The organism is Martelella sp. UBA3392, from assembly GCF_002358775.1.
Lineage (GTDB): Bacteria > Pseudomonadota > Alphaproteobacteria > Rhizobiales > Rhizobiaceae > Martelella > Martelella mediterranea.
The window spans coordinates 5,296-53,188 of record NZ_DEPM01000209.1 but is presented as its reverse complement, the minus strand read 5'-3'; the positions used below and the strand labels follow the sequence as shown (position 1 = coordinate 53,188).

Annotated in this window: 42 protein-coding genes and 5 pseudogenes; 15 read left to right on the top strand and 32 right to left on the bottom strand. The window is 61.7% G+C overall.

Annotated elements, in window-relative coordinates; all coding sequences use genetic code 11:
- Nucleotides 1-652, top strand: a 652-nt coding sequence (locus tag B4E36_RS16580; RefSeq protein ID WP_345900583.1) for an autotransporter outer membrane beta-barrel domain-containing protein, incomplete at its 5' end; no start/stop codon positions are given.
- 394 nt (nt 653-1,046) lie between these two features.
- Here B4E36_RS16580 and B4E36_RS16575 read toward each other — a convergent pair.
- From B4E36_RS16575 to B4E36_RS16560, 4 genes are all read right to left on the bottom strand, one after another.
- A complete protein-coding gene (locus B4E36_RS16575; RefSeq protein ID WP_292057245.1) occupies nt 1,047-1,271 on the bottom strand; it encodes a hypothetical protein in 225 nt (74 codons plus the stop codon).
- 136 nt (nt 1,272-1,407) lie between these two features.
- A complete protein-coding gene (locus B4E36_RS16570; protein WP_018066164.1) occupies nt 1,408-1,617 on the bottom strand; it encodes a cold-shock protein in 210 nt (69 codons plus the stop codon).
- A gap of 265 nt (nt 1,618-1,882) precedes the next feature.
- A complete protein-coding gene (locus B4E36_RS16565) occupies nt 1,883-2,908 on the bottom strand; it encodes a fatty acid desaturase (protein WP_345900582.1) in 1,026 nt (341 codons plus the stop codon).
- 180 nt (nt 2,909-3,088) lie between these two features.
- Nucleotides 3,089-3,298 carry a cold-shock protein gene (locus B4E36_RS16560; RefSeq protein WP_018066166.1) on the bottom strand — a complete coding sequence of 70 codons (210 nt, stop codon included), beginning with the start codon at nt 3,296-3,298 and terminating at the stop codon, nt 3,089-3,091.
- Between the two features lie 368 nt (nt 3,299-3,666).
- On the opposite strand from B4E36_RS16560, the gene B4E36_RS16555 reads away from it, so the two are divergent.
- From B4E36_RS16555 to B4E36_RS24425, 5 genes and pseudogenes are all read left to right on the top strand, one after another.
- Nucleotides 3,667-4,005, top strand: a complete 339-nt coding sequence (locus tag B4E36_RS16555) for a hypothetical protein (protein WP_292057256.1) — start codon at nt 3,667-3,669, stop codon at nt 4,003-4,005.
- Nucleotides 4,006-4,155: 150 nt separating this feature from the next.
- Complete coding sequence (locus B4E36_RS16550; protein WP_026173706.1) at nt 4,156-4,410, top strand: DUF1488 domain-containing protein; 255 nt, start codon at nt 4,156-4,158, stop codon at nt 4,408-4,410.
- A gap of 427 nt (nt 4,411-4,837) precedes the next feature.
- Entirely contained in the window at nt 4,838-5,761 is a 924-nt protein-coding gene (locus tag B4E36_RS16545; RefSeq protein WP_292057026.1) for a J domain-containing protein, read from the top strand.
- The gene (locus B4E36_RS16540; protein ID WP_292057028.1) at nt 5,758-6,099 is read left to right on the top strand and encodes a chaperone modulator CbpM; all 342 of its coding nucleotides are present in this window, start codon (nt 5,758-5,760) and stop codon (nt 6,097-6,099) included. Before B4E36_RS16545 ends, B4E36_RS16540 begins: the two co-directional genes overlap by 4 nt.
- A 48-nt stretch (nt 6,100-6,147) precedes the next feature.
- A pseudogene (locus tag B4E36_RS24425) lies at nt 6,148-6,415 on the top strand (DDE-type integrase/transposase/recombinase); the annotation flags it as partial.
- Nucleotides 6,416-6,526: 111 nt separating this feature from the next.
- On the opposite strand, the gene B4E36_RS16535 reads toward B4E36_RS24425, so the two are convergent.
- Nucleotides 6,527-7,333 (bottom strand): AraC family transcriptional regulator, encoded by an 807-nt coding sequence (locus B4E36_RS16535; protein WP_292057031.1) that lies wholly within the window; start codon nt 7,331-7,333, stop codon nt 6,527-6,529.
- A 393-nt stretch (nt 7,334-7,726) separates the two neighbouring features.
- On the opposite strand from B4E36_RS16535, the pseudogene B4E36_RS16530 reads away from it, so the two are divergent.
- The 4 genes and pseudogenes from B4E36_RS16530 to B4E36_RS16515 all read left to right on the top strand — a co-directional run.
- Nucleotides 7,727-7,964 (top strand): annotated as a pseudogene (locus tag B4E36_RS16530) (FUSC family protein); the annotation flags it as partial.
- A 40-nt stretch (nt 7,965-8,004) separates the two neighbouring features.
- A complete protein-coding gene (locus tag B4E36_RS16525; RefSeq protein WP_292057036.1) occupies nt 8,005-8,247 on the top strand; it encodes a hypothetical protein in 243 nt (80 codons plus the stop codon).
- Nucleotides 8,248-8,266: 19 nt separating this feature from the next.
- The gene (locus B4E36_RS16520; RefSeq protein WP_292057039.1) at nt 8,267-8,704 is read left to right on the top strand and encodes an MbcA/ParS/Xre antitoxin family protein; all 438 of its coding nucleotides are present in this window, start codon (nt 8,267-8,269) and stop codon (nt 8,702-8,704) included.
- A 116-nt stretch (nt 8,705-8,820) separates the two neighbouring features.
- Nucleotides 8,821-9,390, top strand: coding sequence for an RES family NAD+ phosphorylase (locus B4E36_RS16515; protein ID WP_292057041.1), 570 nt, complete (start codon nt 8,821-8,823; stop codon nt 9,388-9,390).
- A 161-nt stretch (nt 9,391-9,551) separates the two neighbouring features.
- Here B4E36_RS16515 and B4E36_RS16510 read toward each other — a convergent pair whose 3' ends face one another.
- From B4E36_RS16510 to B4E36_RS16435, 16 genes and pseudogenes are all read right to left on the bottom strand, one after another.
- Nucleotides 9,552-10,205, bottom strand: coding sequence for a ThuA domain-containing protein (locus B4E36_RS16510; protein ID WP_292057043.1), 654 nt, complete (start codon nt 10,203-10,205; stop codon nt 9,552-9,554).
- 1,080 nt (nt 10,206-11,285) lie between these two features.
- A pseudogene (locus B4E36_RS24350) lies at nt 11,286-11,444 on the bottom strand (DapH/DapD/GlmU-related protein); the annotation flags it as partial.
- 419 nt (nt 11,445-11,863) lie between these two features.
- On the bottom strand, nt 11,864-12,874 hold the full coding sequence (locus B4E36_RS16500) for a hydroxyacid dehydrogenase (RefSeq protein ID WP_292057247.1): 1,011 nt from the start codon (nt 12,872-12,874) through the stop codon (nt 11,864-11,866).
- Nucleotides 12,871-14,718 carry a DUF2264 domain-containing protein gene (locus B4E36_RS16495; RefSeq protein ID WP_292057047.1) on the bottom strand — a complete coding sequence of 616 codons (1,848 nt, stop codon included), beginning with the start codon at nt 14,716-14,718 and terminating at the stop codon, nt 12,871-12,873. The genes B4E36_RS16500 and B4E36_RS16495 overlap by 4 nt, the downstream gene beginning before the upstream one ends.
- Nucleotides 14,719-15,756 (bottom strand): ABC transporter ATP-binding protein, encoded by a 1,038-nt coding sequence (locus tag B4E36_RS16490; protein WP_292057049.1) that lies wholly within the window; start codon nt 15,754-15,756, stop codon nt 14,719-14,721.
- On the bottom strand, nt 15,753-16,826 hold the full coding sequence (locus tag B4E36_RS16485) for an ABC transporter ATP-binding protein (protein ID WP_292057051.1): 1,074 nt from the start codon (nt 16,824-16,826) through the stop codon (nt 15,753-15,755). The genes B4E36_RS16490 and B4E36_RS16485 overlap by 4 nt, the downstream gene beginning before the upstream one ends.
- Complete coding sequence (locus tag B4E36_RS16480) at nt 16,816-17,949, bottom strand: ABC transporter permease (protein WP_292057248.1); 1,134 nt, start codon at nt 17,947-17,949, stop codon at nt 16,816-16,818. The genes B4E36_RS16485 and B4E36_RS16480 overlap by 11 nt, the downstream gene beginning before the upstream one ends.
- 19 nt (nt 17,950-17,968) lie before the next feature.
- Entirely contained in the window at nt 17,969-18,958 is a 990-nt protein-coding gene (locus B4E36_RS16475) for an ABC transporter permease (protein ID WP_292057053.1), read from the bottom strand.
- 89 nt (nt 18,959-19,047) lie between these two features.
- On the bottom strand, nt 19,048-20,967 hold the full coding sequence (locus B4E36_RS16470; protein ID WP_292057056.1) for an ABC transporter substrate-binding protein: 1,920 nt from the start codon (nt 20,965-20,967) through the stop codon (nt 19,048-19,050).
- Between the two features lie 277 nt (nt 20,968-21,244).
- Complete coding sequence (locus B4E36_RS16465; protein WP_292057058.1) at nt 21,245-22,273, bottom strand: LacI family DNA-binding transcriptional regulator; 1,029 nt, start codon at nt 22,271-22,273, stop codon at nt 21,245-21,247.
- Between the two features lie 263 nt (nt 22,274-22,536).
- Nucleotides 22,537-23,007: pseudogene (locus tag B4E36_RS16460) on the bottom strand (transposase); the annotation flags it as partial.
- A gap of 68 nt (nt 23,008-23,075) precedes the next feature.
- A complete protein-coding gene (locus tag B4E36_RS16455) occupies nt 23,076-24,404 on the bottom strand; it encodes a sigma-54-dependent transcriptional regulator (protein WP_292057061.1) in 1,329 nt (442 codons plus the stop codon).
- Nucleotides 24,401-26,212, bottom strand: coding sequence for an ATP-binding protein (locus B4E36_RS16450; RefSeq protein WP_292057064.1), 1,812 nt, complete (start codon nt 26,210-26,212; stop codon nt 24,401-24,403). The genes B4E36_RS16455 and B4E36_RS16450 overlap by 4 nt, the downstream gene beginning before the upstream one ends.
- A gap of 15 nt (nt 26,213-26,227) precedes the next feature.
- The gene (locus B4E36_RS16445; protein ID WP_292057065.1) at nt 26,228-26,605 is read right to left on the bottom strand and encodes a DUF1850 domain-containing protein; all 378 of its coding nucleotides are present in this window, start codon (nt 26,603-26,605) and stop codon (nt 26,228-26,230) included.
- Nucleotides 26,602-28,719, bottom strand: coding sequence for a TRAP transporter permease (locus B4E36_RS16440; protein WP_292057068.1), 2,118 nt, complete (start codon nt 28,717-28,719; stop codon nt 26,602-26,604). The genes B4E36_RS16445 and B4E36_RS16440 overlap by 4 nt, the downstream gene beginning before the upstream one ends.
- A 76-nt stretch (nt 28,720-28,795) precedes the next feature.
- Complete coding sequence (locus B4E36_RS16435; RefSeq protein ID WP_292057069.1) at nt 28,796-29,752, bottom strand: TAXI family TRAP transporter solute-binding subunit; 957 nt, start codon at nt 29,750-29,752, stop codon at nt 28,796-28,798.
- A 489-nt stretch (nt 29,753-30,241) separates the two neighbouring features.
- On the opposite strand from B4E36_RS16435, the gene B4E36_RS16430 reads away from it, so the two are divergent.
- Together B4E36_RS16430 and B4E36_RS16425 are read left to right on the top strand one after the other, a co-directional pair.
- A complete protein-coding gene (locus tag B4E36_RS16430; protein ID WP_292057072.1) occupies nt 30,242-31,954 on the top strand; it encodes a thiamine pyrophosphate-binding protein in 1,713 nt (570 codons plus the stop codon).
- A 68-nt stretch (nt 31,955-32,022) separates the two neighbouring features.
- Nucleotides 32,023-32,874 carry an IclR family transcriptional regulator gene (locus B4E36_RS16425; protein ID WP_292057073.1) on the top strand — a complete coding sequence of 284 codons (852 nt, stop codon included), beginning with the start codon at nt 32,023-32,025 and terminating at the stop codon, nt 32,872-32,874.
- A gap of 36 nt (nt 32,875-32,910) precedes the next feature.
- Here the strand turns inward: B4E36_RS16425 and B4E36_RS16420 are convergent, their stop codons facing one another.
- The 3 genes from B4E36_RS16420 to B4E36_RS16410 form a co-directional block, all read right to left on the bottom strand.
- Nucleotides 32,911-34,395: a tripartite tricarboxylate transporter permease gene (locus tag B4E36_RS16420; protein WP_292057078.1), complete on the bottom strand. Its 1,485-nt coding sequence runs from the start codon at nt 34,393-34,395 to the stop codon at nt 32,911-32,913.
- A 30-nt stretch (nt 34,396-34,425) separates the two neighbouring features.
- A complete protein-coding gene (locus B4E36_RS16415; protein ID WP_292057081.1) occupies nt 34,426-34,926 on the bottom strand; it encodes a tripartite tricarboxylate transporter TctB family protein in 501 nt (166 codons plus the stop codon).
- 155 nt (nt 34,927-35,081) lie between these two features.
- Nucleotides 35,082-36,053 (bottom strand): Bug family tripartite tricarboxylate transporter substrate binding protein, encoded by a 972-nt coding sequence (locus B4E36_RS16410; RefSeq protein WP_292057082.1) that lies wholly within the window; start codon nt 36,051-36,053, stop codon nt 35,082-35,084.
- A gap of 151 nt (nt 36,054-36,204) precedes the next feature.
- Here B4E36_RS16410 and B4E36_RS16405 point away from each other — a divergent pair, with 151 nt between their 5' ends.
- From B4E36_RS16405 to B4E36_RS16395, 3 genes are all read left to right on the top strand, one after another.
- Complete coding sequence (locus tag B4E36_RS16405; protein WP_292057084.1) at nt 36,205-36,972, top strand: SDR family NAD(P)-dependent oxidoreductase; 768 nt, start codon at nt 36,205-36,207, stop codon at nt 36,970-36,972.
- Nucleotides 36,969-37,880, top strand: a complete 912-nt coding sequence (locus B4E36_RS16400) for an NAD-dependent epimerase/dehydratase family protein (RefSeq protein ID WP_292057086.1) — start codon at nt 36,969-36,971, stop codon at nt 37,878-37,880. The genes B4E36_RS16405 and B4E36_RS16400 overlap by 4 nt, the downstream gene beginning before the upstream one ends.
- 154 nt (nt 37,881-38,034) lie before the next feature.
- Nucleotides 38,035-38,697 carry a carboxyltransferase domain-containing protein gene (locus B4E36_RS16395; protein WP_292057088.1) on the top strand — a complete coding sequence of 221 codons (663 nt, stop codon included), beginning with the start codon at nt 38,035-38,037 and terminating at the stop codon, nt 38,695-38,697.
- A gap of 236 nt (nt 38,698-38,933) precedes the next feature.
- On the opposite strand, the gene B4E36_RS16390 is transcribed toward B4E36_RS16395, so the two are convergent.
- The 8 genes and pseudogenes from B4E36_RS16390 to B4E36_RS16355 all read right to left on the bottom strand — a co-directional run.
- The gene (locus B4E36_RS16390) at nt 38,934-40,541 is read right to left on the bottom strand and encodes a GMC family oxidoreductase (protein WP_345900580.1); all 1,608 of its coding nucleotides are present in this window, start codon (nt 40,539-40,541) and stop codon (nt 38,934-38,936) included.
- On the bottom strand, nt 40,538-42,055 hold the full coding sequence (locus B4E36_RS16385) for an FGGY-family carbohydrate kinase (RefSeq protein WP_292057091.1): 1,518 nt from the start codon (nt 42,053-42,055) through the stop codon (nt 40,538-40,540). Before B4E36_RS16385 ends, B4E36_RS16390 begins: the two co-directional genes overlap by 4 nt.
- The gene (locus tag B4E36_RS16380; protein ID WP_292057093.1) at nt 42,048-42,890 is read right to left on the bottom strand and encodes a class I fructose-bisphosphate aldolase; all 843 of its coding nucleotides are present in this window, start codon (nt 42,888-42,890) and stop codon (nt 42,048-42,050) included. Before B4E36_RS16380 ends, B4E36_RS16385 begins: the two co-directional genes overlap by 8 nt.
- Nucleotides 42,881-44,608, bottom strand: a complete 1,728-nt coding sequence (locus tag B4E36_RS16375; protein ID WP_292057095.1) for a glycerol-3-phosphate dehydrogenase/oxidase — start codon at nt 44,606-44,608, stop codon at nt 42,881-42,883. The genes B4E36_RS16380 and B4E36_RS16375 overlap by 10 nt, the downstream gene beginning before the upstream one ends.
- A 58-nt stretch (nt 44,609-44,666) precedes the next feature.
- On the bottom strand, nt 44,667-45,662 hold the full coding sequence (locus B4E36_RS16370) for an aldo/keto reductase (protein ID WP_292057097.1): 996 nt from the start codon (nt 45,660-45,662) through the stop codon (nt 44,667-44,669).
- A complete protein-coding gene (locus B4E36_RS16365) occupies nt 45,652-46,632 on the bottom strand; it encodes a sugar-binding transcriptional regulator (protein ID WP_292057099.1) in 981 nt (326 codons plus the stop codon). Before B4E36_RS16365 ends, B4E36_RS16370 begins: the two co-directional genes overlap by 11 nt.
- Before the next feature lie 13 nt (nt 46,633-46,645).
- Nucleotides 46,646-47,632: an ABC transporter permease gene (locus B4E36_RS16360; protein WP_292057101.1), complete on the bottom strand. Its 987-nt coding sequence runs from the start codon at nt 47,630-47,632 to the stop codon at nt 46,646-46,648.
- 23 nt (nt 47,633-47,655) lie between these two features.
- Nucleotides 47,656-47,893 (bottom strand): annotated as a pseudogene (locus tag B4E36_RS16355) (D-xylose ABC transporter ATP-binding protein); the annotation flags it as partial.

Here is a 47,893-nt window from a genome sequence, read left to right as displayed (position 1 = left end):
CGTGAACAGCTCGGCAGACGCCAACAGCGGGATCATCGCCGCCTATGCGGGAACAAATCTGGACGGCGTGAATGTGCGCGGCGGCGTAAGCTATACCTTCAGCGACGTGAATACCTCCCGCAGCATAGCACTTCCGGCGCTTGCCACCAGCGCGGATGGTCAATTCAATGCCGGGCTCACCCAGGTCTTCGGCGAGATCGGTTATGGCATGGAATTCCAGGAAATGGCGATTGAGCCGTTCGCGGGTCTTGCCTGGGCGCACCTCAACACCGACGGCTTCACCGAAACCAGCGCGGCGGCCGGGCTGACAGGCGAGAGCCAAAGCTCCGATGTCGGCTACGGCACCCTTGGCATCCGGATCGCGAAAGACTTTGCGATGCAGGGAGGCAGCGTGCTCACGCCCCGCGCAGCGCTTGCATGGCAATATGCGTTTGGCGATCTGAGCCCTGGCACGACCTTGAGCTTTGCCGCACTCGGCGGCTCGGCGTTTACCGCAAGCGGCGTCCCTCTGTCCGAAAATTCGGCGCTGCTCGACATCGGCCTCGATCTCCAGATCGGCAGCTCGATGACGGCTGGTATTTCCTATGTTGGCCAGTTCGCCAGCGAAACGCGGCAGAATGACGTGCGGGGCACGCTGAGCTGGCGCTTCTGAATTCGGATGCCATCTCTCCGGGCCTATAGAGCCCTTCGGGCTTAAATGGAAACAGTTCTGTTTGTCGAAACCGGTCATTCCACGCGAAGAAGCCCGCGCGGCATAGCCATAGCTATGGCGAAGGGCTTCGACAAAGTGGAGGGCCGGTTTCGGCAAACCCGAAGGGCGGCATGAATTTGTGCCATTACCGGCGGTCTTCGGCTTGGACATAGCGACGGCTATGCCCTGCGCCAAAGCCCTTGGTCCTGGCGCAAATTCCTTGCCGCAGAACGCTTCCATTTAAGCCCGAAGGGCTCTAGGCCCAATTTGTTCTCAAGCGCCTGATCGTCTTTGAGCGATCAGGCGCTGTTTCCGGCGCTCTGCAAAACACTATCTGTACGTCGTGTTGAACAGGTCATGCCGTCCTGGTCCGTTTGGCGATGAGAGCGGCGGTCGCTGCCTTCCGGTGTTCAAGTTCTTTTGCAAGGCGGGCTTCACGAAGCCGCCGGGTCTTTTCCTCGCGGGCAAGAGCGAGGAAATCCAGTTCCTCGACGACCGCATTGCGCGCGAAGAATTGCGATTGGGCATTGGCAAAGGCAATCTCGGCCTTCTGGCGAGATTTGCTGTGTGTCTGTGACATGATCTTTTCCGAATTGGACGCCGCACGGTAGCGCGGCAACAAAAAAAGGCCAGGCGGTTAGCCTGACCTTGTTGGTATCGTGCTCTCGACAGTGCCAGTACATCCGTGGTCACTGGAGAATGGATACCGGGATATTTCAGGCAGCCTGCAGGTTGCAGGCCGACATCTTGCCCGACTTGCTGTCGCGCTCGAGGTCGTAGCCGATCTTCTGGCCTTCCACGAGCTCGCGCATTCCGGAGCGCTCTACGGCGGAGATGTGAACAAACGCATCGGCGCCGCCATTGTCAGGCTGAATGAAGCCGAAGCCCTTCGTCGAATTGAACCATTTAACTGTGCCAGTGGTCATGATGAACCCTTTCATAGCAATAGAAGACCACAACGCCGAAAGCGCTGCGGATGGTGATAGCGATTTTTGGAAGAAAAGGTTCGTTCAAGTAGCGGTGTCAAACGCACAATAACTAAAGCTTAACAAGCAAATATCGACCATCGATATATGGGGTCTTTTCATCCGGTTGTCAACTTTTAGTTTTCCGCCTTCGATTTCTTCGGCATCTGGTTGTGACTCCGGTTGCCCCTCTTTGCGGCGGAGAAAACAGGGCTGGGCCTTGGCATCACGCGCTCAGGCGCGCCTGACGGAATGAAACCAGTCGGCCCGTTCGTTCATCCCACAGCACAAACCTGACACAACGCAGGCTCTCCATGAGCGTGATCCGGCCCGTGTCGCGCAATTCCGGGTAATCGCGCAGCACTTCCGGCAGGCGATAGAACGGCACCTTCGCCGCAAGGTGATGGACGTGGTGGATACCGATATTGCCGGTGATCCAGCGCAACGGACGCGGGAGGTCGTAATGCGAGCTGCCATTGAGCGCCGCATTCTGGAAATCCCAGTTGCGGCCCTTAGACCAGTGGGTTTCCTCGAACTGATGCTGGATATAGAACAGCCACACCCCGGCCGTCGCCGCCATCAGGGTGATCGGCAGCTGTACCGTCAAAAAAGCAAGCGGCCCCATGAGCCACATCAGCAGGGCAACGGGAATGGCGGCCCCGACGGTGGTGACGATGGTCGAGGTCCAAGGCTCCAGACCCGCCCGCATCAGGCCGAGCGGCAACCGGTACTGGCAGATGAACAGCCAGGCGGGACCGAACCCGAACATCACGACCGGATGGCGATAAAGACGATAGCGCAGCCGCCCCCAGAAAGATCGGGCATGATATTCCCTGACGGTCAGCGTATCGACATCGCCGATGCCGCGCTTGTCGAGATTGCCGGTCGTGGCGTGATGAACCGCGTGGGTCCGGCGCCAGTAATCGTATGGCGTCAGGGTGAAAACGCCGATGACGCGACCGGTCCAGTCGTTGGCGCGGCGGCGGGCGAAGAGCGCGCCATGCCCGCAATCATGCTGCAGGACAAACAGGCGTACAAGGAAACCGGCCGCGGGGACCGTCAGCAACAGCGCCCACCAGTGGCCGTTGAGGACAGCCAGTGCCAGCAGTCCCCACAAGCAGACGAAGGGCAACGCCGTGACCACGATCTCGATCGTGCTGCGGAGCGGACTGGCCTGCCGGTAAGGCGCAAGCGCTGCGATCCAGGAACGGTGGTTCCGTTCGATTTCGGCCTTTGCGGTATTGCGGTCCATGGCTTCTCCTGGCGCCGGTCCAAGCTTGACCGGGACGCGCGAAATCTGTCTCGAAAGGTTCGCCGCCGCGACCTGCATACGGTCGCTCAAAGCAAGAAAGGCCGAGCGCATTGCCCGGCCGATCCATCCGTCTCGACATTCCGTGCCAGTACATCCGTGGTCACGGAACAGAGACAAACTTTAAGCAGCGCGCAGGTTTTCCGCGGCGCTCTTGCCGGACCTGTCATCGGTCACGACATCGAAGGACAGCTTCTGGCCTTCGGCAATGGCGCTCATTCCGGAGCGTTCGACGGCGGAAATATGGACGAATACATCCGATCCGCCGCCTTCGACCTCAATGAAGCCAAAACCCTTGGTGCTGTTGAAAAACTTCACTGTACCAGTGCTCATGACGATTTCCTTTCAATCAATCAGAGAGAATGCCCGGCTGGCCATGATGGCCGCAGCCGGACGATAAAGTCGATGTTGATGGGAAAATCACCAAAGCGCGAGGCGCAAAACAAAGTTCGTCAAACAAGATCGATGAAATCCATATGGGCTTGTTTCTTGTTTAAATCAAGGCGAAAATTTAGTTTTATAAAAGAAATATCGAAAATAAAGAAACGTAATTATTATGAAAATGTCACTATTATGCCCTGTTATTTAATCTCGTTCATAGATATATATAGCTTTACGGTTCGCTAAAACCGACCTCTTTAAAAATCGTCTCGAGAAATGCGCTTTAGGATTTCGCCCGGATTGTGAAGCGATGCCCGCTCATGCGCGTAACCGGGAGCGTCTTTGCCGGGCCAGCGGCGCATCCGCCAGCGCATTGGGCTGAACGACCTCAGGGACTGAAATCCCGGCGAAGCCTCGGAAGAATTTTCTCGCCGTGCGCAATTCCCGGATTTACCAGCGGCAAGCAACAGGCGCCACCGCAACAAAGCGCGCCGGACAAGCGGAGTTACCAGATGGCCAAAGGTCAAAAGCGAAGCAATCGCGAAATCAGAAAGCCCAAGAAGGAAAAAGCCGCGGCGGTTGTCGACGCGCCGTTTGCCGGTTCGCTGGTCAGAAACGCCGGCAACAGCAATGTGACGCGTGGCAAGCCGAAAGGCTAATCCCGTCAGATCGAAACGCGCTCCAGGCGGCCGCAGCCCCGACCCGAACGATCGTCTACCAGGCTTCTTTTGCTGATGACGGGGTCCGGTCTGCTCGCCTGTTTTCAAACAGTGGCATTTCGCGCCACCTTCTCAAGGATGTATTCGGCCATGGCACTTGCTTTTCCCAATCAAAGCCGCAGCTACGACGAAAACGGCAGACGCGTCCGCTTCACCGGGCATGACGGCATGTTCGAGGTCATGTTCTTCGTCAGGGCCGATGCGCTGAGCAATCCGGCCGAAGGCGAAGCGAGCTATCTCGCTGCATTCGACGCAGCGCGCGAGACGATCTACGACAAGGCTCGCAAGATTTACCTGAAGGGTCGCAAGGCGGTCTATGTTCTCTCGGCGGCCGACTTCGCCTGATCCGCCAGACGCCCTGCCGCCGGAACTCCGCGTCAGGGGCGCATAAGCAATCCGACACTGCGCCACGGATGGATCGAGCACCCCCCAACGGACCGCTAGCCGCACTGTCAGAATAGCGCGACCTACCCTCTATCCGTCACCCGACACCGTCCCATCGACGATCAAGGCGTCGGTTGACGATGGGCTTCTCCATCCTGCCCGGTGGATGATTGTGGCCGCAGAAACCTTTACGGCAGGTCCATCCAAAGGGGTAACGCCATGTAGCCCTCGGTTGCTCAGGCGAAACGCATGGAATTATCGTTTCCATTGCGCCTCGCCGCCATGCTGTATAGGTTTCGCAATACTGAATTCAGGCGAGCCCAGCGGAACACTTCGGCCCCCGATATATCGAAGGCCGATCAGAACGCGCATGAGATGGGATCAAAGCATGACCGACCCCTATGAAACCCTCGGCGTTGCTCGCACCGCGACCGACAAGGAGATCAAGGACGCGTTCAAGAAGCTTGCGCGCAAATATCATCCTGATCTGCATCCGGATGACAAGACGGCCGAGGAGAGGTTCAAGGCCATCTCGGCGGCAAACGACCTGCTCAAGGACAAGGAGAAGCGTCGGCGGTTCGACGCGGGCGAGATCGACGCCAGCGGAGCGGAGAAACCCCAACAGCGGTACTACCGTGATTTCGCCGACGGACCGGGCCACCCCTCCCACGCAGCGCAGGATGGCTTTGCCGGTAATGAGGATCTTGAGGATTTTCTGGCCCGCGCTTTCGGCGCCGGGGCGGGAACGAGACAGTCACAGGGCTCATTTCGGGCGCGGGGGCAGGATGTGAGTTACGTGCTGCCGGTCAGCTTCATGGACGCGGCCAACGGCGCCGTTCGCACCATCACATTGCCCGAGGGCAAGACACTGAACGTGACCATCCCCGAGGGCGCCGACGACCGGCAGATGTTGCGGCTGAAAGGCCAGGGCATGCCCGGCTTCGGCGGCGGGCCGGCCGGTGACGCCTTTATCGAACTGCATGTCGAGCCGCACGCGTTTTTCCGCCGCAAGGACAACAATATCCATGTGGAGGTCCCCGTCACACTGAAAGAAGCCGTATTGGGGGCGCGGATCACCGTGCCGACGATCAGCGGATCGGTCGCCGTAACGATTCCGCGAGGTGCGAATACCGGCCAGACATTGCGACTGCGCGACAAGGGAGTTCTCGACCGCAAGACCGGCAAGCACGGGCACCAGATGATCACTCTGAAGGTCGTCTTGCCCGCTGGCGATGAACCGGAATTGGCCGCGTTTCTAGAGACCTGGCAGCCGAAGTCTCGGGACGAACCGCGCAAGGAGATGTTGAAATGATGCGCGTTGACGAAATTGTCGAGCAGATAGAGGCCCTGCAGCGAAGCGATCTCGACGCCTGGATCAGCGAGGCGCTGATCTCACCACAGGAAGACGCCGGAACTCTGTTCTTTTCGGAGATGGAATGCGCGCGCATCCGCCTGATCTGCACCCTGCATTATGAACTGGAGATCGACGCGGAAACTGTGCCAGTCGTGCTGTCTCTGGTCGATCAGCTCCACCAGACCCGCCAGCGCCTGCTGAAACTGACGGCCGCCGTGGCAGCACAGGACAAGGCCGTGCAGGCCGCAATTCTCGCTGCAATCGATCTGGGCGATGGGATTGACGAGAAGTCATAGGGTGTTGTCGCGGGGGCTTTGTCACATAAGCCGGCTTGCAGTTGCCTCCTGCGGTTCAATGTGAGCCTGCGTGACGTTGAGGAAATGTTGCGCGAGCGTGGGATCGACGCGTGATATAAGACGGCTCGCCGCTGGATCGCCAGGTTCGAACCCGGATCGCCCGCAACTTGCGACAAGGACAGGCGCCCCGGCGATGTTTGGGAATCTCGTCGAGGTTGTTTTGATATGCGCTGGAGAGAGGTTCGGGCTCTGGCGCGCAGTCGATCAGCATGGCACCGTTCTTGAAGAAATATTGCAGAAGCGCCGCGACAAGAGGCGGCAAAGCGGGGCTGGCACTGCTGGCAATGATGTAGCCCGCTTTGATGCGGCGGCAGATCTGCACATGCACCGTCCATAGCGATCGGAAACCGAAAAATCGGGCACTTGACTACCCGGAAAAATCCCTGAGATATCGGGCTGGCGACGTGCCGAGCGCCTTTCTGAACATGGTGATGAAAGCGGACACGGATTCGTAGCCGAGGTCGCCCGAGATCTGTTGCACCGTCGCGCCGGCAGCGAGGCTGCGGATGGCGACGATCAGTTGCAGTTGCTGTCGCCAGCGACCGAATGTCAGGCCAGTCTCCCGTTGGACGAGCCGCGCGAGCGAATTCTCGCTCATCGCCACGCGCGCCGCCCATTCGGCAATCGTGCTGCGATCTCCCGGATCGTCAGCCAGCGCCGACGCGATCCGGTTGAGTCGGGGTTCCTCCGTCAGCGGCAGATGCAGGCGTTCGACCGGCATTCGCGACAGGGCCGACAGAAGCAGCTTCGTCAAGGTCTCAGCCTCGGCAGTCGCAACCTCCGTATGATCCGCCATCTCGATGATCAGTTCCCTGACCAGCGGCGAGAGCGAGAGGGTACAGCACCGGTCCGGAAGGTCCGCGGCGCCCGGTTCGACGAACAGAAAGAACAGGCGGGCATTGGCCGTGGCGACATTGCTGTGGGGCATTCCGCCGGGGACCCAGATGCCGCAGCGCGGCGGCACCATCCACATCCCGCCCGGAACCCGGCAGGTGACGCCGCCTTTAAGCGCCATAACCAGTTGCCCCTTGCGATGATGATGCTGCGGAGCTTCCCGCTCGTTCTCTGACACATCGATCCTGACGGCGGTCGCGCGCGCGGTCGACCTGTCGAGATCATCATCGCTGCGCGCCCAGGCGAGCGACATCGGAATTTGGGTGAATTTAGTCATCATCTTGTTGAATGCCTAAATTCATCAGGAAAATTTGTCGATAGCCTTTCCGAGAAGACATGATTTTCGGAGATGAGAAATGGCTTATCGTCATGACACAGAAACACACTCACCCGTTAGCGACGTTGCTCGTCCGATATCGATCCGACGGCTCCGGGAGGGCTTTTCGGCCTTGACCAGGCGGATGGCCACCGGTGTCAGTGGAGTATGCGCGTTGTTCGCGCGCGTCCGGCCGAATGGGCCAAGCGTTCAATGTGCGGATCCCGAGGACGCCTATCTGCAGGCCTGCCTTGCCGCTACACCCTTCTGCTATGTTTCCCCCGCCCTTTACGGCCTCGGTCGCGATGCAGACAGACGCTGCGAGGCGGGTCCGGCAACAGAGCCGGGCGATGACGCATGAGCGCCCGGCCCGTGGCCACGAGCGCCAATGTGATCTTCTCCCTCAAGACATTCCTGGCAGCCATGCTGGCCTATTTCATTGCCATCCGGTTTGTTTTTTTCACGGTCTTTCTGGGCGGCGGCAACGGTCTATATCGTCGCCCATCCACTCTCGGGCGCGAACCTTTCGAAGTCCGTCTACCGGCTCGTCGACACCACGATCGGCGGGGTCGCGACGATGGTCATGGTTCCCAACCGCGCTCGAGATTCAGATCAATCACAGTGACGACAATCTCATGGTCGCCGTCGGCGCGGTCGATACGGACGCCTCTTCGCAGGTCGCCAGCTATCTGATTGATGACGATGTCTCGGGTGCGCTCTATCCGAGCGCGAATGTCGAAATGCTGCTCCGAAAATCGCCTAAGGGCCGAGTCCTTACATATCGGCGCAAGCACTCGCCATATGTCAGCGTTTTCGCCGCCCCAGCCACCAATACCGCGGGAAGCATCTTGAAAACCTGCCAATTGGCAGTATATTGACTGACATATGGAGGTTGCTATGACCGTAGCATATGAAGTGCGCGACAATGGAATACCACAATCACCCGTTAATTTGGGTGATACAAACGCGCGAGAGAGACTGACCCCCGTCGCCGTCTCCGGTGTTGTCCGGCTGGCCGAGATTTGGCGGCTGACCAGTGTGGAAATTTGCGCTTTGTTGGGCGATGTCTCCGAACGAACTTGGTTCAGGATGAAAAAGGGGGAATGGAGCGGTAGCCTTTCCCAAGATGCACTGACCCGAGTGAGCGCGCTTATCGGAATATTCAAGGGCCTGCACCTGCTCTTCTCGGACCAACTGGCCGACGAGTGGGTGAAGCTGCCGAACAAGGGGCCGCTTTTTGACGGCCGTCGGCCGATTGATGTGATGATTGAGGGCGGCATTCCAAAACTGCTGCTCGTGCGGCGCCATATTGATGCTTTGCGAGGCGGATTGTGATTGAGCCTCCTCGCGCGGATATTGCCCAGCGAGACACGGTTCGACTTATCTCCAGTGCAAGGCTCAAGGAGCCGGTACTGCTTCCGCTCGCTCACAATCATGGGATCCTGGGAGATTTGGCGGAACTGGAGGGTGCAACGAGCGGCCGCCTCCAAGCCCAAGAAGGCGGTCTACTGGACCTCGATCCGAAGGAACTCGTCTTTGGCCGCGCTGGCCACACCTTCATAAATGCAGCTTTCACCTATACGCGCCCGGGTGGAAATCGCTTCAATGACGAGGAACGCGGCGCATGGTATTGCGCTTTCGAGGTCGAAACCGCCTTGACTGAGGTATCTTTTCATATCTCGAGAGAGCTCGAGGCGATCGCCCGGCTTGAGAATGTGACCGATTACGCGGAGCTGATCGCGGATTTCATTGGCGTATTTCACGATCTGCGCGACGCCCAGTTCACGGAAGCCCCATCTTTGAGCGCTGACCCTGCAATTGCCTACCCGGCAGGCCAGACGCTTTCCAGATGGCTGCGAAAGGAAAAGGACAGCCCGGGGCTCATTTACCCTTCTGTCAGATCGAAGGGCGGCACATGCATCGTTGCCTTCCATCCGTCGCTTGTTCAAAACTTGCGACAAGGTTCCATCTGGCGGCTGGAGTGGCAGGGTTCGTCGGAACCGGAAGTTTCGAAACTTTAGTCTGCGGGGCCCCGTCTCTTGCCGCTTGGGCATAAAGGCCGCGCCAATCCCGGCTGACAACTTCGCTGATGTCGTAGCGATCATCACTGAATTGGCGTCAGTGTCGATTGATATTTGAAACCGGAAGCCGCGCCGAGACGCTCGGCGAAGATGACCGGCCGTCAAAGCGCCCCGGCCGCCCAGAGCAGGCCGCGGGTCAGGATCAGGCGCACATCGGGGATTTCAAGTTCGTCGGCGGTGTGCCCGAGGGAGGAATAGAACACCCGGCCTTGGCCGTGCGTGGTGGTGAACACCACCGGCATGACGACGTTCCTGCGCCAGGGATGGAATTCGCCGGAAAAGGTCGTGGTCGCGAGCACCTCCACGGCCGGATCGTAATTCAGATAATACTGCTCCGATGTATGCTCGAAGGGTTCGATCCCCTCCATGATCGGATGATCGGGACGAGTGACGTCGACGTGATAGGTGATGATGTTCCCCGGATGGGAAACCCAGTAGCAGCTCGCGGCATAGCGGAAGGGCACGCTTGCGCGAAAACTGGTCGCAAGCCCCATGTGGTATCCCGCAAGGCCCGTGCCCGCCTGCACCGCGGCAATCAGCCTCGCCATCTTTTCCGGTTCGAGGACGCCATCCGTGATGACCGGCACCACGAGGGCATTGGAGCCGACGTCATCGGCGCCGAGCGCGTCGTAATCATCGGTCACCTGAACCGCAAAGCCATGCTCCTCCAGGATCTGGCGGACGACCTCGGCGCCTTCCCTCGGCGTATGCAGTTCCATTCCGCCGTAAACCACAAGCGCCTTCCGCTTCGTCATGGCGATCTTCTCCTCAATTCCTGTTCATAGTCCGAGGCCCACGGCCTGTGTGCGATGGACGCCCTTCGGGACATAGTGGAAGGCATCCTCGCGCTTCAAAAGCTTTGCCGCCAGATGGATGACCGAAAGCCACATTTCCGTGCCTTGCAGGCCGGGTTCCTGGCCATCGGCAAAGGCGAAGCCCTCCCCCTTCCGCCAGCGCGATGGCGCACGGGCGATGATGGCGCGGGCGACAGCCTCGACCTCGGCCCGGCGATGATCCGTAAGGTCGAGACAGATCAGCAGCGGGTGGATGGTATCGAGCAGATTGCAGGCGGTATAGGTCGAACCGCAAAAACCATCATGGTTGCGGTAGTTGGCGAGCACGGAATTGATCGCGGCCTCGGGGTGGGGCACAGGCAGGCCGAACTGCGCATACGTGCCTCTTGTCAGCCGATAGAAGCCATTGACCGGCTGCAGCAGGCCTTCCGAGGCCGTCGGCGAACCCCAGAGGCCGGTGCTCCTGTCGACATGGAGCGAGAGCCAGCCGAACAGCGTTTCGCGCGCCCGCCCCGTCGAAAAGTAGCGCGCGTTGAAATAAAGGGCGGTTCCGATCGCATCAACGCAGGCTCCGGCCGCCCAGGCATTGGTCCGCCAGGGAAGGCTTTCCAGCCAGGCGCAGAGATCGGGAGCATCGAGCTCCACGGCGGCAATCCTGTGATCCGGCCGGCTGCCGAGCACTTCCAGCGCATAGCCGACTGCAAGGGTGTTGTAGAGCGCCAATCCGTCCTCGCGCAAGGGAAGGTCCGGCCGCGGCGGACGGCTGGGGTCGGGGAAAAGACCCGTTTCGGGATCCTGTATCGCCTTCAGCATCATTATTGCGGCTGGAATGTCGAGCCCTTCGGGACGTTCATCGAGGCCCGCCGCGATTTCGATCGCATCGCAGAGGTGTCGGATACTCGATCGCTCCTGGCCGTCGGCCTCGCGTGAGACATAGACCCCGTCGCGCAGGTTCCTCTGGAGGATCGTGCGCCATTCTGTCCCGATGCTCGCGCCAACGGATCGGAGCGCCGCTTCGATGTCGGTATTCGATTTCTCACCGCGCCGGCGGATCGGCTTTGCCGGCACGCCCCCGGCAATCGTGAAGGGCGGGACGTCGCGGGTGACCGTGGCGCCAGCGGCGATGACAGCGCCGTGGCCGATCCGGACGCCATCGAGCACCACCGCATTGGCACCGATCCACACGTCGTCCTCGATGACAATCCCCCGGCTTTCATGCGGTTGTCGCGCGATCGGGACATCGGGGTCCTCATAACCATGGTTGAAGCCCATGATCTGGGCATGCGAGGCGATGCGTACGTGATCGCCGCAGGTCACCTTTCCGGCAATGCAGGCATAGGCATTGACAGTGCAATTGGCACCGAGGGTGACATCGCCCCGGACGATGGCATAGCCGGCGATATAGGACTGAGCGCCCAGGACAAGCCTGTCGGTGAACACCGCCGCCTTTTCCGCGATATAGGCGGTATCGTCGATTGCTGCGCCCGCCGTTGCCGACAGACGGGCGCAGCGCGCCCGGTGGGCGGGGGCTTCGATATCGTCCGGCGTGCGTTCCCAGGTGAGGAATTGCAGCCGAGCTTCGCGGGCTGCCATGTCGAGGCTATCCTCGAGTTTCGAAGTCATGCCGACCGCTCCAGCAGCTCGGGTTGGATTGCATGCTCCAGCGGGCGGCCGGACACGAACCGCTCGATGTCGCTCACCGCCATCTCGCCCAGCCGCAGCCGCTCCAGTCCGCCGGCACCGGCAACGTGCGGGGTCAGAAACACATTCGGCAGGGTATAGAGAGGTGATCCCGCCTCGAGCACTTCGGGCGCCGTAACATCGAGGATGGCACTGATCCGGCCGCTTTGCAGTTCGCCGATCATTGCCTCATGATCCACCAGCATGCCACGCGCCGTATTGATGAAGGTGGCGCCATCCCGCATCCTGGAAAACTCGGCGGCGCCGATCATGTGACGGGTCGCGGGCAAGGCCGGCGCGTGGAGCGAGATTGTGTCCGATTTCCGAAGCAGGGTATCGAGATCGACAAGCCGCGCCTTCGCCGCCACCGGGTCCTCGGCCGTCACATAGGGATCATGCAGCAGGACATCCACATCAAGCATTTCAAGCAACTTGGCCACCCTGCGGCCGATGTGCGAGGCGCCGATCAGGCCGACGGTGCGGCGATAGTTGCCGATCGGCTCGCTCATCAGCGCCCAGGTCGCCGTCCTGCCGCGGTCGCGGCGGTATATATCACTGAGTTCGAATACCCGCTTGTTGGCGAAAATGATCGCGGCGAACGTGTATTCGGCCACCGGTACGGCGTTGGCCGCCGCTGCATGGGTGACGGCGATGCCGGCGGCATAGACCGCCTCGCCGATCGTGTATTTCACCGTTCCCGCCGCATGGGCGATCAGGCGCAATCGCGGGGCAAGCCGCAGGACCTCCTCCCCGACAAAGGGGGAACCCCAACCGGTGACCAGGATATCGGTCTCGGCCAGAAGGTCGCGCGCCTGCACGGTCGAGAAATCCTCCATCGGGGTCCTGGACAGGATGTCGCAGTGCCGGGCGAGCCGGTCGAAAAGCCGCTCGTCAAAGACGTGCTGTGTCTTGTCCGTGGCCATGGCGAAGCTTACGCGTGGGCGCATCAGTACCTCTCCGCGATATCTATGGCGCTGACCGTGACACCTTCCCGCCTGAACAGCGCCTCCAGTTCACCGAGATCCGGCATCGTAGGCGCCTCGCCTGGATCGACACCGTTCACCGTTGCCGAAACGGCGGTCGCCAGCACGGTCGTGCCGGCCGGCACGCCACCGGTCAACTGCGGCACGATGGTCTTGGCGACGATCAGATTGGTGTTCGGCAATGCTCTTTGGGCCCGACCCTGCCGCTTTCCCTCCGGAGAGATGTCGACGATCTGGCTGAGATCGGTCTCCGACTGCGCGCGCGCCACACCGTCCGCCTCTTCGCATTGGTCCGCGTCGAGGTCGGCGCGTCCGATTGCGAAGCCGCCTTCGGTGGCGTGCAGCGCACGCGGGGTTTCGATCCGGTGCACCCGCACATGCCAATCGCCGGCCGGGACGAGCCAGGTCTCCACCGTCACGTCGTCCCAGGGCTTCCAGCGGGCAAAGAGCGTGTTCCCCGCGATTTGCGCCACTTCGTTATCCTCGCGGACGCGGTAGTGGCGCATGTCGTCGGAAAGCGCCAGCATGCCGTCGAAGGCGCCGCGCTCATAGCCGCGCTCGTCAACCTCGACCGAAAAGCCGTAGCGCGAGGAGTAGACGAATTTCGCATATTTCTCGGCGCCATGCCGCATCTGGTGGTTCTGCTGGCCGCTTGAAAGCGCGACGACATTGCCCTTCTGATGCTGCATCACCATGCCGGGGTGTTTCATCGCAACAGGATCACTGCCGAAATCCGTGCCGGCCTCTTCCGCCCGCCAAAACGGATGATCCGCGCCGAGCGCGAGCGGCAGAAAGGCCTTCAAGGCCCAGTAGGGTGAACCCGCCGAATTGTAGCTCTCGCTCATGAACAGATTGGGATAGCCGTAGCCGATCGACAGCACGCCGTCGCGGTCGGCAATCGGGTGGCGCGACCACCAGCGCAGATGTCGCATGAAATGGCCCTTGATCTCGCCCCAGGGCAGCGCCTCGACATCGGCAAAGGCCAGCGCGCCCCAGAAGCCGCCGCAGGCAAAGCGATAGGTGAGGCTGCGGCCGAAGGCGAGCGTGCCGCCGTCATCATCGAACCAGTGGCGGATGTCCTTGGCAAACAGCGCCGCGCGCTCCCGATAGGCGTCCGCCCGCGCATCGCCGGGTTCGGCAAGCTTCGCGTAGATCAAACCGTAGAAATGCATGGCGAAGGGGATGTAGTGGTCGATGCGGCGGACATTGCCGTCGCGATACCAGCCGTCGCCCAGATAGAAACCGTCGAGCTCCTCCAGATATTGCTCCGTCAGCGTCCGGTCGAAATCGACGCCGACCCGCGTCAGCCCCATGTCGACGAGAATGCGGAAGAACTTCCAGTTGTTGTTGGCATAGGCATAGCGGCGCAGGCTCTTCAGATAGGTGGCGATATTGTCTTTTGCCCTTCCCGGCAGCGGGTCCCAGACCTTGTCCGGCACCATGCGCAGCGTGAAGCCGATTGCGGCCATTTCGACCATGCGCTGGTCCGTACGCTCGACCGTGCCCCAGAATTCCGGGTGGTCGGGATCCATGCCGTTGGCAATGCCATCGCGGAAATAATCCCAATAGTCGAATGAACCGCCGCCGGCCGCATAGGGCGTCAGCCCCCAGAGTGGACGGGCGAATCCTTCGACATCGGCAGCGATGCGGTCGAAATGGGCGGCATTGCCGCTCAGCCGGACACGGGCGCGGCCTTCGGAGAAAAAAGGCAGGAGCGGATTGAAGAGAGCGTGCAGCGCCCGCTCGATATCGCCTCTCGATTTGAGAGGATTGCCGTAGAGCGGATTTGCAGTGGTGGGATCGTAGGTCATCTAGGCATAGGTTCCTGTAGCCGGGCTGTCCGAAAAGGCGCCCTTGAGTTCAATCGTTTCGGCAAAGTGGCAGGCGGCCTCGCTCGGCCCGCCATTGATCGGCCTCAGTACCGGCTTGTCCTTCCGGCAGCGGTCCTCGGCGAATTTGCAGCGCGTGTGGAAGGGACACCCCTCCAGGCGGTCGCCGAGGTAGGGGATCTCACCCTTGACGGTGTCGTGGCGTTTTCCACGCCGGGTCGGGTCTGCGATCGGCAGCGCGTCGAGCAGCACTTCCGTGTAGGGATGGCGCGGCCGCTCGAACAAGGCCTCCGTCGGCGCGCTCTCGACCACATGGCCGAGATACATCACCACCACCCGGTCCGCGAGGTAGTTCACCACGCCGAGATCATGGCTGATGAAGATGTAGGTCAGGCCGAAATCGGCCTTCAGGTCCTCCAGAAGGTTGAGGATCTGCGCCTGGATCGAGACGTCCAGCGCGGAGACTGCCTCGTCGGCGATCACCAGTTTCGGCTCGAGCACCAGCGCGCGGGCAATGCCGATCCGCTGACGCTGGCCGCCGGAAAAGGCATGCGGGAAGCGCTGCAGCGCATCCCTTGGAAGGCCGACCTTTTCAAGCGTCGAGACCACCCGGTGTTCCAGTTCCGCGCCGCGGGCGGCCTTGTGGATGCGCAGCGGCTCGGCCACGAGGTCGAAGACCCGCATATACGGATTGAGCGAGGACATCGGATCCTGGAAGATCATCCGGATATCACGCCGCCACGGTTTCAATTGCCGCTTGGAAAGCCTGGACAATTCGACCGCGTTGCCGTCCTGCGGATGGTAGGTCACCCGGCCGTGCGACGGATCGACGGCGCGCACGATGCAGCGGCCGAGCGTGGTCTTGCCGCATCCGCTCTCGCCGACGATGGCGAGCGTCTCGCCCTTGCCCACCGTCAGCGACACGTCGGAGAGCGCGGCGAGCGAGATCGTGTCCCCGAAAAGGCCCGACTTGAGGGTGAAGACCTTGGAGAGGTTTTCGACTTCGAGAAGCGCGGTCATACGTGTCCTCCCTGGTGGGCCGCTTCTGCAGTCTTCTGTCTCAGACCGGAAACTGCGGGGGCGTCATCATGCGTCAGCAGATGGCAGCGCGCCCAATGCGCCTCGCCGGTCGTCGTGCGCTCGGGATAGTCCCCGGCGCAGGGGGCGAAGGCATGGGGACAACGCGAGGTGAAGGCGCAGCCTTTCGGGCGGTTGCGCGGCGATGGCACATTGCCTTCGATCGGCGCCAGCCGTTCGCGCTCCGCACGGCGGACCATGCGCGGAATCGAGCGCATCAGCGCCCGCGTATAGGGATGCTGCGGCGCCCGGAACACGTCGAAGACATTGCCCTGTTCGACAACATCGCCGAGATACATTACCGCGACCTCATCGGCGATCTCGGCGACGACGCCGAGATCATGGGTGATGAACAGCATCGCCATGCCGTATTCTTCCTGCAACGCCCTCAGCAGATCGAGAATCTGCGCCTGGGTCGTGACGTCGAGCGCCGTCGTCGGCTCATCCGCAATCAAGAGGTCGGGCTTGCAGGCAAGCGCCATGGCGATCATCGCGCGCTGGCGCAGGCCGCCGGAAAGCTGGAACGGATAGGCATCCGCCCGCTGGCGCGCGCCCGGAATGCCGACCTGTTCGAGGAGATCGACCGTGCGGACCCGTGCGGCCTTCTGGTCGATCCGCTCATGAATGATGATCATCTCGTCGATCTGGTCGCCGATCGTGTGCACCGGCGACAGCGAGCTCATCGGCTCCTGAAAGATCATCGAGATCCGGTTGCCGCGAATTGCCCGCATCGCCGGGCTGTCGGGCTTCAGCGACACGATATCGACCGGCGGTTCGCCCTCGGCCCGGAACAGGATGCGTCCGGTTCCGATCCGGGCGTTCCTGTCGAGAAGGCGCAGAATGGTGCGGGCGGTGACGGATTTGCCGCAGCCGCTTTCGCCGACCAGCGCCAGCGTCTTGCCGCGCGTGAGGGTGAAATCGACCTGGCGGACGGCTTCGATATCCGCCTCGTCGGGCGAGGAGAACACGATACTGACATTCTCCATCCTGAGCAGTTCTGCTTTATCGTCCATAGGGGTCTGCGGCATCACGAAGGCCGTCTCCTAGAAAGTTCATGGCAAGGATGGCAACGACGACGACCACGCCGGGCGACAACAGCCAGGGCGCGCCGGCGAGCGTGCGGATGTTCTGGGCATCCTGCAGCAGCGTGCCCCAGCTGACGATCGGCGCCTGCAGGCCGAGGCCGAGGAAGGAAAGCGCGGTTTCCGCGAGGATCATGCCCGGAATGGCCAGCGTGGTTGCCGCGATGATGTGGCTGGTGAAGGACGGCACCATGTGTTTGACGATCACCCGGTAGTCCGATGCCCCGTCAAGCTGCGCCGCGGTGACGAAATCCTCGGTGCGCAGCGCCAGGAACCGGCCGCGCACCACGCGGGCAAGTTCCGTCCAGCCCAGCATCGACAGGATGACTGTGATCGCGAAATAGGTCTGCAGCGGCCCCCAGTCGCGTGGGAAGGCGGCGGCAAGGCCGAGCCATAGCGGGATCGTCGGCAGCGAGCGGATGAACTCGATCGTCCGCTGCACGATACCGTCGAAAAAGCCGCCGTAATAGCCAGAAAAGCCGCCGATGATCACCCCGAAGAACAGGCTGAGGATCACGCCGACAAGGCCGATCGACAGAGAAACCCTGGTGCCATAGACCAGCCGGCTGAGCTGGTCGCGCCCGAGCCTGTCGGCGCCGATCACGTAGAAGGGCGCGCGCGGTTCCAGCGTGCCGAAGAGCTTGCGGTTCATCGGGATGAAACCCATCAGCTTATAGGGCTCCGACGGCACGAAGAAGCCGACCGGATGACGGACCTCAGGGTCGATCGTGAACACCCGGCGCAAGGCCTCGGGATCGATCTCGGTCTTGTAGCCGTTGACATAGGGGCCGAACTGAAAGCCGCCGTCAGCGTCGCGGGCGATGAAATGAAGGCCCTGCGGCGGGGCATAGGTGTAGCGCGGATTGTAGGCGCCTGGCGAGGTCGGCGCGACGAACTCGGCGAAGATCGCGACCAGGTAGAACGCGATCACGATCCACAGCGAGACGAAGGCGAGCTGGTGCTGCTTGAAGCGGCGCCAGGTCATTTTCAACTGCGTTTCCCGGCCCGTCAGGGTAGCTTTGGCGGATGTCTCGACCGCCGCCGGTTCGGACATGTCCGTGATGATGGTCATGTCAGCGTCCTCCATAGCGGATGCGGGGATCGATCCACGCCAGGATCAGATCGGAAATCAGCGTTCCGATGACGGTCAGCACACCGAGAAGCATGATGATGGCGCCGGCGAGATACATGTCCTGGGTGGTAAGCGAGCGCAAAAGCAGCGGACCGGCCGTCGGCAGGTTCATCACCACCGAAACCACGACCGAACTCGACACCAGGGTCGGCAACAGCCAGCCGATGGTCGAGACCAGCGGGTTGAGCGCCACGCGCACCGGGTATTTCAGGATCGCCCGCCATTCCGGCAGCCCCTTGGACCGGGCGGTCGTGACATAGGGCTTGGTCAGCTCGTCCAGCAGGTTGGCCCGCATCACGCGGATGAGTTGCGCGGTTCCGGCGGTCGAGAGAACCAGGACCGGCGCCCAGGCATGCGCCAGGAAATCGAGAATGCGTTCAAGGTTCCACGGCGTGCCCTGAAGATCGGGCGAATAGAGACCGCCGAGCGTTTCGCCGAAATAGATGTACCAGAGATACATCAACACCAGCGCGAACAGGAAGTTGGGAATGGCAAGCCCGATAAAACCACCGATGGTGGCAAGATAATCACCGAGCGAATATTTGCGCACCGCCGCATAAATGCCGATGGGCAGAGCGACGAGCCACATGACCAGCACGGCCAACCCCTCGACGAGCACCGAATTGCCGAGCCGTCCCCAGATCAGATCGGTGACCGGCGCGCTCCATTCGAAGCTGTTGCCGAAATCGCCGTGCAGCACGCCGCCGATCCATTTGAAATACTGGATGATGAAGGGATCACCGAGGCCATATTGCCGGCGCAGCGCCTCGATGGTCGCCGGATCGATCCGGTCGCCGGCGGCGCTCAGCTCCGCCATGTAGCTTGTCAGGTAGTCGCCTGGCGGAAGCTGGATGATCGCGAACGAAACGAACGAAACCGCCCAGATCGTCAACACCATCGCAATTAGCCGCCGAACAATGAAACCGAGCATGAAACGTGCCCTTTCTGCAGGTTCCGGGCGGTTCCTCCGCGGCACGCGGGCCGCGGAGGAAGAGACACCCGGGAGGAGGCGTTCGGGTGCTAGTCGAAGTACCACTGCTGCGGGTCGTAGGGCGCCGGCGTCGGAAACAGCCAGGCATGCTTCATCGGCTCGTAGACATTGCGCAAATTGTTCTTGGCGATGTAGTAGCCGTCCGGGGCCAGGCTGACACCGATGACCGGAAAGTTCTCCTTGGCGATGTCAAGGATCTGCCGCATCAGGGCTTTGCGCTCTTCAGGATCGGGAGAGGCCTTGAGCTGGCTATAGAGTTCCATCTGTTCCTTTGCCCATTCGACCGGTTCGGAGGCGATTTCCGGGTCAGTTCCGTTGAACCAGGACTGCCACTGGAAGGCCCAGGCGGATTCGGCATTGGCCGGGAAATAGTAGCGCGGCTCCTGAATGACATCGAGGCCGCCATCGCCCTGCCAGACCTGGGCGTCGAAATCGCCGCTCGGCCGCTTGTCGTAGAACAGCGTGCGGTCGATATTGTTGATCTCGAGATCGATGCCGACCTCGCGCAACTGCAGCGACATCAACTCCAGCATGTCGATCCATTCCGGGCGGAAAGCGGAGATCACATCGACGGTGATGACCGCCGGCTTGCCGTCGCTCATCAGCCGGATGCCCTGGCCATTCGTCTCCGTCAGGCCGGCCTTCTCGAGATGCGCGATCGCATCCTCGGGATCATACGCGGTATACTGCTTGGCCATCTCCTCGTCATAGAACTCGGATTCGGGACGCGGGGCGACCTGATAGGGCTCGCCCTGGCCGGTGAACACGGTGTCGATAATTTCCTGACGGTTGATCGCCTCCGACAGCCCGATGCGGAAATCCTTGCTGTTATAGAGGTCCGCCTTGACCGGGTCGGAATGGTTCAGGTTGAGCTGGAGCACCAGGGTCGAGGACTGCGATGGCACATTGGCGCCGAGCCGGTAATCGCCCTGTTGCTGGCCGTCATAGAACAGCGGCCGGTTCGCCACCGTGGTGATATGACGGTCGGTAAAGTCCATTTCGCCGTTGAGCGCCATCAGCGTCAATTCCTCGGCGCTTTCGCTGACCCGCATTTCGAGCCGGTCGATATATGGTAGCTGATTGCCGTCCGGATCGGTCTTCCAGTAATAGGGGTTGCGCTCGAACACCACGCGGCTGGCATTCGCCGTCCACGGCTCGTCAATCACCCAGGCATTCATGAACGGCAGGTCGGGGTTGCTCCACCGCTGGGTTTCCTGGCCGAAGGCGCATTTGTCCTCCATCATGAAGGCCCAGTTTTCATAGCCTTCGTCCTTGGCCAGTTGATCGGCGTTTTCGTTCTCCGCCGGATAGAACTGCCCGCAATAGGCCTTTTGCAGCGAGACCAGGGTGATTCCATTGACCCCGGCCAGCTCGTCGAGGAGCAGGCCGTTCGGCTCTTCGAAGATGTAGGTGAAGGTCGTGTCGTCAACGACCTCAAGCGTGACCGGGTTGCCGGGATCGGTCAGGAACAGGCCGCCGACGGGATAGTCGGGGTCCTGGATGAGTTCGCTCGCAAAGGCGATATCGGCACTGGTGAATGGCGTGCCGTCAGACCACTTCAGGCCATCGCGCAGGTGAAACGTATATTGCCGCGCGTCCTCGCTGACCTCCCAGCTCTCGGCGAGATTGGGAATGATCTCATCCCATTCGCGATTATAGCGCACCAGCCCGTCATAATTCAGCGTGCGCGAAATCCAGGCATTGTCGCCGCGCCCGCGCAGGCCGGAACGCCAGGTGCCGCCGTATTTGCCGATGCTATCGACCGGCTCCACCACCAGCGGATTGTCCGGCAGGCGCTCGTCCACCGGCGGCAGCGTGCCGTCTTCGACCAGCGGATCGAGCATCGGCGCCTGCTGCGCGGCGAGTGCTGCGCCTGAAAGCATCATTACAGCGGATGTCGCGAGCACGGAGTGCCTCACCGACCGCCGCACACGAATTGCATAAGCCATGTTCTTTTCTCCCTCGGGATCCCTCCCCGGACCCCGTCTCTTCTGGAACGGAGAAACCGTATTCGCAAAAACGCAAAATATCAACACTAATTCATTTATTTGCATTTTTTGCATAAACCACGACAACGGTTCATGACCACATTCTACAAGTTATTGTTATTCTGGTGATTTTCAGGATGCAGATGCAAATGGTGAAGATGCACACAGCGCTCGCTTGCCGCCATGACGACCCGTTGCGGAAATTTTCCGGCGTCCGCTCCCCGCGATAAAGCCGGTATCAGGCAATCACGTGAACCGTGCCGCCCGCGACCAGAGACACGCCGATTTCCATCTGCTGGATCGCCGTCTCGCCCTCGAGCTGATGCGAGAGCAGCCGGATCGCGCCGCGACCGATCGCCTCGCGATCGACGCGGATCGTGGTAAGGCGGGGCGAGGTCATGGCCGCAAGCGGCAGGTCATCGAAACCGATGATCGAGAAACCCTGACCGGCCGAGGCAAGACCGCCCTTTATCCCCTCCATGATTTCCACCGCGGCAATGTCATTCCAGCAAAACAGCGCCGTGGCATCATGCTTCCGCCCGGCGATATCGCTCAGCAGTTCGAGAGGTGTACGCTCCTCACCGCAAACCAGCACAGCCTCGCTTCCCGGCACATCCGCCATCGCCGTTACAAAGCCGCGCCGCCGCTCGAGAATGGTCGGCCGGTCGCCATAGGTATAATGCAGGATCTTCCTGTGGCCGCACGAAAGCAGGTGCTTCGTGGCCATGTATGCCCCGTAGAAATTTGCAGGCGCCACCGAACTGATGCGCATGAGCGGATCGCTGCCGTTGACGAGCACGGCATGGACATCCTGCTCCCGGCACCACACGGCCAGTTCTTCAGTCGCATCGATCCCCGCCAGCAATACCGCGCCGGCGCCGGCCTCCTTTACGTGACGGTCTATGAGGTCCAGATTGACGGTCCGCTCGCTGATTACACGAACGTCGAGATCAAGCCCGCAGGCCCGCGCCTCGCTTCGCATGGCATCAAGAATGCTGACATAGAAGCTCGAAAGCCCTCCGGTGGCATTGGCGAAGGGAACGAGCGCGACCACGCGGCGATCCATAGCCCGTAGGCCCGGCATATGCTTGGACCGGTATCCCATCGTCCGCGCCATGCGCTGTACATCCCGCCGAACCGCTTCGGATATGCCCTCCTCATTCGCCAGCGCACGCGAGACCGTGCTGACGGAAACGCCGAGCCTGGAGGCGATATCGGTCTGGTTGGGTCTGCGGCCGGTCGAGGTCATGTTGCTCACTGCTGTCATTGCCTGAATATCGATTACGCAATTTTTGCGATTTTTGAAAGCCCTGCCACGGTTACTTCAGCGCTTTCCGTATCCAGGGTTCCCCTTGTTGGTGCTCGTGACAAGGGGTCCGATGGCGCACCACGCGTTCAGGCGTTTGCTTCCCGTGTGCAGTTTACGACAAAACGGCAGGGGTGGATGCGCCGAGGATCGATATCCCACGGCCCATCGCCGGATTACAAGCTGTTCTGCATGACGACAATGGCACTGAATTTAGGAAGCGGGCGCTTGCAGGAAAAGCGGGCCGTCAGGCGTCCCTTCGTTCCCTTGCACCAACTGACCTGCCGCCACTTCGCGTCTTCAAGCATGGTGTGCACCGCCGTGGATCTGACGTCCGGCACATGCCGCACACGGGGGTGACCGCGCCACGCGACCGGGAAGATCAGGTGCACATCGGCCGGGTAGACCTTTTGGCGCCGAGGGATACCCACGGCTCAGCAAAGGCCACGTGCGCTCTGTGCCTGCCGGAACGGAGCGGACAGCCCGTAACCGGCATCAGCCAGCACGCAACCGAAACGCACTCCGGCAGCCATGACGCGATCGATCTCCTCAATCGCGATCTCGGGCTTTGTGCGATATTCCTGAAACGGCGCAAGCACACCGGCTTTCTCAATGCGCGTGAGGTCGCTTGTCCAGCTTTCCGGCAGCAACAGCCGCAAGCTCAGCAGCACCGGAAGCCAAAATAGTGCTAGGCTGGCATCACCTTATCGGGTCATAACGATGACAGAAACCAGACGGAAATTTTGCGAAAGACCGCCGGTCATCACAAACCAAACTTGGCGATCTTTTCGCTCAGCGTCCGCCTAGGGATCTGCAAAATCCGCGCGGCTTCCGCGACATTGTTGCCGGCGGTCGTCAGCGCGCGCTGGATCAGGGATTTTTCATATTGCCTGATTTCGTCATTCAGGCCGGCGGACGGCCCAGATTGCGCATCCCCGTGCGATCCGGTTTCGAGAGCCCAGTCGATCCCGAGTGCTTGTGCCTCGGCTCTGTTCTTGAGCTCCCGGACATTGCCCGGCCATGCCTCCATGAGCAGGCGAAAGCCGTGCTCGGGGGCGAGTTCATAAGGCTTTGAGCCATAACGCCGGGCGGCAAGCCGCGCGAAATGGGCGTAAAGCAGAAGGATGTCGTTGGCGCGCTCCCTGAGCGGCGGGACCGAAACGGTCACGCCGGACAGGCGATAGAACAGGTCCGCGCGGAATTCATTGTTCGCGATCGCGCTCTGCAGATCGGTTTTGGAGGTCGCCAATATCCGGACATCGATCGGGCGGGAACGGTTTTCCCCCAGCCTCTCCACCATTTTCTCCTGCAGGACGCGCAGCAATTTCGCCTGAAGCGGCAGGGCAAGCGCATCGACTTCGTCCAGCAGTACAGTGCCGCCGGACGCATATTCGAATTTGCCCGAACGATCCTTGTCGGCTCCCTGGAAGGCGCCCTTTGCAAAGCCGAACAGCTCCGTTTCGAATGCCGCGTCGGGTATGGCCGCGCAATTGATCGGCACGAACGGTCGCGCCGCACGGTCGCTCTGTTCGTGAAGGGTTCTGGCGACAAGCTCCTTGCCGGTTCCTGTCTCGCCGACGATGAGGACATTGACGTCCAGCGCGGCAACCGTCGCAATTCTCTCTCTCAACCGGACAATCGAGGGATGGTTTCCGATAATCTCCCCCACGCCGTCGGCAGAGTTGAGAACGATTTTCTGCAGACGCCTGATCTCGGCGCTCATCGTATTGCGCTTGATCGCCCTTCCGAGCACTGCGATGAGATGGTCGGCGTCATAAGGTTTCTCGAGGAAATCCTCGGCGCCGGCCTTCATCGCCCTGACGGCAAGCTGGGTCTCGCCGTGGCCCGTCAGCAGGATGACCGGCAGGCCCGGATGGCTCTTCCTGACGGTCGAAAGCAATGTCATGCCATCGACGCCGGGCATCCTTATATCCGAGACGAGAACATCGGGGACGATGTTGTCGAGTTGTCTCAACGCATCGACGGCATTGTTGAAGCCGGTAACCTGAAACCCGTTCATTTCGATCCAGTCGGTCGCGGAGGCAAGCAGGTCACGGTCGTCGTCGACAATGAAGACATGGTCCTTTTTCATTCGGCGGCCCTCACTTTCTCGACATGCAGCGGCAGCCTGACCGTCGCTCTGGTTCCCCCTTGCGGATCGGGCGAAAGGCACAGCTCGCCGCCGTGATCCTCGACGATAGCGGCAGAGATCGAAAGGCCGAGACCCAGCCCCTCGCTCCCCGCCTTGGTGGTAAAAAACGGCTCCATTGCCTGGTCGAAATTTTCCGGGCTGATGCCATGGCCATTGTCGGAGACCGCAATGTCCACATAAGCATCGGATGCGTTCACGGTGACCGTGATCCGCGGTGACGGGCTTTGCTCCAGAGCATCAATCGCATTCAACAGCAGATTGAGGAAGACCTGTTCAAGCCGGATGGCCGACCCGGCCACATATGCTGCGCCCCGGGCCTCGATCTTCGGCTTCACGCCGATCCTGTCCGCGCGTGATCCGGCGATTTCAACGGCAGCCCTGAGGCTTTCGACACAATCGAAGACTTCGATTTCCGCCCGGTCCTTTCTCGAAAACGTCTTGAGATGCCTCACGGTCTTCTGCATCCGCCGGACGAGATTGCGCGCTGAATCGATCCTGCTGGAGACGCCCTTTTCCTCAACCGAGCGCGCCAGCAGGCTGGTGCTCGCCAGCGTCGTCTCCAGCGCCGCGAGCGGCTGGCTGACCTCATGCACGATGGCCGCCGACATGCGGCCGAGGGCAGCCATTTTTTCCGCATGGACAAGCCCGTCCTGCGCGACCTTGAGGTCGTGTTCCGCCGCCTTGCGCACCTCGATTTCATGCGCCAGGTCGCGGGTCCTCTCCTCGACCTTGCGCTCGAGCATCTCGCTCTGCTGGAGCCGCAGCGCCACGAGCTGGCGGCGTTGCAACAGAAAGTGAAGCGCGCCGGTGAGAAGCATGCCGACAAGAACCGTGATCAGGCTCCAGAGGGTGGCGCTGTCTCTGGCCGGTGTCAGATCGGCGCTGGCGAAAAGCGTCCAGCCTTCTCTCGGCAGCCTTATCGATGCGGAGAGAAGGTTGTCGTCGATCCTCTCGAACAGGTCTTCGCCGCTTTCAAGAAGGTCACCGGCATTTTCGCCGGCGGCAATCGGCTGCCGGGTGCTCAGATCGATGCCTTCATAGGTGCGCGAGGCGATCAGGGTGTCGAGCGTAGCCTGCGTCAGCCGGGCAATCGGCCGATATTTCCAGTCGCTGTTGCCGGTGAGAAAGACGATCCCGTAACGATCCGCAAGCGAGAGGTTCTGCGCGGCCGATTCCCAGCTTGCCTCAAGCGGCAGAAGATCGATCTTGACGACCACGACCCCGGGCTGGCCGCCCGGCCCCGCGTCAATCCGCCGGGACATGAAATAGCCGGGCTTTCCGGTTGTCACGCCGATCCCGTAATAGCTGCCATCGCCTTCTTTCATCGCGTCCTTGAAATACGGCCTGAAACCGTAATTCCTGCCGACCAGGCTATCGGGCTGATCCCAGTTGCTGGATGCCAATGTCAGGCCTTCGCTGTCGAGCAGGTACAGATAGGTCGCGCCGGAAGCGGCCACCGCGTTCGAAAGATAGGCGTTGGCCGAGGCAACACGCTCCGGGTCGCGCGGCGCGCGCAAGAGCGCCCTCACCCGTTCGTCTTCGCCCGCAATCGTCGGCAGGTATCGGAAGCGGTCGATCTCGGCTTCGACGCTTCTGGCCGCGAGAAAGGCGGATTGCTCCAGTCGCACCAGGATGGCTTTCTTCATCCTGTCGTCGACAAGAAGCCAAACGACGACGGCCGAGACGAACACGACGGCGATCGAACCCAGGGATATCTTGTAGCGTTTCATCGACAGTACCGGGCTCATCATCGGTCCTCGGCATTATCCGCCTTCAGGCCCGCACTCGGCAAGGGCAATCGTGTCGCCAGCCGCTTCGCCAAACGTCATGCAATCGTTTTGCCGCCCGTAGCAGATTTTCCACCCCGAAACGGTGGCGCCGGAGGCGGCAAGATGAAGCGTGCCGACCGGCGGCGCTTCGGGATGCCACGTCCACCACCCGTCGACTAGGCGGGCGCCGGCGCCGGGGTCCATCCCCGCGCCCGATCCCTTGACCCTCGCCTCGGTCAGCACGAGCTCAGCGTCGACGATCGCCCAGTCCTCCTGCCACTCGACCTTTTCGACCGAGTGGATCCAGGAGAGCGAGAACGCTGTCGCGGCGATGACGGCGACCTTGCCGCCAGCGAGAATACAGAGGCTCATGTGCCCGCCGCCTGCGAAACGGCACTGCGCCTGACCTTGCGATAGACCAGGAACGCAAAGACGACAGCCAGCACAAGGCCGATCTCGTCGGTTATCGGCAAGGAAACGATCAGGGTTCCCGCAGCCGCCGCGGCCATGAGCCTCATGAACGGATTCAGGCGCGTTCCCGCATATCCGATGACGGCGGTTCCCCAAAGGCCGATCGCAAGCGCCGCCTTGAAGACGATGTAGGCGACCGCCGGCGCGTAGCCGATCGTTTCCGCCAGCGGACCGCCATCCTGCAGCATCAGGGCGGGGGTATAGACCGCCATGAACGGGATCACAAAGCCGGCGGCCGCGACCTTCACGGCTTCGAACGAGATCTTCAGACCGTTTTCCTTCGCAATCGGCGCGGCCGCGAAACAGGCCAGCGCCACCGGCGGCGTGAGGTCCGCGAGAATGCCGAAATAGAACACGAACATATGGCTGACGATCAGCGGCACGCCCAGTTCCAGCAAAGCCGGTCCCGCGATCGACGACGTGATGATGTAGTTCGGTATGGTCGGTATTCCCATGCCCAGCACGATGCAGGTGATCATGGTGAGGACGAGCGACAGGAACAGGTTGCTTTCCCCGACGGACACGATGAACTGTCCGAATGTGTTGGCTGCGCCGGTCAGGGTCATGGTGCCGATGATGATGCCGACAACCGCGCATGCAACGCCGACGGGAAGCGCCGTCTTGGCCCCGTCCGCCAAGGCATCGCGACATATGACGAGGGATTCGCGGCCGCCCTTCGTGAGCACGTTCCAGGCGATCAGCCCGGCGACCGCGACAAGCATCACCCGGTTTCCGTAGGCGAGGAAGGCGGCGGCGACCAGGCCGAGGCCGACCCAGAAGATAAGCCGGATAACGCCTTGCGGAAGCCCGAGCGCAATCGAGCCGCCAAGGATGAGCATGACGGTGAGCGCAAGGCCGATGGTGCCGGCATAGAGCGGCGTGTAACCCGAAAACAGAAAATAGACGAGAACGATCAGGGGTAGAACGAGATACCAGCCATCCTTCAGGGCCATGGCCGCGGATGGCAGTTCAGACTTGCCCATGCCGACCAGGCCATGCTTTCCAGCCTCCAGATGCACCATCCAGAAGGCGGATGCGAAGTAGAGAACGGCCGGAATGATCGCGGCCTTGACGACCTCGTGATATTCGACGCCAAGCGTCTCGGCCATGATGAAGGCGACCGCCCCCATGACCGGCGGCATGATCTGTCCGCCCATCGATGCCGTCGCCTCGACCCCGCCGGCGAAGGCCGGACGATAGCCGAACTTCTTCATCAGCGGGATGGTGAACTGACCGGTCGTGACCACATTGGCAACGCCGGAGCCGGATATCGTTCCCATCAGGCCAGAGGAAATGACGGAGACCTTCGCAGGCCCGCCGGTGCGATGCCCCACCAGGCCGAGCGAGACATCGGTGAACAGTTTGATCATCCCCGCTTTCTCAAGAAACGCGCCGAAGAGGATGAACAGGAAAATATAGGTCGAGGATACATAGATGGGGATGCCGTAGATCCCCTCCGTTCCATAGGCCATGTGGTCGATGACCTGCGAAAAATCATAGCCGCGATGGTTGAGCGGCGACGGCAAATACTGGCCGAAGAAGCAATAGGCCAGAAACAGGCCCGCAATGATCGGCAGCGCCGGGCCCATCACCACCCAGGCTGCCACAAACACAGTCGTCAGCGCCACGACACCGAAGACGATGTCGCGCGGCAGAGGATCGCCGGCGCGAAGGGTCAGCGGCAGATACTCCACATACTGGTAGAGAGCAACCGCGACGCCCGCCAGCGCCAATGCCCAGGCAACCGCCTTCCATGCGCCGGACTTCCGGCGCGCCAGAGCCATCAGGGGAAAGGTCAGCAACATCAGGAAGCCAACATGGATCGCCCTTACAATCTGGCTGGCAAAATCGATAAAATGGGCCGCGGTCGCGATCTGGAAAGCAGAAAACACGATGGCTATCCAGAACAGCAGGCGGCCTTCAAATGATAGGGGAAAGGATTCGGCCAAGGGATCGTGCAATCCGAGGTCGCCGGCCTCCTCCGGCATTTCATGTTTCATGGAATCGTGCAGCATCGCGTCCTCCCAGGGCGATTCAATTCGGATGGGGCCGGCTGCGAAAGCCGGCCCCGGCTTGCTCTTGAAGGGAGGCTCAAAGCAAGCCTTTTTCCTTGTAGTAACGCTCGGCGCCCGGATGAAGCGGTACAGGCATTCCCTGGGTCGCGTTTTCCAGCGTGATCATCTTGGCGGCCGCGTGCGCCGACTGCAGTTCACCGAGGTGTTCGAACATCTGCTTGGTCATCTGATAGACCGTTTCTTCGGACACGTCCTCGCTCGTGACGAGGAAGTTGACGACCGCGACCGTTGCGACATCAGCATCCTGCCCTTGATAGGTCCCGGCCGGAATCGTGCCCGCGATATAGGGCGGTCCGAGCTTCGCCGTAACATCCTCTGGGACGGCCACGACCGTGATGTCGACAGAGGTCGAAAGATCCTTGATGGACGCAACGCCCAGTCCCGCCGACTGCAGCGTGGCATCCAGCTGGCGGTTCTTGATCAGCTCCACGGATTCGGCATAAGGCAGGTATTCCGTCTTGCCGAGGTCATCATAGCTCATGCCCGCGGCTTCGAAAATCTTGCGCGCGTTCAGTTCCGTGCCGGATTTGGGCGCTCCGACCGAGAGCGCCTTGCCTTTCAGGCCCTCGAAATCGGTGATGCCGCTCTCCTTGGCGGCAACGATCTGGATATAGTTCGGGTATATGGCCGCGACGCCGCGAAGCTTGTCGAGCTTTTCCTTGAAGCCGGCTTCCGCGTCGCCTTCCCAGGCAAGCTGGACGGAATCGCCGAGCGCGAATGCCAGTTCGCCCTTGCCCCGCTGCAGCAGGTTGAGGTTTTCGACCGACGCTTTCGTCGATTGCACCTGCGTCCGGACTCCGGGGATATTCTCTGCGTAGATCTTCGAAAGGCTCACGCCGAGCGGATAATACACGCCCGATGTGCCACCGGTGAGAATATTGATGAATTCATCCGCCTTCGCCGATGTCGAGGCAATTGAGACCGCAAGCGCGGTTGCCGCGGCGAAAGCATATCTGTGGAAACGGTAAGACATTTTTCTCCTCCAATTGTGCAAGCGCCGTCTCCCAAGTTCAGCGCTGCAAATAATCTTAACGGAGCCAGCCGCACATAAGAAACTTTATTAATTACAATATGTTATATTGATTCCCGGTTTTTCCCACGGCAAGAATCCGCCGACAATCCAAGGGAATTGGCGGAATCTTGCCAACTCGCGAGTTTCCGCGGTCCCGCAATGCCGGAGCAAAAACCTGTTGTGCTGGCTCCAAGAGATCAACGCACAGCTTTGCCGCCGCCGATCCCGAGCGGCGGGAAACCGGATATCCGTCAGCGCAGACCAGAACTTCACCTTGACGCGACCTGCGCTCAAAGCTCAATCGACTCATCCACGCAAGACAAAGACCGGAAAGTGCGCGTGACCGCCACCGCGAGGGTATGCATTCCATTAAATCCACATATCACTACAAAATTGCGCTTGGCAGAATTAATATGAATGATTATCCTCCTCTCAAAATGGAGGAAATCGATGAAAACCAATGAGGGCGTCATCAAGACGTTTATCGAGGCCGGCATCACGCGCGGCTTCACGCTGCCGGGTCTCGGGATCACATGGTCGCTGCCGGCGTTCTTTGACCGCAAGGATGAATTCGAGTTGGTGCTGGCGCGCTCCGAGCAGTCGGCTTCGGTGATGGCCCAGGTCGCGGGCAAGCTCACCGGCCGTCCGGGCCTGTTGATGGCGCAGGGACCATTTGCGAGCTCCACCGGCGCTTTCGGCATTCTGGAGGCGTATTTCTCCTCGACGCCGATGGTCGTGCTCACCGACACCTCCTGCTATGACGGCTTCGCCCAGTATGGCGTCTACCAGACCATGACCGGCGATTACGGCGCGGGCGACGCCTTCGCGGTGATGAAGACCATGACCAAATACGCCACCTACGCCACCACGCCGGCCGAAGCGATCTACGGCACCCAGCTTGCGGTCAAGCACGCCATGACCCCGCGCCAGGGACCGGCGGCGGTGGTGATGCGCACCAACATCATCAAGGAGGAGGTGCCGGAGCATCCGCGCGCCAAGCTCTACCCGACCGAGGGCTATCTGCGTTCGACGCCGATGAAGCCGGATGGCGATGCGCTGCACAGGATTGCCGAGACCCTGAAGGCGGCCGAACGGCCCGTGATCATCGCCGGCAATGGCGTCTATATGAGCCGCTCGGGCGAGATGCTGTCGCGGCTTGCCAATCGCGAGGGGATCGCGGTGGCCTCCAGCTATCACGGCAAGGGCGTCATCGACGAGACCACGCCGATCGCCGTCGGCATGATGGGCAACTGGGCGGCGAAATCGGCGAACCGCATGGTTCAGGCCGCCGATGTCATCCTCGTGCTCGGCTGCAGCCTCGGCCCGGAATATACCCGCTTCCGCGACGAGAAAATGATGCGTCCGGGCGAACAGACGATCCTCCAGGTCGATCTCGACCCGCTGAATGCCGGCTGGGTGCTGCCGGTCGACATGGCGGTGACGGCGGATGCCGCCGATGTGATCCGCTATCTGCTCGATGCCTCCGGCGTTGATCAGGCGCAGGCGGAAAAGCGCAAGGACTTCATCGGCAAGATCAAGGCGGACAATCGCTATGGCGACCTGCCGCATTTCAAGACCCGCCCCGGCACGGTGCATTACGCCGATATCATGCGCGCGCTCGACGGCTTCCTGACGCCGGACGACTTGCTGACGCTCGATGCCGGCACCAACCGCATCTGGGCAACATCGTCGCTGCCGCTCAGAACGCCGCATCAGCTGGTCGCCCCCGGCGGTATCGGCGGCATGGGCTGGTCGACGCCGGCTGCCACCGGCGCCAAGGTCACATGCCCCGAAAAGCGCGTCACCGGCGTGATCGGCGATGGTGGCTTCGTCATGACCATGGATGCGATCGCGACGGCGGCGGAACACAATCTTGACGTCGTCTATGTGGTCGCCAACAATGCCGGCCTCGGCATGGTGCGCGACAATCTCGGCAACAAGGCGATCGGCGTCGATTTCGGCGATCATGACTTCGCCAAGGTCGCCGAGGGCCTCGGCGGTTCCGGGATCACGGTGACGGAGGCCGACCAGATCGGCGATGCGATCAGGGAAGGCCACAGGCGCGGCGGCCCGGTCGTCATTGACGTCAAGGTCGACCCGGCGGCAAGCCACCGTGATTGCTCGGATTACGACGATCTGCCGGATCCATCCGCCCTCAAATAGGAATTTTGTCCTTCCCGCGCCTTTCAAAGCCAATGACAAACAGGCGCGGGATGGGCTAAACAGGGGTCATGAGCGAGGAAAATCAAACAAATGATCAACCTGTCCGGCGGCGCGGCCGCCCGCGGCAGGATATCGGGGCCGCGGCCCTGAACGAGGAGCGGCCGTTCGTCAGTTCGCTGGCGCGCGGCCTTTCGATTCTGCGCGCCTTCCGGGCGGATGACAAGGTGCTGGGGACACAGGCGCTTGCCGAGCGCACCGGCCTGCACAAGACCACGGTGTCGCGGCTGCTCGGCACGCTCACCAAGCTCGGCTATCTGCGCTATATGCCCGAATACGGCAAATATGCCGTCTCCAACCAGGTGCTGACGCTCGGTTATGCGGCGATCGGCCGGTTCGGTTTCGGCGAGCTTGTGCGTTCCCACATGGACCAGATGGCGGCGGAAGGCGATTGCGTCGTGGCGCTGTCAGTGCGCGATGGGCCCGATATGATGTTCGTGGAACTGGTGCGTCGGCCCACGGCGGTGGCGCTCAATCTCAATGTCGGCTCGCGCATTCCGCTGGCCGAAAGCGCCCCCGGCCGGGCCTATCTGTTCGCCATGGGCGAGGAGGAACGCGCCGAGGCGTTTGCGCTGCTGGCCGGCATTCACGGCGATGCCTGGGCGAAGGAAAAGCGCCCGGCGCTTGAGGCGGCTCTGTCGCGCATGGCCGACAACGGCTATTCGGATTCCTTCGGGGAATGGGTTGCCGGCCACAATGCCGTCGGCGTCGTCCTGCGCGCGCCGATGACCGGCGACATCTATACGCTGAGCGTCGGCGGCAATGCCCGCAACCTGCCGCCGGAAAAGCTGAAATCGGTCCATCTGCCGATGCTGATGCGCGCCGCCCAGGAAATCTCCGCGCTGTCAGCCAGCAATTTCTAGATCACCTAGCAGATCGTTCATCGAACGCTTGGGGTCTCAGCGTTTGACCCGGGCATATCCCTTGCGCAGCAGCGGCCAGCAGAGCGTCAGCGCGGTGATGACGAACAGAAGGGCGGCGATCGGGCGCTCGAAGAACGCCCAGAAATTGCCATGGGTCAGGATCAGGCCCTGACGCAGCGACATTTCGATGGTCGGCTGCAGCACCATGCCGATCACGATCGGTGCGACCGGGAAGCGGAAATGCCGCAGCACCACGCCAACGACGCCGGCGATGAAGGCAACCCAGACATCGAAGGGATTGCCGTTGACGCCGTATGCGCCGACGGTGGCGATGATCAGGATCAGCCCGATCAGGATCGGCTCGGGAATGCGCAGCACCCGGGTGAACAGCGATGCGCCCAGCGCGCCGATCGCGAACATCGCCAGATTGACGATGATCAGGCAGAAGAAGATCGCATAGATCAGGTCGAGATGATTGGCGAAGAGCTGGGGGCCCGGCGCAATACCCTGCACCACCAGCGCGCCGAGCATGACGGCGGTCACCGGATCGCCGGGAATGCCAAGCGAGAGCGTGGGCACCAGCGCCGAGCCGGTAACGGCATTGTTGGCGCTTTCGCAGGCCACCAGCCCGTCCGGCTCGCCCTTGCCGAAATTGTCCTTGTGCTTCGAGGCGCGCCGGGCCTCCGAATAGGCGATGAAGGCGGCGGTGGCCGCGCCCGTGCCCGGCAGCGCGCCCACGAAGGAGCCGATCAGCGAGCCGCGCAGCAGCATGCCAAGCCGGCCCTTCCATGCGGCTAGCGGCGGCATGCGGAAGCCGACCCGCATCTGCTCGGGCGCCGGTCCGTCGCGATCGATGGTCAGCACCCGCATGAACATTTCCGAAAAGGCGAACAGGCCGACGATCACCGGAATGAGGCCGATGCCGGCGGACAGCTGGAAACTGTCGAAGGTGAAGCGCAAATCGCCGGTGACCGGGTCATTGCCGACGGTGGCGAGCAACACGCCGAGCGCGCCGGCCGTCAGCCCCTTCAGCAGATTGCCCGAGGAAACGCCGGCGATGCAGGTCATCGCGAACAGGCCGAGCGCGAAATATTCGATCGGCGTGAACTGCAGCGAAAAGGCCGCAAGTGACGGGCCGGCCAGCACGAAGACGAGCACCGAGAAAAGCCCGCCAATGGTGGATGAGGTCGTGACCCAGCCAATGGCGAGATCGGCCTCACCGCGCTGGGCCATCGGAAACCCCTCCAGCGCGGTCGCCGCCGATTGCGGGGTTCCGGGGGTGTTGAGCACGATCGCGGTGATCGAACCGCCATAGACCGAACCGCAATAGACGCCGAGCATCAGCGCGATCGCCGGTATTTGCGGCATCGAGAAGGTGAAGGGCAGCACCATGGTGAGCCCGATCACCGAGCCGAGCCCCGGAAGGACGCCGACGATCACGCCGACCAGCGTTCCGGCGACGATGGCGAGAAGTGTCAGCGGTGTCGCGATCTGGGTTGCGGCCGAAACTATGAGGTCCATGAAACGTCCCTGGTTATCGGTTTGACGGGGTCACCACGGCCACGAAAAGCCGGGCAGAAGGATCAGGAACACCCGCTCGAACAGGAACCAGACGGCGAGCGAATAGCTGACAGCGACGGCGGCGAGCACAAGAATATCGCGCCGGCCCAAAATGGCGGGAACCACGATCGCGAAGATGATGCTGGATGACAAAAAACCGATCACCGGCATCGCGGCGCAATAGCCTGCCGTTGCCGCCATCAGCGCCAGCATGCGCAGCGCGGGCTTAAGCGCCGGCAGCTCCGAACCGCGATGGCGCGCACCCGGCAACAGCAGGATCAGGAGCGCGATCAGGAGGGCCATCACCCCGAGCACGAAGCGCGGGAAGAAGAAAGGACCCCGACCCTGACTCGCGCGGGCAAAGGCGCTGATTTCCTCGAAGGTCTGGATGAAGAAGACGAGGACGAGGAGAGCGAGCGCGCCGATGACGGCCGCCTCGCTGATGCGCGCTGCCAGCGATACCTTGCCGTCGCTGATCTGCCGGTCGGCCATGCTTCCTCCAAGCCTGTTTCGACGTGACAAAATTGATGCCGGCAGGGTCTGGCCTGCCGGGATATCGAGACAATAGATAGCCTATTTTCACCGTCTTCAGAAAACCATGGGCTGTCCGGGACGACTGCCGCCAAGGGACGGCAGCCGTCGGAAGATCAGTTCGCCAGCAGCCCGGCCTTTTCGAGCAGCTTGCGGTTGGTTTCGTATTTTTCGTGCACGAAAGCGTCGAAATCGGCCGCATTCATGTAGGCGATCGGCTGCTTGACCGCTTCCATACGCTCCTGGAAGGGCGCGGAATCGATCGCTGCCTTGCAGGATGTCTCCAGCCTGGCGATGTCTGCGTCTTCCAGACCTTTCGGCGCGACCAGGCCGCCCCAGATCGGGAAATCGAGATTGTAGCCCTGCGCAGCGGCAGTCACGAGGTTCGGCTGTTCAGCGAGCTTGTCCTTGGAAAGCAACGCCAGCGATTTCAGTTGATCCGCATTGCTGGTGTAGAAGGACACGTGGGGAATGAACACGTCGGCTGTACCGTCAAGCAGCGCCTTCAGCGCTGGACCGTCGCCATCGACCGGCAGATAGGTCATCTTGATGCCGGCGGCATCTTCAAGAGCAAGACCGGCGATATGCGGGATCGAGCCGATCGCCTGCACGGCGAAGGTCACGCCTTCCGGGTTCTCCTTGGCGTAAGTGACGAGCTCTTCAAGGTTGTTGAACGGCGAATCCTGCCGGACCGCGATCACCGTCGGCGCCGAATAGGCAAGGCAGATATAGTCGAAACTGTCGACATCATAAGGCAGCTTGCGCAGATGCGGCTGCGTGGTCAGCGGGCCAACCGGGGCCATGCCGAGCGTGGTGCCGTCCTTCTTCGCGCGGGCAACCTCGCCTACGCCGATCGTGCCGCCTGCGCCGGCGGTGTTCTTGACCGCCACGCTGACGCCGAGCGATTCCGACATGCCTTCCTGCATGGCGCGGGTGGTGATATCTGTACCGCCGCCGGCCGCAAACGGCACCACGATGGTTACAGGACGGTTGGACTGGGCCTGTGCGCCGCCTGTCAGGGTGACAAAGGCCGCGGCGACTGCCATTGCGGATACGAGGCGGCCCGTGGCCCCCTTGGCTGATTTCATCATGAATCTCCTCCCAAATATTCACGCGCTCCGCCAGGAGCTCTGGCAAAAACCATTGGCAGAATGCCAAAAGTTCTGCATAGTGGTATTATGTACCATTTTTAATACGGGTCAATCCCTCATTAAAAGGGGAAGGCCAAAGGGAGGATATATGGAAAGGGTGAAGGGCAGAACCGCGCTGGTTACGGGGGCTGCGGACGGGCTGGGTGCCGCGATTGCGGCACGGCTCGCCGCCGAGGGCGCGCGGGTCGGCATCATCGACCGCAGCCCGGAGGCGATCGACAAGGCGCGCCAATCCCCGGAACTGCGCGACGCCGTCTTTATTGCCGGCGACCTGACCGATGGCGATGACATCGCCCGGATGATGACGGAGTTTGCCGACAAGGGCATGACATTCGATATCCTGGTCAACAATGCCGGCGGATCACTGCATACGCCCAAGGCCTTTCTGGAGGAAAGCGATGACGATTGGGAGCGGGTTATGGCGCTCAACGTCACGGCGGCCGTGCGGGTCAGCCGTCATGTGCTGCCGGGCATGGTCAAGGGTGGCTTCGGCCGGGTGATCAATCTCGGCTCCAAGGCTGGGCGCTATGGCAGCCTGTTCACCGGCGCGAATTACGTTGCCGCCAAGGGCGCAATCCAGTCGATGACGCTGCAGATGGCGCAGGAATTCGGCCCCCATGGCATTACATGCAATGCCGTCTGCCCCGGCGCGATCCTGACGCCGCGGGTCGAGCGGCTGTTGAGCGAGCGGATGTCACCGGAAGAGCGGCAGAAGGCGGTGGAGGCCATTCCCGTGCGCCGCAACGGGCGGGTCGAGGATGTCGCCGCCGCCGTTGCCTTCTTCGCCGCCGACGAGGCCGGCTTTATCACCGGGCAGTTGATGGACGTCAATGGTGGGCAGGGGATGGCATCATGAGCGGGCAGAACGCGAAGCGCACGCCGCTGACGGCGCTGGTTACCGGCGGCTCGGGCTTTCTCGGGCAGGCGCTGACGGACGCGCTTGCCGAGCGCGGCGACAAGGTGGTCGTGTTCGACCTGAACCTGCCGGCGGAAGACGCCCGCCTGCCGGGCGTTACCTATGTCGAGGGCGATGTCACCCAATCGGGCGCGACCGAGGCGGTGATTGCCGGCTTCGGGATCGACGCCATCCTGCACCTGGCCGCTCTTGTGATCCCGGCCTGCAGGTCAAACCCGGTGCTTGGCGCCAAGGTCAATGTCATCGGTCATATCAATATCCTCGAGGCGGCGGTGAAGGCGGGCATAGAGCGCGTCGTCTACGCAAGCTCGCTCGCCGCCCGGCCGCGCGGACCGCTGGCTTCCCCGGTCAATCTCTACGGCGTCTTCAAGCATTGCTGCGAGGAGATATCGAAGGTTTATTTCCTCGATCACGGCCTCGGCTCGGTCGGGCTGAGGCCGAATGTCGTCTATGGTCCCGGCCGCACCAGCGGCGAGACCGCCGCGATCACGCTTGCGATGCGAGCGGCGGCCCGGGGTGAGGCTTATGAATTACCGTTCTCCGGGAGGATGTGTTTCCAGCATGTCGACGAGGTGACCGAGATATTCCTGCGCTGCCTCGACAAGCCGGCAAGCGCGCCGGTTGTCAGCGACCTGACGACCGAGATCGAGTCCATGCACGACGTCGCCGATGCCATCCGCACGGTCGTGCCCGGTGCTGCGATCACCGTGGCGGATAATCCGCGGCCCGTGCCGGAGACGATGGACAACGCCCCGCTGCGCGCCTTTCTGGGCGCCTGGCCGGCCATATCGCTCAAGGAAGGAACGCGGCGGACGATCGAGGCCTTTCGCGAAACCGTCGAAAGCTGATAGCCTGAGCGCGCCTGTTGAAACGGGCGAAGTTCGGGAGCATCAAACTGTGGTGACGATCAAGCCCGCTGGTGACCAGGCCGTGACCGTGGAATTTGCCGATGTGATTGACGTGGGGCCGTCAACGCCGGCGTGATCGCGCGCGCCGACAGTTTTGAAGGCGCGGCCGAGCGCGGGTATCGTCGAGACCGTCCCGAGCGACCGTTCGCTGCTAGTCTATTACGATCCAGCCCGCATTCGCGGCAGCGCGCTTGCGCCGCTGCTTTACGAACGGACCGAGCATCTTCCGAAGGGTAGGGAAGTCGCCCGACGGCATTTCGACCTGCCCGTCTGCTTTCAGGGTGATGACGCGCTCGATCTCGCAGCCCTTGTCGACATGAAGAACATGGGTTTCGAAGAGCTGATCCCGCTCCATACCGCGACCGATTACCGGGTCCACATGATCGGCTTTGCGTCGGGCTTCGCCTATCTTGGCGGCCTGCCGAAGGCATTGCATACGTCACGGCTCTCTGTGCCGCGCCAGGAGGTGGTGGCGGGGGCGGTCGGCATCGGCGGCGCGCAGGCGGCGATCGCCTCGCTATCCGGTACCAGGGATGGCTCTATATCGGACGCACACCGCTTCGAATGTATGATCCGCAACGCGCCGACCCCTCCGTGTTTCGCGCCGGAGATCCGATCCGTTTCTTCGAAATCGGCGGTGTCGAGATGGCGGCTCTCGAACGCCGCGCGACAGAGACTCACGAACGATATCCAGATGAAACCGGATTTTATGGTAAAGTCGCTTGACGAAACGATCCCCTGCCCCGATTTCAATTAATGACGGTGCACCTTGGGCAGCATTGAGAAGACTCGGTGCGCTCCGTATATGACGAAATAGCCTCGGACATCCTGTCCCAAGTCCACGTCTTGAAGGAATTTGAACCTTCGATCGCGACGTTTTGATATTTATCCCGCAAAACTCGAATATATGAATACCGGCTTGACCGGTTTGGGATGACAAAAACGGGCTCGTAGAAGGTCAGGGCGCGAAGAGGCTCCGCTTTCGGCTCACATTCAAGAACGAGAGCCGGGCCTGATCAGGTCTGCGGCCTTTTCGGCGATCATCACGACGGGCGAGGCCGTGTTGCCGGACACGATTTTGGGCATGATCGAGGCATCGATGATCCGCAGACCATCAAGCCCCCTGAAACGCAGTTGCGGATCGACAACGGCCTCGTCGTCAACGCCCATGCGGCAGGTTCCGACCGGATGGAAGATCGTGGTTGCAATGTTGCCGGCTGCCGACAGCAGGGCGTCATCGCCCTCGACCGCCGGCCCGGGGAGAATCTCCTCCGGCGCGTAAGGCTTCAGCGCCTTCGCCGTCATGATCCTGCGGGCCTGCCTGATGGAGGCGACCGCAATGTCCCTGTCCCTGGCAGCCGAGAGATAATTCAACCGGATTTCCGGCTGTGCCGCTGCATCAGCAGTCGTGATGTGGCTGGCTCCAACGCTTTCGGGCCTGAGATTGCAGACCGAAACCGTGATCGCGGGGAAAGCGTGAAGCGGCTCCCCCAGCCTTTCGGTTGAAAGCGGCTGGACGTGATATTCGAGATCGGGCATTTCCAGCGATGGATCGGATTTCGTAAACATACCGAACTGGCTCGGCGCCATCGACATGGGTCCCGATCGCGTCAGTCCGTATTCGAGCGCGATTGCCGCCTTGCCGTAAAGAGAGTGGACCATGGTGTTGAGTGTCTTTGCATTTTTGACCTTGTAGACCGTGCGGATCTGCAAATGGTCCTGCAGGTTTTCACCCACGCCCCGTCTTGCGAAACGGGTGTCTATCCCGAGAGCAGAGAGCCGTTCCGGGTCGCCAACGCCTGAGAGTTCGAGGATTTTTGGCGAGTTGATCGCACCGGCTGAAAGCAGGACTTCAGCGTCTGCACGGGCCGTGAAGGCCGCGCCCTTGTGATGAAACCGGACGCCCGTCACCCGCCGGCCCTCGATGATCAGGCGTTCGGTCTCGGCGTGGGTGACAAGGCGCAGATTTGGCCGTTTCAGGGCGGGCCGCAAAAAGCCCTTGGCCGTGTTCCAGCGCACGCCGTTCTTCTGGTTGACCTCGAAGAAACCGCTGCCCTCATTGCTGCCATCGTTGAAGTCAGGGCGCGGCATGATGCCGAACTCCTTCGCGGCTTCCTGAACGGCCTTGAGAATTTCCCAGCGCCCGCGCTGACGGGCGACTTTCCACTCTCCGCCGCTGCCATGCATCGCGCTTTTGCCCGCATGGTGATCCTCGGATTTCAGGAAATAGGGCAGAACATCATCCCATGCCCAGCCGACATTGCCGAGCTGACGCCAGTGGTCGTAGTCGGCGGACTGGCCGCGCATGTAGATCATGCCGTTGACGGAGGTGCAGCCGCCCAGCACCTTGCCGCGGGGATAAACCAGGCTGCGCCCGTTGAGACCCGGTTCGGCGGCGGTCTTCATCATCCAGTCGGTGCGCGGGTTGCCAATGCAATAGAGATAGCCGACGGGTATATGGACCCAGTGGTAATTATCCGAGCCGCCGGCCTCCAGCAGCAGCACGCGGCAGGCCGGGTCCTCGGTCAGCCGGTTGGCGAGAACGCAGCCCGCCGTCCCCGCCCCGACGATGATATAGTCATAGCTGCCGTCCAGTTTCATCCATCGGTCTCCGAAGCCGCCAGATCACGCCAGACCGGATCCATCGCCCGGATTGCCCGGCGCCATATTTCATAGCGCCTGTCATAATGGGCGCGCATGTGCGGATCGGGCGCGAAGGTGCGGGCCGGCCGGGTCATGCTGGCGACGGCCGCCGCCTCATCGGGATGGATGCCGACGCCGACGGATGCGGCGATCACAGCGCCCAGCGCTCCGGTTTCGCGCGCTTGCGCCACGGTGACCAGGACGCCAAGCCCATCGGCGAACATCGCCGGCCAGTGCGGGGACCGCGCGCCGCCGCCCGCAAGCGCCGCCCTGTCGAAGGTGACCCCGGCCTCCGCCAGCACTTCGATGTGGCGGCGATGCTCGAACATCACACCCTCGTAGAGCGCGCGCAGCAGATGCCCTTCCCCATGCCAGCCGGCCAGCCCGAAAAAGCCGCCGCGCTGATGCGCGCCAAGACGCCCGCCATAGAGAAAGGGGTGAAACATCGGGTCTTCCCGCCCCGGCGTCACGCTGCCGACGGCGTCATTGACGAAACCGAAGGGATCGTCGTGATGGCCGCCGCGCTCCACGAAAGTCCTGACATACCATTCAAGATTGGCCGCCGATGTGGCGCTGTTTTCCATGTTGGCAAACCGGTTGCGGCCATAGGCCGAGACCATGAAGACACGATCGTCGCGCACAGGCACATCGGAAAAGACCTGGTTGATCGACCAGCTTCCAACGATAATCGAGGCCGCGCCGCTGCCGACCGCGCCCGAACCCAGCGCGGAGGCCACCACATCGAAATAGCCGGCGATCACCGGCGTGCCCTCGGCAAGCCCGGTCGCCTCCGCCGCCGCCTTGGTTACAGTGCCGACAATGCTGGTCGGCTCGACAAGCTCAGGCAACAGCCGTTCGGCATCGTCGAGACCGTAGAGCGCGAGCAACTCGCTGTCATAGGCGGCCTCGGGCAAACGAAGCAGGCCGGCGCCCGACATATCCGAAATCTCGCTGGCTTTTTTCCCGGTCAGATGCCAGCCTATGACGTCCTTGGCGAAAAGCAGCGTCCCCGCCCGCGCATAAAGGTCCGGACGATTGGCCTTGAGCCATGCAAGCAGCGTCGGGGTTTGCGACGGCCATGGCCGCTGAAGGCAGATCGCGTGAAGCGCGTCGCCTCTGGCGGCATCCAGTTCACCGGAAAGGGCTGCCGCCCTGGTGTCGAGCGACTGTATGCCGATCAGTGCTTCATCGTCCCTGTCCAGCAGATAGAGCCCGTTTCCGTGCCCTGCCATGCCGATGGCGGCGATTGCGGATGGCGGACAGCCACCGGCCTCGAGGCAGCCCCTGATCGCGACCCGGGCATTGTCCCAAAGCTCGGTGACGGATCGCTCGACCATGCCGGGCGCGGGCGTTTCGGTTGCGCCATCGATGGCGTGAGTGGCGATCTGCCGCCCCTCAAGATCGAACAGCACCGCCTTGATTACGGTGTTGCCGGCATCCAGCCCCAGCAGATATCTTGCATGATCAGCCACGATTATAGATGTCCCACGCTTCATCGCCGCCGGCGCCGTCATGGATGATCGCCATCAGGGCCGCCACCACCGCCTTCGGATTGTCATGCTGATAGATGTTGCGGCCATAGACCATGCCTTTTGCGCCTTGCGCTACCAAGGCCGCGGATTTGGCGAGCACCGCCTTCAGATCCTCCTTGCCGCCGCCGCGCACCAGCACCGGCACGCGCGCCGCCTCGACCACGCGATGAAAATCCTCCGGATTTTCGGTCGGGTCCGCCTTGATGATGTCGGCGCCCATTTCACTTGCCAGCCGCACCAGCGTCACGATCTTCTCGGCGTCCCCATCGACCTGATAGCCGCCGCGCACGTCATTCGGCAGCATCACCAGCGGCTCGATCATCAGCGGCATGCCGTATTTGTGGCAGGCCGCGCGCACGCGCGAGATGTTTTCCACGCACTGGCGGAAAAGCTCGGGCTCGTCGGGCAGCATGAACAGGTTGACCACCACGCAGGCGGCATCCATCTCGAGCGCGCCCATGATCGGCTCATCGGCATTCTGCAGCATCGACCACATCACCCGATGGCGCTGGTCATTATAGGGATTGCCCATGTCGATGCGCATCACCAGCGCCGGCTTGTCCTTTTCCGGACGGCCCTGCAACAGGTCGGCCGGGCCATAGGCCATCTGGATGGCGTCGGGCTTTGCCTTGATCAGGCTGTCGACAACGCCGGCCATGTCCTCAAGGCCGACCAGGAAGCTCGGCTCGTTGCAGACCCCGTGGTCGATGGCGACATCCAGGCATCCGCCATTGGTGAACAATCGATTCATGCGGGCTTTCGTGCTTATGCGCATTGCCGGCTCCTTGTCTCTGCTCTCTGTTTCAGAATTTCCGGCGGAACCCCGTGATAGTCCCGCAACTCTTCGATAACCGCCTGGCATTCGCGCGCCCTGCGGGCGTCATCCCAGCCAAGCTCTTGCGCCATGACGGCCGCAATCGCCTCGATCTGACCGTGATCAATCCTGCCGGTGATGGCGAGCGACGTCCGGCGCAGGATGATATCGGACAGGTGCTCGACATGCTCGTCGGCCGTGATCAAGGCGATTTCCGCGTCAGTGAGCTCAAGTCCCGCGACCGGCACGTCATCCGTTCGGGACGCCAGAGCCTTCAATAATGCACGCGCCCGCGTCCCGTAGGCGTCCGCCATGTGCGTTGCGCGCGAATGGCTGATGCCGAAGGTGTCCATCAACTCGCTGACCAGCAATTCGGGCCTTTCCGGGTAATCGCGCCCGCCGCCGATCGGCAACGCCTCGGTTCCCGTGATCCGTTCCCGCCCGAGTTCCGTCAGCACCGCATTGGCAGTCTGCTCCGAAAATGCCCTGAACGATGTCCATTTGCCGCCGACCATGCAGAATTGCGGCACCGGTCCGTCGATGCGATGCACCTTGTGGTCACGCGAGATCCGTCCGGTGAAATCGTGGTCGCTGACCGGCAGCGGACGGATGCCGCTATAGCTGAAGACCACGTCGCTCTGCTGAATGGCGATTTCGGGAAACACCAGTTTCAGAGAACCGAGTATATAGGCAAGCTCCTCATCCTCGCAGCGCGTGCGACCGGCATGCTGAACCCTGATATCCGTCGAACCGGCAAGCACTTTGCCCAGATAGGGAAAGACGATGCAGACGCGGCCATCCGTGTTCTCGAAGTAGATCATGTGACCATTGAGCGCCGCATACAGTCTGTCATTATGGATGATGAGGTGCGAACCCTTGGTGCCCGAGACCAGCGGCCCGCCCCCTTCCCCACGCGGCGCGATCTGGGCGTTCACCTCGTCAAGCCAGGCGCCGGAGGCGTTGACGATGACGCGGGCGGAGAGAGCATAGCTGTTGCCGGTCTCCCTGTCCGTCACCGCGAAGCCCTCGCCCTCAGGGCTGATCTCGGCATAGTTGAGCGCGATCGAAGCCGGCGCGGCGCTTTCCGTATCCAGCACCAGCTCCACCCCCAGCCGTTCGGGATAGGATATCCAGGCGTCGTAATAGGTGGCCGAGCAACAGAGCCTGCCGGTGAGTTCCGGCCACTTCCGACGGGTCTTCGCAGCACCCCGGAATGTGTGTTTCGGCAGCCTGCTTCGCCCGCGCGTGATCATGTCATAGAGGGTCAGGCCGAGTTTGATCGGCAGCGCGCCCCGGCTTGATGGCTTGCCCGATCCGCCGAACAGGGTCGCCGCCGAATTGAACAGGCCGGATACATAGGAGGTGATCGGTATGGTGGTCGGCAACGGCCGGACCATATGCGGCGCGTTGGCAAGCAGAGCGTCGCGCTCGGCAAGGGATTCGCGCACCAGATCGAACTCGCCGTTTTCCAGATAGCGAAGGCCACCATGGATCATGCGCGACGGAGCGGCGCTGCAGCCGGAGCAAAAGTCGTTGCGCTCCACCAGCAGCACGCGAAGGCCCTGCAGCGACAGGTCGCGGAAAACCCCAAGACCATTGATGCCGCCGCCGATCACGACGACGTCGAAGACGCCGTTTGCGGCCAGTTTCTCGAAGCTTTTCGCTCTTTGCGCAGACATAGGGGCTCCGTTCGCCGGAGCGGGCTCCGGCGTTCTCAAATTCCAATATTGCGGTCGGTTAACCGTCCAGTTCGCTCAGATGGGTCGCGACGGCGCTGCTGATCGTTTTCTTTTCCTCCTCGGAAAGCCTGAGCCGGCCCGCCGCGGCGTTCTCGCGCGCCTGTTGGGCATTTCTCGCCCCACAGAGCGAAAAGGTGATACCCGGCTGGGCCAGCGTCCATGCGATCACCACCTGCGCCAGACTGGCGTCGTGAACGCTGGCGATCGGTGCGATCTCGCCCATCAGGGCAGCGACCTTCCGCCGGTTTTCGAGCGAGAAACGGGGATTGTCCTTGCGCTGATCATCGCCGCTGAACGTTCGCTCGGGCCCCATCTTTCCGCTCAGAAGGCCGAGCGCCAGCGAGGAGTAACTCAGCACCGAAACGCCGTTTTCTACGCAGACCGGAAGCAGCGTGGTCTCGATATCCCGTTTGACCATGCTGTATTCTTCCTGGATCGCGTCGAGCTCCCCCGCGGCCAGATAGGCTACGATATCCTCCGCCGAGGTATTGCTGGCGCCGATCGAGCGGATCTTGCCTTGCCGTTTCAACTGCTCCAGCGCCTCCATCGTCTCATCGACGGGCGTTGTGGGATCCTGCCAGTGGGTGATGTAGTGATCGATATAATCCGTCTTGAGACGCTTCAGGCTCTGCTCGATTTCATAGACGATCGAATCCTTGCCGAGATAGCGATGAACCGGTTTTCCGTCGTAGTCGAAGAAGTGATTGCCCTTTTGCATATGCCAGACAAGACCGCATTTGGTTGCCAGCACCACCTTGTCACGCCGTCCGGCAAGCGCCTTGCCGACGATCTCTTCGGCCAGACCCTGGCCATAGGCGGGCGCGGTATCGATCAGCGTGATGCCCTCATCAAGGGCGGCGTGAATGGCCTCGATCGAGCGCGCCTCGTCCGTGCCGCCCCACATCCAGCCGCCGATTGCCCAGGTGCCGAGACCGACCACGGAGGCCTCGATGCCGGAGTGTCCGATCGGGCGCTTTGCCAATTCATGCGACATTCTTAGACCTTTCCATTTCTGCGAGGACCGCATTCACAGTCCCCTCATCCAGGATCAATGAATCCAGGTATTTTCCGTTCAGAACCGTCTGGATCGGCCGCACCTTGTGCGGGCCGGAGGCGACGCCGATCACCGTCCGGCACCCTGAGATCTCCGAGGGCGCGACGGCCACCAGCCGCGAGTTCAGTTCGTAATTCGCGAGGCTTCCGCCCTCCAGGATCAGGTGGGCCATGAACTCGGCTGATACGCCGAGCCCGACCATCATCTTCCGATCCTCCTCCGGCACCGGATTGAGGTCGTAATAGCTCGATCCGCTCGGCTCGATGGAGCCGATGCCGGTGAGCGCAAGATTGGCCGCGCGCGCCAGATCGAACACCTCGCGCACGGAAGACATTTCCTTGAGCATTTCGCATTGCGCCCGGCTTTCGGCGAAAAGCGGCGCATGCACCATCAGCGCCCTGCCCCCGAGCCGTTCGGCAAGCCTCGAGGCCAGATTATTGACGTCGGTATAGAACTTGCCCTGAACGCCGCCCGTCAGCGGCACCACGGTGACATCGAAACTACGGTCGGCGACCAGGTTGTCGACCGTCGCGCTGACGGCCTTGCCGCCGGTAATGGCAATGACGTCGCCGTCGCGGACATTTTCGAGGATGACGCTGGCCGCGGCCTTGCCGACCTGCTGGAGGTTGGTTTCAGCATTCGCCGACACCGTCGGCGTAATCACCGCCGAACGCAGGGACGTCGCCTGTACCAGCGTAGCTTCAAGCTCCATCAGGCGCTGATAGGGAGTTTCGATATCGATCCGCACCATGCCGAGCCTGCGCCCCTGGGCAATCAGCCGGTTGACCTTGGAATGCGACAGGTTGAGCCGCTGCGCGATCTCCGATTGCTTCATCCCCTCCAGGAAATGCAGCACCAGAACGGTGTGCATCTGACGGGCAGTTTCAAAATCGAGATTGTGGTCGAGCATGTCCGTGCCCCTTCTATCCGCGCACTTTGTGGAGGTAATGATCGATCGAAACCGCCGACAGCAGGATCGAGCCGCGTATGATATCCTGCCAGTAGACCGATACGTCCAGCAGCGCCAGCGAACTGGAAACGACCGACAGCAGCACCGTGCCCAGGATCGCACCGAAAATCGTGCCCGAGCCGCCGCTGAGACTTGCTCCGCCAATGACGGCGGCGGCAATCACATTGAGTTCCATACCGATACCGAAGGTCGGCTGGGCCGAGCCAAAGCGCGCCATGTAGATGACGCCGGCAACGCCGCAAAGCGCCGAACACAGCGTGGTCGTGGAGAAGATCACCCGCTTGGTGCGAATGCCGGAATAGGCGGCCGCCTTCTCGTTGCTGCCGGTGTAGAACACCTTGCGGAACAGCGTGGTCCGGCGCAGCGCGAAGTCGAATGCGACGACGACGACCAGAAAGATGACGATCACCAACGGCACCGGCCCGATCGCGCCCTGGCCGATGAACTTGAACTCCGGCGGCAGGGTGTAAAGCCCGAGCGGCCGGCCTCCGGTCGCCAGCAGGCATATGCCGCGCGCGATCACCATCACCGCCAGCGATACGATGAAGTGATGCAGGCCGACGCGCGTGACGAAAAAGCCCATGAAGGCGCCGATGCCTGCGCAGGCCGCGACCGATATCGCCGATGCGACCCAGGGATCGACCCCATGGAGATAAAGCCAGCCGCCGATCACCATCGCAAGCGCCGTTACCGAGCCTACGGAAAGATCGATGCCGCCCGAGATCAGCAGGATGGTCATGCCCACCACCACGATCCCCTCCACCGCAAAGGCCATCGCCATCGCGCGCATATTCACCCAGGTCAGGAAATAGGGCGAGGCAAAGGACATCACGATGAACAAAACAAGAATGATCGCGATCAGACCGGTCTCGCGCATTCTGAACAATCTTTTCAGCGGGCTTGTACCGCCGCGTCCCGGCTTTGGCGCTGACATTTCCATAGCAGTGTCCACCTTCCCCTCCCTCAGGCAGTCTGTTTTCGATGATCGAGCACGGATGCCAGATGCATTATGTTTTCCTCGGTCATCGCCTCACCCGTGACCTCGCCGCTGATACGGCCCTCGCGCACCACAAGGATACGATCGCAAATGCCGATCAGCTCCGGCAGTTCGGACGAGATCGCCACGATGCCGACGCCGGCCCGCGCCAGATCGCGCAGAATGCGATGAATTTCGGATTTGGCGCCGACATCGACGCCGCGC

Excerpts from the sequence above, each read along its gene's own strand:
- B4E36_RS16575 (WP_292057245.1), bottom strand. The coding sequence starts at position 1,271 with ATGTCACAGACACACAGCAAATCTCGCCAGAAGGCCGAGATTGCCTTT.
- B4E36_RS16570 (WP_018066164.1), bottom strand. The coding sequence starts at position 1,617 with ATGACCACTGGCACAGTTAAATGGTTCAATTCGACGAAGGGCTTCGGC.
- B4E36_RS16565 (WP_345900582.1), bottom strand. The coding sequence starts at position 2,908 with ATGGACCGCAATACCGCAAAGGCCGAAATCGAACGGAACCACCGTTCC.
- B4E36_RS16560 (WP_018066166.1), bottom strand. The coding sequence starts at position 3,298 with ATGAGCACTGGTACAGTGAAGTTTTTCAACAGCACCAAGGGTTTTGGC.
- B4E36_RS16555 (WP_292057256.1), top strand. The coding sequence starts at position 3,667 with ATGCGCGTAACCGGGAGCGTCTTTGCCGGGCCAGCGGCGCATCCGCCA.
- B4E36_RS16550 (WP_026173706.1), top strand. The coding sequence starts at position 4,156 with ATGGCACTTGCTTTTCCCAATCAAAGCCGCAGCTACGACGAAAACGGC.
- B4E36_RS16545 (WP_292057026.1), top strand. The coding sequence starts at position 4,838 with ATGACCGACCCCTATGAAACCCTCGGCGTTGCTCGCACCGCGACCGAC.
- B4E36_RS16540 (WP_292057028.1), top strand. The coding sequence starts at position 5,758 with ATGATGCGCGTTGACGAAATTGTCGAGCAGATAGAGGCCCTGCAGCGA.
- B4E36_RS16535 (WP_292057031.1), bottom strand. The coding sequence starts at position 7,333 with ATGATGACTAAATTCACCCAAATTCCGATGTCGCTCGCCTGGGCGCGC.
- B4E36_RS16525 (WP_292057036.1), top strand. The coding sequence starts at position 8,005 with ATGGTCGCCGTCGGCGCGGTCGATACGGACGCCTCTTCGCAGGTCGCC.
- B4E36_RS16520 (WP_292057039.1), top strand. The coding sequence starts at position 8,267 with ATGACCGTAGCATATGAAGTGCGCGACAATGGAATACCACAATCACCC.
- B4E36_RS16510 (WP_292057043.1), bottom strand. The coding sequence starts at position 10,205 with ATGACGAAGCGGAAGGCGCTTGTGGTTTACGGCGGAATGGAACTGCAT.
- B4E36_RS16495 (WP_292057047.1), bottom strand. The coding sequence starts at position 14,718 with ATGACCTACGATCCCACCACTGCAAATCCGCTCTACGGCAATCCTCTC.
- B4E36_RS16490 (WP_292057049.1), bottom strand. The coding sequence starts at position 15,756 with ATGACCGCGCTTCTCGAAGTCGAAAACCTCTCCAAGGTCTTCACCCTC.
- B4E36_RS16485 (WP_292057051.1), bottom strand. The coding sequence starts at position 16,826 with ATGGACGATAAAGCAGAACTGCTCAGGATGGAGAATGTCAGTATCGTG.
- B4E36_RS16480 (WP_292057248.1), bottom strand. The coding sequence starts at position 17,949 with ATGTCCGAACCGGCGGCGGTCGAGACATCCGCCAAAGCTACCCTGACG.
- B4E36_RS16475 (WP_292057053.1), bottom strand. The coding sequence starts at position 18,958 with ATGCTCGGTTTCATTGTTCGGCGGCTAATTGCGATGGTGTTGACGATC.
- B4E36_RS16470 (WP_292057056.1), bottom strand. The coding sequence starts at position 20,967 with ATGGCTTATGCAATTCGTGTGCGGCGGTCGGTGAGGCACTCCGTGCTC.
- B4E36_RS16465 (WP_292057058.1), bottom strand. The coding sequence starts at position 22,273 with ATGACAGCAGTGAGCAACATGACCTCGACCGGCCGCAGACCCAACCAG.
- B4E36_RS16455 (WP_292057061.1), bottom strand. The coding sequence starts at position 24,404 with ATGAAAAAGGACCATGTCTTCATTGTCGACGACGACCGTGACCTGCTT.
- B4E36_RS16450 (WP_292057064.1), bottom strand. The coding sequence starts at position 26,212 with ATGAGCCCGGTACTGTCGATGAAACGCTACAAGATATCCCTGGGTTCG.
- B4E36_RS16445 (WP_292057065.1), bottom strand. The coding sequence starts at position 26,605 with ATGAGCCTCTGTATTCTCGCTGGCGGCAAGGTCGCCGTCATCGCCGCG.
- B4E36_RS16440 (WP_292057068.1), bottom strand. The coding sequence starts at position 28,719 with ATGCTGCACGATTCCATGAAACATGAAATGCCGGAGGAGGCCGGCGAC.
- B4E36_RS16435 (WP_292057069.1), bottom strand. The coding sequence starts at position 29,752 with ATGTCTTACCGTTTCCACAGATATGCTTTCGCCGCGGCAACCGCGCTT.
- B4E36_RS16430 (WP_292057072.1), top strand. The coding sequence starts at position 30,242 with ATGAAAACCAATGAGGGCGTCATCAAGACGTTTATCGAGGCCGGCATC.
- B4E36_RS16425 (WP_292057073.1), top strand. The coding sequence starts at position 32,023 with ATGAGCGAGGAAAATCAAACAAATGATCAACCTGTCCGGCGGCGCGGC.
- B4E36_RS16420 (WP_292057078.1), bottom strand. The coding sequence starts at position 34,395 with ATGGACCTCATAGTTTCGGCCGCAACCCAGATCGCGACACCGCTGACA.
- B4E36_RS16415 (WP_292057081.1), bottom strand. The coding sequence starts at position 34,926 with ATGGCCGACCGGCAGATCAGCGACGGCAAGGTATCGCTGGCAGCGCGC.
- B4E36_RS16410 (WP_292057082.1), bottom strand. The coding sequence starts at position 36,053 with ATGAAATCAGCCAAGGGGGCCACGGGCCGCCTCGTATCCGCAATGGCA.
- B4E36_RS16405 (WP_292057084.1), top strand. The coding sequence starts at position 36,205 with ATGGAAAGGGTGAAGGGCAGAACCGCGCTGGTTACGGGGGCTGCGGAC.
- B4E36_RS16400 (WP_292057086.1), top strand. The coding sequence starts at position 36,969 with ATGAGCGGGCAGAACGCGAAGCGCACGCCGCTGACGGCGCTGGTTACC.
- B4E36_RS16390 (WP_345900580.1), bottom strand. The coding sequence starts at position 40,541 with ATGAAACTGGACGGCAGCTATGACTATATCATCGTCGGGGCGGGGACG.
- B4E36_RS16380 (WP_292057093.1), bottom strand. The coding sequence starts at position 42,890 with ATGCGCATAAGCACGAAAGCCCGCATGAATCGATTGTTCACCAATGGC.
- B4E36_RS16375 (WP_292057095.1), bottom strand. The coding sequence starts at position 44,608 with ATGTCTGCGCAAAGAGCGAAAAGCTTCGAGAAACTGGCCGCAAACGGC.
- B4E36_RS16370 (WP_292057097.1), bottom strand. The coding sequence starts at position 45,662 with ATGTCGCATGAATTGGCAAAGCGCCCGATCGGACACTCCGGCATCGAG.
- B4E36_RS16365 (WP_292057099.1), bottom strand. The coding sequence starts at position 46,632 with ATGCTCGACCACAATCTCGATTTTGAAACTGCCCGTCAGATGCACACC.
- B4E36_RS16360 (WP_292057101.1), bottom strand. The coding sequence starts at position 47,632 with ATGGAAATGTCAGCGCCAAAGCCGGGACGCGGCGGTACAAGCCCGCTG.